The following is a 57,671-nucleotide window of genomic DNA, read 5'->3' as shown; positions in this document are numbered from 1 at the left end:
TCATACAAGGATTGTCGCAACTTGTCCACTTCTGGAAAAGTACGGTTAGGTTCTGTCAAATCAGCACTATAAATCAACATCTCTAAGCGGGACATTCCAGGTCTCCCCAAAGTATGACTAGCAATAGCTGCCAACAAGTCCCTGTCATCTATTTTAAAATAATGTTCCAGCCAATAAGCCGAAAGACGTCCATGTAAAACATACGGGTATTGTTCGTCTTCAGGGTATTCGAATAAATTCCAGAACCGAGCTAAACCTAACTGCTCTTGAGCTGGAAGCTCCTTCGATAAATCATGGGCTAATCCTGCACAACGCGCTTTAATCGGATCCACGCCATGTCGCCGTGCTAATTCCTCGGCATAATCAGCAACACCCAGCGTATGTTTCAATCTTGAAGCTGAAAGCATATGTGTTGCCAGACTCATCGCATCTTCGACCCGCAATTCCATTTTTCCCCATTCCCCCTTAAATACCCAAATCATCTATTTCTTTTTGCATTATCTTACATTCTATCAATTAAGAGCATTAACTGCAAAGATTTTTAGCTACAATAGACGTAGGGGCTTTAAAGCTGGAAAAAAGAAGGGAGACCCACAAGCTTGTCAGAGGTCTCCCTTCCAGTCCGCGGGATATTACATTTGTTTAGGTTTAGCTTCATTTACGGTTAATGGCCTTCCACCAAAATCTTTGCCATTTAACTCTTCTGCCATACGTGCTGCATCTTCTTCTCCAACCTCGATAAAGCCAAACCCCCTGGAGCGGCCTGTCTCACGATCGGTTATAATTCGGCTGCTTTCCACTCGACCATAGCCGCCAAAGAATTCCCCGAGTTCATCCGCAGTAGTATTCCACGGGAGATTTCCGACATAAAGTGTTGTCATGCTAATCTTCACCTCTTTGAATTTGATTCATTTTTAGTATGGTCAAATCCTTCAAGACTATGCGAACCAACCTTTAATTGTTTAATACCTTCTTTATTGTTTAATTCGTTTTATTAGGCATCGAATTTCAAGTATATAAATTATGTTCCTGAATAAATAACCGAACGGATTCCGGTAATAAATAGCGTATAGGTTGTCGATGCCTAACTCGAAACCGAATATCCGTGGAGGATATTGCTAAAGCAGGCACCTCCAAATAATGAATCTTCCCTATAATATCCGGGTGTTCCTCTTGAACATGCTCCAGGAAATCGCTGGCATCAAATCCTGGACGAGCAGCGCCAATAAATTCAATTAACGTCAGGATTTCCTCTGCTTCACGCCAAGAAAAAATTTCTCGGAGAGCATCCGTTCCTGTGATAAAATACAACTCATGCTCAGGCCAAGCACGGCTCAAAACACGCAAAGTTTCAACAGTGTAGGAAGGCCCTTGTCTCTCGATTTCCAAGGAAGAACAGGCAAAAGCCGGATTATCTTGAATAGCACGTTCAACCATCTCAAAACGCAGTTCCCCCGCAGAAATATCTCTGCGATTTTTATGAGGCGGTATCCCAGTAGGAATAAATAACACCTTACTCAGATTAAATTTGCTGCGCGCCATTTCTGCAGCAACTAAATGCCCATAATGAATAGGATCGAAGGTCCCACCCATAATACCTAAATGGTTCACTTTTTTATTATTACTCATTATCTTCTTCTCCATATCTAAACAGGATTTTTATTTGATTATATATAAAAAACAATAAGATTTAAATGTTATTAGTTTAATACAGGAAAAGCCTAATTCCGGGGTGAATGGTTTTTGATAATTCCACTGATATTTATTAATGCCATCCTATACCTATTAACGTGAACTACTTTAAGATTCTTGGCGACGGGCTAGAACTCAAAACCAATAAAAGGCTTTATTAAATCAGGAGTTATACAGTTCATGGGAATATATGGGCAATTCGTAACTTTAAAAGAATCCAAAAATATCTCGTAAATCTCCAAAAAGACTTGACTTTTTCGAAAGTCCCCCATAATCGCGATGGATGGCATTTTGTCATTATTCTAGCGATTCTGTGGCGCCTTTGGGTCAAAGCCAGTCAGGAGAATGAAAAACAAACTAAACTTGATCTTGCAAAACAAATGCTCTTAGAGGTGCGTCAGGCGAACAATGCCAGACTGTGGGTTGCTATGGATCGCTGGTATCTTTGCAAGAAATTCCTGAAATGGCTTATAGATGAGAGGTTTGACTGGGTTACCAAAGCTAAACGCAATACGGTGCCATGTGGGTATTTACCTTGGCAACTCGCAATTTATCAGTGCAACTACCCACAAAGGGGTCATGATTAACTCCTTTACACCTTACTGGTTGAACGCATACGAAGCTGCCAGAAGGGTTCAGTAACCTTAGAGTGTAAATTTAAAAACGGGCTAAATGGAACATCCATTTAGTCCGTTTTTAAATTTATAATCCAGCTTTACTACTAAATCCGTCACCTTCAGTGGAATCTTAGGAATCTTAGGAATCTTAGAAACCTGATAAAACCTCGTGTTCCTTATTTACCTTAAACCGCTAGTAGCGATATGTATGTAAAGGATTCGACTCAAATAGCCATTTTCATTCAATTTTAATCTTTTTTTAAAAAACTTTTCAAATTATAATGCTACAATTTACTTAGCACCAAAACGAGATGCTGACAGGTTCCAATCTCAAATTGTCTTTATTAGTCGATTTAAATAGTAATACACTCCAACAATCCGCCAATAAACGCAGCTTATTAGTTAGAAAGGCATATTCCTATGTATAAAATAAACAAACGTTTACTGTTTTTATCCACAGTTACCGTCATTTGTATTCTAACTGCAACAATTTTTCTTATTACAAATACTATGAACGCCTCTCCTAAGAGAATTCGTTCGATTAACGGTTGGATTCCTTACTGGGATCAAGCAACAGCTATTACCTCCGTTAAGAATAATCCAGAAGTATTTAATGAGATCTCACCTTTCTGGTATGATGCAACAAAGAGCGGCTATATTAAACCACTTAATAACTCAGAGGATCCTCAAATAATAAAATACGCTCAGAATAATAAATTAACTCTCACACCCTTAATTAGTAACGAATTCAGCTCAAGTTTAATATCCACCATTGTTAATGATCCTGTATTGATGCAAAATCACATCCAAAATATCGTCAACAAAGTAATAACTCAGAACTACTCAGGGATAGACCTTGATTACGAGAATGTTTTACCATCCGATAAAGAGGCTTTTACCATATTTGTTCAAAAATTAGCAAATGCCCTTCATGAAAAAAATAAGCTTCTTTATGTAACCCTGACTTCTAAGACTACAGCAACTGAACACCCTGGACAGGATTACAAGGCCATTGGTGAAGCAGCCGACAAAGTCCGTATTATGGCCTATGATTATTCTTGGTCTACGTCCAGTCCCGGTCCCATTGCCCCAGTGGATTGGGTCAATAACATAATTTCCTATACGACATCGGTTATTAATCCGAATAAAATCGAATTAGGCATTCCAGATTACGGCTATAATTGGTCGGGCTCTAAAGGTATAGGAATAGATTATTTGCAGGCTATAAATACAGCCACTCGTTATAACATCAAGGTTACCAATGATCCAAAAAGCGGTCCACATTATAGCTACTCAGATATTAAAGGCAATCATACGGTATGGTTTGAAAACAAAGCATCTATCCAACCTCTTCTCGACCTAGTAAACAAGTATAACCTAAACGGCATTTCAATTTGGAGTTTGGGGGGTGAAGATCCTAAAATCTATACAGCGATTAATGCGAAATTCCCATCCATTGTTGAAATTGCAAGATTAAATAAATAGACTTACATCATCGACCATAATATTTTCTAGGGTCTCGCTTATATGTTCTGCCTCAGAAAATTTATAAACCGTTTTTAATTCCTTTAAATTGAAATCAAAAGCAGTTTTGACCGTATTAGGTAGAAGCTGCTTTTTGTTTCTTAAATACGTACTGTTATTTTAAAAAACTTAATAAAACGGGTTAACAATATCAAACCGCCAACAATCCAGCAATAATAAGCAAAAGGCTTCATGGCTTTAATTTCTTTTCTTTTAAACCAACGCATTAAAATTGTAACCGCAATGTAGGCAAATATTCCGGCATAAGAAGAGCTAAACTCATAATGCTCCTTTCGACCCGACTTCATTAACATAGAAAGACATAATTTAAGATTAAAAGTCTTTTTCAACCAGTTAATTTGTGGGATTAATAGAAAATCGCTTTAATTGTAAATCTAAACGGTTTTGACCGAACTCAAATAGTTTTTGTTAGGGTGCCTGTACTAATAATTCACTCCTGTGACCTAGTAATATTGTATTGTTGGCAGCTTTTACTTTACTTCTAGCGTGCCGTATTAACTAACTTCTGCTTTGGCCGACGAATGCCCATGTTCTGTGGTTGTTTGCTCAACGATTGCCAATACAACTCAAGACTATAAAGAGCCCAGAGTAGACGTGCAGCGCGTTGGGAATTGGTTTGCTGCAAAAAAACTTCCAACTTTGACAAATTAAAAACCCCAGCAGTCAAATTGCCGGCATCAAAAACGATCTCCCGAACGCGATGTTGCCACTCACCAGCTATCCAGGCTGTCAATGGTACAGGAAAACCGTTTTTTGCCTGTCGACACAATTGAGGCGGTAGATATGCACGCATAGCCTGGCGGAGAAGTTCTTTAGTTCGTCCTCGTTGGATTTTTAAGCCGGTTTCCAGCCCCATAGTATACTCGACCAGCTTGTGATCCAGATAAGGCACCCGAATTTCCAAACTATGCGCCATGGTAATTTTATCGGACTTCATCAGAGTGTTTTCCGGTAACCACGACCGCATGTCAAAGCGAAGCATACTTTCTTCCTCAGCTCTCCAGGTATTTGTTAGCTCTTCAAAACCAAAGTATTGTTTGACTTTGCTCAATTGTTGTTGCAGTATATCCATGCGGTACAAACTATTTTTTTCCGCCGTATTTAACAAGCCACCGACACCGGCATAGCGCTCGGTCAAATTACGCTGATAATGCCGATCTAACTGAGGCATTAATTTTGCGGCCCCGGCCCGTAACCAGGCTGGTGTTGCCTGATAGAGACGTCGGTTAATCGGCTCCCAATAGACGGAATATCCCCCGAAAAGTTCATCTGCTCCTTCACCGGAGAAGATCACCTTTTCACCGGCTACAGTAGCAGTTTCAGACAAAAAGTACAAAGGAATCGCAGTGGGATCGGCAATTGGCTCATCAAGAGCTTGAATAATCTCCGGCAACCGTTGTTCCACTTCCGCACGCCCCACCAGTCTTTCAGAATGTTGTGTCCCTAGGATCTTCGCTACAGCTTTCGCTTGATCCAACTCAGAATAAAATCGAAAATCTTTAGTCAGCCGGGGCTGTTCAAATCCAACGGCATATGTTCTTGCCTGCTCCAATCCTGCCGCTTGGTGCATGGCCACCAAACCGGAAGAATCGAGCCCTCCACTAAAAAAATATCCTGCTCGTACTTCTTCCGGCCAGCGAATTCGCCATGACTCCCATAAATGGTGCCGGATTTCCTCAATAGCTATATCTTTATCGACCATATACTGCTCTTCAGGCATTTGCCAGTAGACTAAGCTCTGACAAACCAATCGATGTTCTTTCTCTTGGACCATCACGCAGGTTCCCGGCTCCACTTTTCGTATCCCTTGGAATATCGTAAAGGGAGCTGGTACATAGCGGGTACTCAGATATAGATCTAGTGACAATGGATCTAGCACAGGCTGTACCCCACCCTTAAGGAGAGCTTTGATTTCCGAAGCAAACTTCAATTCCCGTTGATCCGGTGATAACCAATAGTATAAAGGTTTAACGCCCAAGCGATCACGGAACAACAGCAGTCTTCTCTTACATTCATCCCAAATAGCTGCGGCAAAAACACCCCTCAAGCGGTTAGCCAGGGTAAATCCCCATTCCTCATAAAGATGGGCTAGCACATCCCCGTCACTGCCTTGATTCAGCAAGTGGCCTCGATTTGTAAGCTCATTTATTAATTCTCTATAGTTATAAATTTCACCATTAAATACTACTCGAATCAGCCCATTTTCATTAGAAAAGGGTTGATGCCCTCCGCAACTATCTACAATAGCTAAACGCCGAAAACCAAGCCCCATACCATGCTGCTCATAGTAACCTTCTTGATCCGGCCCTCTATGGGACAGGGTGGTTGTCATCTTCTCCAGTAATTCCAGCGTTCTCTCCGTTCCGCTTTCTATATGCCATTGGCCGCAAATGCCGCACATTGAATTTCCTCCTTTGTTACTGAACTTATTTTAAATTATTATTACCTTTCTTAACCAAATTGCATTAAAATTGTATTAAAATATTAGCTAAGCAGTGTGATTTTTCAAAAGGAAGTTTTTGTGAACAAATAATTATGTTAAGGTCTTGAGATTTTCTTGCTGAACAAAATATCCTATTCATAATTCACAATGTCATCCCTTCCAAGAAATTGAGCTCTCCGCTTTAGCCGAAATCATACCACGCCCCATAAAGTAACTATTGGCTTTTATCTTCGTATTAATGAACGCCTACAAAGGAGCTCGACGGGTTCTGCAAATGAATATTAAACCATAATAGAAGCGGACTGAATGAGCTCTCCATTCAGTCCGTTTTCTTAACGATGCTAGTTATAAGCTTTGGTGTCACATTTTAATTAAGTTCTACAGAATTCCTGACTAAACTTCTTTTATAGTTTTGAATTTCCGATTGTATTTTTTTGCATATGTATTTGCGGTAGATGGGGCATATCCAATAATCTTTGTTGCGGTTGGAATTGCACCTGGATCATCATATGTTATAGTCGTTTTTGCCGAGTTAAATCTAATACTTCTTAAACCTGAGCAATTGGCAAATCCCCCGTAGCCAATATTTGTTACTTCTTTTGGAATGATTATAGTCGATAGGCGTGTGCAGCGACTGAAAGCATTATTGCCAATGGTTGTTACTCCTCGCGGAATCCTTACACTAATTAGGCTTGTACAACCGCTAAAAGTCCCGTCGGTAATACTTTTTACTCCTTCAGGAATATTGATAGTAGTTAAATGTGTGCAACTACTGAACGCATCATTGCCGATAATTGTTACTCCTTTAGGAATGTTAATGGCAGTTAAGCCAGAGCAATCGTAAAAAGCCCAATCTTCGATACATGTCACTCCTCGCGGAATGATTATATGAGTTAAACCTGCACAATGGGCGAAAACCCCGTAGCTGATATAGGGTATTCCTTGGGGAATTCTAATGTTATTTAAGTTTATACACCGATCGAAAGCATCGACACCAATATATGTTACCCCTTGTGGAATGATAATACTCGTTAAGCCGGTGCAATTGTAAAAAGCTCTGTCCCCGATACCTGTTACGGGAAATCCACCTAATGTATCTGGTATTGTTACAGTTCCCCCCTTCCCCGTGTATTTTGCTATTTTGGCTTTACCAGATATTACACTGTAACTATAATCCCCCTCCTGGAGATCTTGAGTTAGTTGGACCGGTTGAACTGATAGTACTGGTCGGGCTGATAGCGCAAATTGTTCTGATTGAGGTTGGCGGCTACACCCAACCATTAAAATAGACGCCATCAGTACTACTAACATTTTTCTACAATTAAATATTCTCATATTAACTCCCATTCCCTTGCTTGAGCTCAAGAAACAAGAATGTATTCAATTAATGAACGAGAATGTCTTCATCCCCTATTGCTCGGTCTCATTTAATTCGGAACTTGTTAAATAGCCGATATTCTCCCCAACCAGATTCTGGTCTCTCTTTGTTATCGTCAGGAAAATTACAATGCTCAATATTGTTATTAAAAATATTGAACTGGTATCAATCGTTCCTAAAGAAAGTCCACCATCAGTTCGGGATTGTGAAAGAAAATCACCCAAGGATGCACCTAGAGGACGTGTTAATATATAAGCGATCCAGAATGCAAGAACTGAATTTAGCTTAAAGCGATAGAAAGCAAAGGTTACTACTCCGATCAAACCGGCAAACATAAGGGCTGATTTCCAGTAACCTAGATTAAGTTGCTCTGCTACAAAATCGCCTGCAGCAGTACCCAGTGCAAAAGTAAAGAGAATTGCTAACCAATAAAAGGCCTCTCTTTTAGTAGTGTAGATAGAATGAATTGATAGTGTCTTTTCACTGGCATACCAAGCGACAAAGGTAACGATTAGAGCTGCAGAAAATGTGATAGTTGTAATTTCTAAAGGTACACCAAAATGATCCACAAGGTTATCGGTTATCAGTGTACCGACAACACTAATTAGAACAACTGAAAGCCAGTAAATGCTTGGCACGTATTTTCTAAATTTAAACTGAAAGAACAAAGTAATCATCAAGAGGCCGCTCATTATAAAGGTTGTAATAGTTAAACCTAAATTTAGGTTTGAGTTCAGAAAATCAGCAGCTGTTTCACCGACGGTTGTTGCCAATACCTTAATGAGCCAGAAGAATACGGTAATTTCCGGAACCTTATTAAGCATCTTTCTTATTGTGTGAAAGGATTTTACTTCATTGAAATTTGTTTTATCATTGATTAATCCATGATTTTTCACAGAGAAAGTCCCCCTTTTTTGTATACATTTTCTATTTTAACCAATAATTAAGGAGATAATCCAATTGATTATCTCCTTAATTTCAGGGTACTTTTTACTATGTGTAACTAGGTCAATTCGTGCTTACCTTTTAATAATCTTGGCAACCAGGTAATAAAATAGTTTTTGGTTCACCAAGAATCATTGTAACTATGGTTACCTCGGAGGTCTCCTCCCATTTTGGAGGTCTTCAGTCGTTAACCCAAAGGTATATTGATAATGCGGAAAATCCACAATAGCTTTAAAAGTTCCACCCCACTCCAGACCGACCTGTTCTCCTAAATGTCCCATTAAGATATATAGCCTTTGATCATTTGAAATTTGGTTGTTTACAAAAGGTGCAGCGTCAAATGCTAACCCCCAATTATGATAGGCATCTCCGGCTCTGGCATTACTTACTACTGGACTTGGTAAAGTTCTACCTTGTGCATATAGCCTGCTGACTCGTCCCAACTTCTAAATCCAGTGGTAATTCGGACGTCCAAGTTATGTGCTCTGGTTAAATTCAGAAATTTACTGGCAAGAGAGGCAACGTAAGGATCAAGCGAACTTAAAGATGTAGAGCTTGGTCGGGTTTCAAACTCGTCTGCCGAGTGGGGAGCAAATAGACTTATCCGGGTTCTTGGGTTTACTACTCCTTCTTGAACAAGCGCATGATCGCGCTGGAATCTAAGTACCGTCTCTGCGGTTTTGGGGCCAAACCACCCATCAGGAGTTCCTGAATTATAGCCTAAAGAATTTAGTTTAACTTGTATCATTTTAACTCTTTGTATTAGACTAGTCCATGTGGCAGGACCCACAATACCATCCCTAACCAACTTAATATCATCTTGATAATTCTTTACTACGTCTTCAGTTTTTCGATCGAACAGATAATCTATTACAAAGTTATTATAGTTTTTACCTAAACCGTTTAAATTCATCTCAAGCCTTTTTACATACGGACCTTGAGAACCTAGTCTTAAGGTTGGTAAGTTTGCCATTTATAAAACACCTTTCTCAGAGTATTACTACTATTTTTAATACTATGCGAAAGAAGCTGAAAAGTTCAAGTTGGTAAAAGTAGAGTGCGTTTACCTTAGATGTTTAGGAATAGGGGGGGAGTTTATGTCAGGTGGAACAATTGGGATGTTACTAGCCATAACTTCGGGTTTACTATCTCTAGTTGGGCTAATCTCAATCTTTATATCGATGAATAGCCAACATAATGTTCAACGTAGCCGGGAAATTCTATGGAGTATTTTCACATTACCCTATCAAAAGGAAATATTCCTTGAAAAAGGTGCTATTGGGCAAGAGGTGTTTCGAAAATTCATTTTGTATGAGCAAATCATAAATGAAAAGAATACCTTTTTAAGGAATATTATAATTTTCGCCCAGATCACGTTGGCCTTTTGTGCGTTTATCTGGACAATTATTGCTTATAACCTTTTAGCATATACTTTTTCGCCTGTCGAGCGAAGCATTTTATTTATTGCTTTGTTCTTGGCAGACTCATTAGTTTTGTACTTTATACTAAGAATCCTTGGAGTTCTTAAAAGCATTAGTAAAGTTGGACGACTACCCACAGTTGACGAACTATTAGATGCCGACTCCTTAACCGTTGGATCAAATGTAATTACTTTAGCGGCAGTATCGTCACGCTTGAAAATTATTAATTCCAAGATTTATATTGGATTTCCCATCCCCTTCAAAAATCTTATGGTTCATATGTCAATACATCACTCATTTAGATCTTCGGAAGCTCCAATGGGTAATTATGACTTAGACCTGGCTAATCGGATAAACGAGTTTAAGAAGCTAGACCCTCATGAATTTCAACTTCTTAATGACGACTATTGTTATTATCCTATTTATGAACTAGAGGCCCTAGAAAACGTTGACCATCATGGGACTATTTTCTTTGCTAATGTTGAGTTTATAAGTAAACAAGGTTACGTATCTGTAGAGTTTTACAATAATAAAGAGGCAATCGGTCTTGGCAATGTCAATTTTGTTGTCTACCCTTATACATTTGTCGAACGTTTTATTAATAGAAAAAGTAAGTTAGATCCCTTGAGCCGATATATTAAACGTAGTGGATTAAGTTCCTTAAACTCGGATACCGAATGGATCAATACTCGTAAGAGCTTTATAACTTTATTTAACAAAGAATAAACCGAATACTTCCATAGGTTTCTAAAGAAAATTAAAGGTTCATGGTATATGATTCTTTCTGTGTCAGGTATTGTAATTGGTACCGTTTGTGGCCGTTTATTATGGAAGTTTAACAGTTTATTTCAACCAATAACTAATCTTGGACTTAAAACCTGTTTCGTATGGCGATAAACGCTTCAAAGAGTATTAAGGAAAAATAAGAAGAGTCTGATTTGTAAGCAATATTATCCCAACCTGCTCAATTTGTTGTTAATATCATTTCACTTTTTGGCTACTTCGGAGTATTCCTTGCAATGGCTATTGCTGCTATTCAAGCCACAACAAACTCAATAAAAAATAGCACTAGCGTTTTATTGAACAGCTGCTGTATTGTCATATAATCTTTAGAGTTTTATGAGGTTCGTAAGATAGAGAAAAAGCTATTGATATTAATGTCAATAGCTTAAAGGAACGTAATAAATTTGATGCAGAATACTGAACCTCATGAATCTCAGGTTGTGCTGAACCGTCTGCCGAGCGACACTTGGTCTATGGGAATTCAATCTTTCTAGTAAGAATTGTAATAACATGAGCACTTCCACAGAAACGGCAGGTTTTAGTATTTTTCTGGTTTTTAATAGATAGAGGCAAAGGTTTGTTTCCGGTAAGCTTCTTGCATTTAAAGTTCTAAATATATTTTTACATTGATTATTAATCAATTTTTAATGTTCACATGTTACAATTATTTTGGTTTTATACATAATCGTAGGAAAAACTAAAGAGAGGAAGGAATGGAAGCTTATATGAACATTTCATCAGTTTCTTCTACAGCAAGCGCTTCTTCGTCCGGTAATGACAGCGCAGTAAAACAACTACAAAATCAAATCCTAAATCTTCAGAAGCAAGTAACGGCTGAGGGACAAAGTAAGGATGATGCTAAAACAAAACAGACAAAAGTTCAAGCATTACAAGCTAAAATAGTACAAATTCAAGCTCAAATGCAACAGATCCAATCGAATAGGTCCAACCAAAATAGAAGTAGCAGTCAGACAACACAGACTAATGCAAAAGCTGATTCTGATTCTATTGTAACAAGTAAAAAAGTTGATACTCTAGCTTAACAATGCCATCAGGTGGTTATAATACACAGCTTACAGGACTCCATTTTTAACGGAGTCCTCTATTTTATATACCCATCGTTATACTTTTTGGAGTGATGGTGCGGGGTTTATATAACATGAATGTCCGCGCTGATGGGAAATGTCGAAAGAGTTCAAAAAGAGACAATCCCAACAGAAGACGCACAGACTAGAACTAATCATCAATATTAACAAACATTAAAGAATAAAAGTATGGGGCAACTTCGGGGAAGTTGTCCCAATAAGTGTCTAATTTACATTTTGGGGATTTAGTCAAAATTACCCATGATGTTATCACAAATCTAGAGGGTAGTTACAATGAGGCAAATGTGGATATCATACTACTTTCTTTTCCTGAGAATGGGGAAACCAACTAGTATTGTTAAATAATGTCTTAGGGTAGTTATATATATAGTTTCCCTACCCCTAGAGGCTAAATTACTGATTTATCGGAGGTCTTTCTCTTTTTATGAATACATTTTGGTCAAAAAATATTTTCGGAATTGATTCATTAAAAACAATCCGCGATTTTCGCTTTAACATCAGATTTTCAGAACTGTATTTACAAGTGTTACCTATACAACGTGGTATGAAATTACTTGACTTGGGTTGTGGACCTGGTTCATTTACAAGATGTGTCTACGACTGGTTTCAAGGGGATTTACAGGTTGAAGGACTTGATTTAGACGATGGCTATATTAATTTTTGCACTGAGATAGCCGCGCGGGATCACTACAATATCGCTTACACCGTCGGTGACGCCTGTAATACTTCTTTTTCTAATGAGAGCTTTGAAATCACCACTTCATACACAGTGGCACAACATGTGGAAGATTTATCTTTTTTTAAAGAACAATATAGAATTTTGAAGCATGGAGGCTATATTGTCGTAATGGATGTTGGAGGATATAGCGAAAATATAGCTAGTCAATTAGAGGTGATTCCAATATCTCAGGAGGAATTTAACGTACTATTAGCGCTTAAAATTGTTGATGAGCAGAATAATATTATAAAAGCTAAGCGACATAATAAAAATAGAAAATCTGATTATATGACGATGAATCTCTTGAACGATATGGGTTTTACTGACATTCTCCATCAAAAGATAAAAATATTTGGTAGTCCGGATAATCCCCAATCCGATGATTTTTCGAGGCTAATAATTAACAATTTTTATTCTCATTACATTGATCTAGCAATCTCTATTCTAAACAATGATAATAATAGTGACGATATAAAACATCTTGCGAATATATATATTGATTTGGTAAACGAGAGAAAAGCAAAACGCATTGAAATGTATGAAAACAACAAAAAACTATGGGATAGTATCGAAACAGATGTAAACATTATTATTGCTAAAAAAGGTTTTATATAAGCATCAGTGTTGTGGAGTTTTTTCAAATCTATATATGTTTTTAGCGATGAAGATATTTTAAATTTGTAATAGGTTCTATTAGGAAGGCTGTTCCAACGGATGAGGGCCATGCTAAAGCGCGACGACCTGGTTAAATTCCTAGATGCTGAAGATAAAAAACTTGCAGATATAGACCACGGGGATATTCACGTTATGTACGCAGCTCTCGAACATAATTGTAATATAATTCTTACCGCCAACGTTGATGACTTTCCGAAAAGGCTAGGTAATATCGAGATCATACGTACACGGGGATATTACGAATATTTGGTTGAGAAAAATTTTTAATTAACATGTCAAGATCGTCAACGACCCCTTCAATTCCAATTGTTTTCCCGCCTTTCTATGGGCCGGGCTAGGCCCCCGGCTGGCCTCGGATTACTACCGCGCTGTGCGTAAGGGTATGGCCTTTCCTAGTGCTGCAAGCTCGTATGTGGTTATTGGGTTGTTGTAGGCTGTTAGCTCGTCAAGTGCGGCCTCGGTTAGTTCGTAAATGTATCCACCGTGACGTATTCTCGCTACCCCGTTGGCCCGCGTTATCTCGTCGTTTGTTACCCGGAAAGAGGCGCTTTTTCCATTCAAGACCAATAAAGGGGCTAATGTCCTATTTCAAGATCATAAGATAATGATTATATTTAAATAGATGGATGGTTGTTCGCTTTTAAGCGATTAACATACGCATACTATTCCCCTTTAAACCTCCTTATGCACCCCTCTTCACGAGGGGCTTCTTTTATGAAGAAATAAACTTTTGACCTAACCATTAGAGCCACTTTCCCCATTATAAGGTTTAACACACTCTTCATTAAAAGTTCATAGAATGGTAACAACTATAGTTTATGATGAGACTATAGACAATACATAAAGGTTTGCATGAACAATTTCTCAAAAAAGGATGTAGTTTATAAATGAAATTAATCATTCTTCTACTGTTGGTTGGTATTGTACCCTCCTTATCGAGAGCATTGCTTTATAGCGAATAAGAACATCATAACAACAGACAGTTATCCGCTAGGCGGTTAACATATAGACCTTTTTTTGCCTATCCTCCTATACTACCCTCCTAGTGAGGGAATTTTTTTGCGATGAAATAGCCCCCGGCATTGCCGAGGGCCTTTTCGTGTATCAGGTATGTATTTTGTAAGCCGTAGATTTCTTTGTCCGTAACTTAGTTGTAGTCGGCTTAACCGTCTTAGTCGACTTGTGAACTGTTAACTTAGTAGCTTTGCTGCTTGCCTGGTTTTGATGATGCGTGCTTTTGTTATTGTGGAAGGTTCTTGTCTGGGGAATTCTATAATTAGGAGCAGGTGTGGCACTGGCGATACTGGCTGTTCCAAGTAATAAGGTAATTGTCATAAGTGCGATTCCAGCAATTCGTTTCATTTAGCTCATCTCCTAAAGTGTGATGAGCTTATTATGTGCTGGGATTGGGTAGTTATGCATTGTATCCCATCCATATGAGTTTGATTTGATTTGCAACCACTTCTACGAGGAACGACCAGTTATACCTAAACTCTTCAGTTGATAGCACAACCCCATCATGTAAAAAATAGGCTATTTCTCGGATTTGAAAAAATTGTCCATATTACAACCAGGTGTTTCTCCTACAACTGTATAATAACCAGAACTCCGGGCAAAATGACCTTGTAATAATCAATCTTCCTGCTTGGACTTCCATCGAACGGTGGGAGTCTTTTTAATGCGCACGTTTTAAATCTTATATAGAAACCATTTGCAGGTATTCAATTCGTACTTGAGCTGAAATTGCCTCATTTGTCCATGAATCTCGCTCTGGCACTCATATACCTTCATCCGGTTACCCGCAAGTTTTTCTTCAGACATTCGGATAATCATCTCAACCTTAACGACATTTCCGTCATGCCGGAAGCGGATCGCCCGTGGCATCCCTGGAATATCGAACCAAGCAATCATTTCTATTGGGGCCATAACTATTTTCATTTAAATTCCCCTCCAAGAACTAATAATAGAATATATGTTCTGATTTTACCAAAACGATTGTTCTTGGTAAAGGATTTTTGTTTACCAAATTATTACAATATCTTATTGCTTATCTTTAAATGCCAGAGCGAGATTAACGGAGAGATGAAGCCGTTCGAGCTTAAGTATGAACTGAATACTTGTAAGTGGTTTCTTTGGACGATGTAGAATGATAGAATAGTAAGGCCCCAGCAATTAAGCTGAGGTCTTTTCCGTTCTATAATGAAAAGGAGGAGTAGTTTTGTCAATGGCATTTTCTCTAAAAATAAATGGGGGTAGTGCTGGTAGCAGATAGGTGGATGCGCCATGATAGTTCAAAACTCTGACACAGGAAAAACCGGAGCAGTTTTGGAGGCCGCTGAAAAAGAATCAAATTTTATAACCTACCAATAAAAAAGGAACCAGGAGCTGGGACAATTCGGGAGAATTGCTCATCTTCTGGTTCCTTTTTAACCCCGATTAATATTTATTTACTATTTGTCTCTCATTAAGGTTATTATTCTCTTCAGATTAACCGCAAATATTGTTGTTGCCCCTTGTAAACGCATACCAGATAGACCTGAGGCAGATGCAACATCGTACCCATGTCTATGTTTTAGTTCACTATTTTTCGCCTCTATCTTATAGCGTTCCTTGGATTCTTCTTTGAAGAACTCACTTTCTTGAAATGCAGCCTGCTCCTCATGGATATGGTGCTTAATCGTCACGGAATAAGATTTTGTTTTTGCCCCTTCTTTGTAGCATCCAGCCTTAAAAGTGCAAGTTTTACACGTTTCTACATCAAAAAAGTAGGATTCAACAGTTCCCAAACCATCTTTTGCATGCTTTTTGGAGCGAGTACTTGTTTTTTTAAAGCTCATATGTCCAGCCTTACAGACATACCTATCGGCATCTTTATTAAATTCAAAATCATTGGGATTTGTGCGGCCAGCCTTAACATGGGTTACGGTTTTGCTTAATTTAGAGACTAAGTTAATATTGTGGTTTTTAGCATAGGTAATATTCTCTTTCTCTGAATAAGCTGTATCGCCTATTATACCTCTTACTTTAATACCTGCCTGTTTGCTTTTCTCTGCTAATTCTTGGAGTTGCTTACCATCGTGTTTTTCACCGGATGTAACAACTGCAGCGGTTATGATTCTCTCTTTAGTCATTGCGATATGTGTTTTGTATCCAAAAAATGAAGTATCTGCTGTTTTATGACCAACCTTAGCATCAGTATCTTTTGACAATAGACTTAAACGCTCAATGTCATCTTCAACGAGCTCTTTTAGCATATTTAACTTTTCCCTAACAGCAGGATAGCTAGAAATGGCTTCTGTAGATTCTATTACCGCTATTAGCTTTTGGCAATAGTCCAGTTCATCTTCCAGTAATCCATTATTAACCTTAGGAGGGAATTGTTCCTTCATCGTTTCATCTATGGCATAGACTGTTTTACGCAGCCTTTTTGAATACTCAACTAGGTTTTCCCGTGGTGATTTCTGATTGTATCTAGCCTTTGTATGGGTGGAATCTACAATAATAGATTCGCTTTTTATGATTCCTTGTTCCAAGGCGATTTCCACTGTCTTATTGATTAATAGATCAAGTAAGTTTGAATCTTTTAGCCGCAACCTTCTAAATTTCGTTAATGAGCTTGCATCGATAACTTCTTCTTCTGGGGCCATACCCAAGAAATACTTAAATGACATATCGTATTTTGATCGTTCAACGACATCAACATCTGAAATGTCGAAAATACTTTTCAGCAAAAGATATTTAAACATTCTTACGGGGTCGATGGCACCACGTCCATTATTTTGGCAATAGACATTTGCTAACTCGTCATAGATAAATGTAAAGTCCACCAATTCATTCATCTGACGCAATAAGTTATCTTTTGGTACAATTAACTCATATAATTCTATGTAAGGACTCAGGACCAGGTTAGTTTGCCTTTTTATCATCGAATCACCCGCTTGTGTTAGTACTTTAATTGTATCAAAAAGAGAGCTGGAATTACTTATTTTCATAATTCCAGCTCTCTTTTATTTTTCAAATTAACTTTTTCAGCGGCCTCCAGTTTTGGTCTATTTTTTAGAAAATAACTCCTAAGGCGATAAGAATTAAAATTGCAATTGCAATAATTCCTACCCCTACGCTACGACCAACGCCGCCATATACTGGGGTAGGGCAACATGCCCCGCCATAACCCATTCCGTACATTAATATTTCCTCCTTCTAAATTAGAATACGATTCCCAATGCGATAAGCAGAAGAATAATTACAACAACGATTGCGATTCCTTCTCCAAAATGGTGTCTAGGTCTGCAATCTACATCAACACCGCCGAATGCCATTTGCGTTACCTCCTTTGCTAAGAGATAGTACATAATATGTACAATATGGTAAATATGGTACATAATTGGAAATAAAATAAGCCGATGAGAATTTGGTTTGATGATGGGTAATATCTAGTTTTTATCCCATCTATGGAAGATGTAGCATTTGGACGACTTAGGTAATAAGATATATTGCCATTTGTTAAATCACTTTCCCTTTCAACCCTCATCGACGATGGGGGCCTTTTTTGTAAGTACGTAAGCATAATTACCCTAATCTCGGGTAAAATAATCTTGCTGTGACTTACTTTTTTATATCCTCTTTATGCTTTGCTCTCATCGGAAACGGTTGGGAGTTTTTTTATGCATAAAAAGTTCAACTTCGGGCAAGCTAAGATAGCACCATCTAATTTCAGTATCGTTCCCATCAGTAATGGTGGGGGCCTATTTAGTTTTCCACTTAATAATGGAATAACACATTAAATATTAGGTAAAATGATCTTGTCGTTAACCTATTTTTTCTTCTTTTATCCTCTTTCTAACTCCCTTCAGAAATGATGAGGAGTTCTTTTTTTGTCATATACATCCGGCATAATAACCAAGAACTCGATCATAATATCTTACTGTACCTCCGCCTTTTCTTTTCACGGACTCCCCATCGGACGCAAGGTGGGGAGTTCTAATTATGTAAAATAAATAGACCTCAGCCTTCGCTAAGATCTACTTTCGGCCTCCTCAACAACCTCCTGCATCTAAAAATCCGCCAACAATTAGGGCAGATAAAGCTTATGCTAGATGTGGATATTAGCTTTACCCAGTGCTTTACTATGGTGTATTTATGACAATGAGGGCAGCGTAGAGGCATGGCGTTTATTTCGTCTAGGTTCATGGGCACCTCACGATAGTTTTGGTTAGTATTACACCTTGCGGACCTTAAAATAAGCAAAGAAAAAGCTCTCGGCAATATGGCTGAGAGCGTGAATTTATCTTATATTTTCTTACTTTCATCAAAAAACGGTATCGCCAATTACTGGGGAGCTCTTTGTTTTCCCTTGATTTTCAGCAGCATCGTCTTTTAATGCATTATAAGCCCGTTCCAACTGTGAATACTTATCTTTAAGTTCTTCTAACTCATTGGCTGAAGTTTCTGCATCTTTGTTGTTCAAAACATAAAACCTCCTTAAATATATTTACCCTAAAACAGTATTTCCGGAAATATAGGATTTGAGTTTCGCACCCTACAAAATCTCTTAAATACAATTTCCTGTTAGCCTTCATTTAAGGATATTTTGCCCATCATTAAGTTTAACTGGCCTTTTCGAGGTTCTTTAGCTGATTATTTAAAAATGAATTCTCGAAAAGCTCTTTCAAGTATTGATATTAAGGGGAATTCTTAAATTCCAAAATGTCCACAATACCAGACTTGGCGATGCCTGTGATTACGACTTGTAACAACTCATCGAATAATTCCCAGAGTCGCTCAGCCAAATTCTTCTCAAGGAGGTCATCTTTAATAGCGGCAAATAACCCATCTAAAGACTCGTAGGCGTTAACTCGCCTAAAATAGGCCAACAGACTATAGATTATATAGCAGGTTGTTACATGGGCAATTTGAGCATCAAAATCCCTCGATTGGCAAGACCCTAACTTTAAGTACTGTTTAGTTTCCTTGAAGAATACTTCTATAGTCCATCGGACGCTGTAAATCTCCATCATGCCTAGGAATCCGAGGGAAGTATCCGTTGAGAGAAACAATCGCCACTTCTTTTGATAAGGAAAACGACAGTAATAGAGTTTGACTTTGCCGATCCCTTCGTAATCAACTCTGACTTCAAAGTAACGGGTATTCCGCTTACGGCAACGGTTAATCACACTAGCTGACGACGATTTTGGACCAGACATTGACGGAGATGATTTTTAGTCATCGCCGCCAATGTCGATAGCATTTCATACCGTTTTCTATAGGGGTCCCGCCAACAATCTTATTGTAAAAACAGCTACTACAAGTGCAATATTCAAATTGTATTGTTGTATGGGCAATCCCAAATTCCTCGTAGCAGGAATGCACAACGAACATTGCTTCTTGGGGTCCCGCCAACATTTTAACGGAAATATACGTTAAGACATATATTGGAAGATGAAAGCCGGCTTTTTATGCTCACTCTCTTAATAAACATTCACACGATTGTCGATGTCAATATCGGATATATATACCCGTTGTTCTGAAGTGTTAACTTCAAAAATAGCTACCCCTAATAGGAGCTACCTCTTACGTTTAGTACTCTATTCCTTCTCGCGCCATTATGCCCTTTTTTATGGGATGTTTGCGAGCAGTTATTTCCGAGACATAATCAGCCAACTCGATCAGCTCTAATGGAGCATCCCTCCCTGTCAGAACGAGTTCCAGTTCTGGTGGCTTGATCTTAAGAATCTCGACTACTTCCTCTAGTGGAAGGAAACCGCAATTCACAGCGGCCATAATCTCGTCCATGATGATCAAATCCCATTCTCCACTCATGACAGCCTCAATAGTGTAGTTCAAACCAATCCGCATTTCGCCCTTTATTCCGCCCATCTCTTCGGCTGTCATTTCCCAGGTGAATTTATCATTCTCTTTGTTGTATTTAAAGAGTTGAAAGCGCGGTCCTAAGTCAGCGATGGTCTTCATTTCACCTGTTGACCATCCTTTTAGAAACTGAGCCATGAATACATTAAGTCCCTGTCCATATGCCCTGATACCTAACCCGACTGCCGCTGTCGTCTTTCCTTTTCCTGTACCAGTATAAATATGAATGAGCCCTTGTCGCATGCTATTTCTCCTTCATTATTAAATGTTATACGCTTCAACCATCAACCTTGTAACACTACCTAGCTCTAAGGATTCCGAACATGGCAAAATCCCTGATAAATAATATTTGATCCAACTTACTCTCCAGAAGATAGGCCATCTAGGTAATCGGGTAGGAGGCTGATCATTAATTGATCAGCCGACCTCCCACAGCACCGTACGTACCGTTCGGTATACGGCGCTTCCAAAGTTTATACATTATTTCGCAGAATAACATTCACTAAAACTAAGGTATCCGATTCGTCTGAAACGCTCATTGGATAGAGCTTTTGTCAGAATAGGGCTATGGGCAACGCGCCAATAGCCTTTTCTTGTGTTTGCCCACATCCATGCTTGTTCCTTGGTAATGCCCGCTTTCTTCAGGTTCTCAAACCTTGTTCGGGTTTTCTTCCATCGCTTCCAAGTTGCCATTCGTATGCGACTTCTCGTCCATTCATCCAGGTCCTTGAGTAGGTTCTTTGCATCGGCAGGTTTGAAGTAATTCGTCCAGCCTCGTACTACTTGATTGAGTTTAGTTCTGCGCTCTTCGATTCCCATCCCATTGCTACGCCCAGTAACTCCTCGGATTTTATCCTTAAGCTTCTGGATGCTTTTTGGGTGGATTCTCAGGCGCCCTTCTCCCCTGTAAATGTAAAAGCTATATCCCAAAAACTTGACATAGTTTACATGAGCGACCTTCGTTTTCTCCCTATTTACCTTCAGAAATAGTTTCCCTTCGATATAAGGGAGAATGTGATCAAGTGTTCGTTTTGCCGCCTTTTTACTTTTGCAGAAGATCATCATATCGTCTGCATAACGTACAAAGTGGTGTTTCCGCTTTCCCAGTTCGTGGTCACATTCGTTAAGCATTATGTTGCCAAGTAATGGGCTCAGGGGGCCTCCTTGTGGTACACCTTCTGGACTTTCTTCAAACATTCCATTGGTCATAACTCCTGCTTTCAGGAATTTGTGAATCAGCGATACGACCCGGCCATCTCTTATCGTCTCCGACAAAATTTGGATAAGCTTACTTTGGTTTACCGTATCGAAATATTGGGCCAAATCCATATCAACTACATATTTGTAACCTACTGTTATATAGGTTTGGCATCTTCTTAATGCCCCATGGGCACTACGATTCGGTCGAAATCCAAAACTATTGTCTGAAAACTGTTTCTCAAAGATGGGACTTAGAACTTGAGTTATCGCTTGTTGAATTAACCTGTCTAAGACGGTGGGTATTCCTAGTTTTCTGGTCTTTCCGTTCTCTTTGGGTATTTCTACCCTCCGTACGGGTTTTGGACGGTATTTACCATCCCGGAGAGATTGCAATAGTTCATCCTTGTGTTCTTTCAAAAAGGGTAGAAGTTCATCTACCTGCATACCATCAATTCCACCTGCGCCCTTGTTTCTTTTAACCTGCCTATAGGCCTGGTTTAGATTTTCAGTGCTAAGGATTTGCTCAAGCAACCCATTCGTCTGCTCATTTGTGTTGGTGTTGTCGGTTTCAGTCATCTTAGGTAGCTCGCACACTTCTGCATACTCTTTCTGTTCCGCAGATACCCTTTGCAGATAGTCTTCAATTCGAAGTTGTCTGTGTTTTAAATTACCACTTTCAGTAACTTTCATTGACCCACACCTCCTTTGGTTCAGCCCTTCCGTCGGTGTCTAGATCACCTCTGTACTATGGCTTCTGCTGACTCCTCACGATAAATCTTGTTTCAACCGGGTTTCTTACTCTGTTTCCACCCGTCCGTGAGGCCTCCCACGGTAAGACGATTCACTTTCATTCCATGTACCCGCAACATTTACGCTGGCGTGTCTGTGTAGCTTTTGGGCTTTAACTTGTCGTGCAGTCTTACCCCACGTTTTGCGCCTGATGCTGTTCGTGTTCCTCGGGTCAGAATTTTGCCGCCGGCTTCCTTCAGATTCCACCTCACGATGGACACCCTTGCCTTAAGCTAATGGTTGGTCGCTACATACCCCCATATCGGACTTTCACCGTCTAGTTAATCGTCATGCGTGGCGCACACGAAAAAACCTCCCGACAGTAAATGTCAAGAGGTTCCAAAATAGCACTGGCTATGTTCGGTACACACTTCACACCCCCTATACAACGTAGAGTAATGGTGTACAAATACAGGCAGGTTTCCTGGCTTAAGCGTCATCACCCTCCTAACCTTCCCGGTTCCCCAGTGGTCTTCTAGGAGGATTCTTCTTTTACAGTGGCGTGACCGCGTGGGATTTTCACCCAACTTCTCTTTTAACCGTTCGTCATTCATCATCGGAACTTGAACGGCACCTGGATTGTTTTATTAAATTACCTTTACCAATATGGAATTTTTCGTCAAAGCAATAACGTATTAACAGTTGCTCGCATGTTTGCTGCGCTTCGCTGGTATTTACCCCTAGTTTTAGTGTTCATGCCTGTGGTGAATATCAGGTGTGTGAGGATGTTTGTGAACGATTAGTTCTTGTTCATGAACATGGGAGTGGCCTCCCCATTTAGGCAATTCTTCTTTAAGATGACGATGAATATGGTGGCTATCGTGAGAATGCCTATGTTCATGTACAGTGGGTTTATGTTCGTGTAAATGATCATGATCTTCCATTAACAATAGAACTGCACCGATAGACATAATTGGAAGTGAGAGGAAAAATAACGAGGTTAGGTTTTCTTTAAATATGACCACCGATAATAGCGTTCCCACGAAAGGCGCAGCTCCAAACAAGGCACTTGCCCTTGTCGACCCCAGTTCTCTCATCGCTCGGATAAACAGAATAATGCTTAACCCATAACTGAAGCAGCCGAGTAACATGGCTTCAATAACAGAACCAATCGAAGGGAACGAATAACCCAAAACGAGGGACAAAATAAGAGAGAAAGTACCAGCGCTTAATCCTTTAATCATTACAATTGAAAGGGGGTCTTTTGCAGATACATTGCGTGTGAAATTATTATCCATTCCCCAAAGAATACAAGCACTGATAACCCCGACAGCACCGATTGACAGACCCCACTGTCCGGATGAATTCCATGATAGCAGGATAATCGCCAATGTAATCAATAGTACAGCACTCCATATACGCTTTCCAACTGCCTCTTTGAATACGACAACTGCAATTAAGGTTGTTGCTACTCCCTCAAAATTTAGTAGAAGTGAAGCCGTGGCTGCAGGTGTATTCTTAAGACTGAACATCAATACAATCGGAGCTATAATCCCTCCCACAAGTACAGCACCGGTTATCCATGGCCAATCATTTTTGGTAAGTCTTGCTTCAGCACTGAAACTGGTGTCTGAACTTTGGACGTATCTCAGTAAAAAGAGTCCTATACCACTGCCAAGATATAGAAATGATACCATTAGAGTTGGGGCTATTTCACCCAAAAGTAGTTTTGAAATTGGAGTACTGGCCCCAAATAAAGCACCAGCAACTAGGGCTTTTAGCATTGATGCAATATTTCTATTCTTCATTTTTAGTACCTCTTGTGAGGAAAGTAATTTTCTACCCATTCAGTAATTCCTTGTAAATTATACTATTTCAAAAAGATTTTTGGCTTGGCCAATAGTTAAGGGCAGGTTGTCTATATTTAAAAAACCATCCCGTGCGAGAAGTTCCGCCAAATGCGCTACCCTAGGTAAGCGCAAATCGATCTTACGAATTACCTCTTTATGTTTAAAAACCTCTGCTGTAGTGCCTCCCGAGACAATTTCCCCTTTGCTTAAAAGATACACTCTGTCAGCCAGCAAGGGGACAATATCAACATCATGGGTAGCAAAGATTAGGGTAATACCAAGATCACGGTTAATGGTATTGAGTAACCTAATAAGTTTACTAACACCACGTGGGTCCAGAGCAGCAGTAGGTTCGTCCAAAACCAAAACTTCGGGTTTCATAGCCAGTACGCTAGCCAGAGCAATTCGCTTTTTCTCACCTCCGCTTAAATTATGAGGACTTTTAGCCTCGTAACCCTGCATGCCCACAACTTCTAAAGCCCAGGCTATCGCATCTTCTAAAGCTTGACCGAAAATACGCATGTTCATCAGGCCATAGGCAATTTCCTGACGAACCGACGAATTGAAAAGTTGGTCATCAGGGTCCTGAAAAACCATACCAATGCTACGGCGAATTTCCGGTAAATTTTCTTTTTGTACAGGTAGGTTTTTTACCGTAACCGTCCCGGAGGTTGCTTGTAATAGACCATTAAAAAGTTGGAAAAGAGTTGATTTTCCTGCTCCATTCGGTCCCAGAATGGCAATTCTTTCGCCCTTCGATATATTCAGGTTGACATTCTTAAGTGCCTGGTGACCGTCATTGTAAGTATAGCTAACTCCCGAAACCTTGATAAGTTCCATGTCTGTTCCTTTCTTCTACTAAATTATTATGTTTAAAATCACTAGGAGTACCAATAAGGCGAGACCAAGCAAGCCAATCTGCCAATCAGTTGCGGATAAAGGTACAGTAAAAAAGTCAGCACCGGTACTATCTTCATTGTATCCTCTGGAAAGCATTGCTTTATAAATTCTAATACTACGATCCAATGAATTCGTTAAGACATAACCTGCCACCTTACCGATATCCCGGGCCTGATGCAGCCATGAGCTACTGTCGCCCATTCGGCTCAGCTGTGCTCGTCTCATGTTATGACTGGTTTCAGTCAAAATAAAAACATAGCGATACATCATGGCGGCAAGATCAATCATCAGATTAGGAACTTTACATAGGCGTAGGGTTTCTAGAATCTCGATCATGGGAGTGCTAAAAGAGAGAATACTACCTAACGTTACAGCAGCCATAATACGAAGTACTATAAGAAAACCTAACGTTAAGCCTTCCTGGTAGGCAGTGAGTCTAAACGGCCCAAGGGAAATAACCAATAAAGCATGACTGCCATTCGTAAAGATTAGGCTGAGGAATACCAACCAAGCTACCCCGAAAGGGATATATAGGCGGATGAACAGGTGCCGCCACGGCAGGCTCATAGTACGGAAAGAAGCCAGGGTGACCAGCCAGAGGCCGGCCACCAAATACCAATGATTGAGAAGAGTTGAGACAATGATGGCACTCAGAAATAATACGGTTTTTACCCGGCCATCCCAACGATGCAACGGACTATCAGCGGCGGTAATTTTGTCCAAGACAGCCAATTCCATAGTCATTCCACCTCTAAGGATTGTTCTTCATTCGTTGGTTTGCCGAAAAGCTTTTCCCAATGGTGACCAACGATTAAGCCAGCAAAGAAGTTGGCAACGGAAAAGGCTCCTACTTGGGCATCACCCGGTAATTCTGCGAAGGGATGATGTTCCCCTTGGGTTACCTTTGTGGCTAGATTGTTTACCAAGTCATCGGTACCACCAGCCTCCATGTCATGACTCGCCATATATTTGCCCGCCCCGAAAATGAAAAGCAATAGGACGAACATTACGGATAGCATGATTTTAGTAAATGAATCGAACCATTGAATTTGCTGGTTTGATGTCTGTTCTTTAGTGATTGACATTTAGTTTTACCTCCTGGTTGGATTTTTGGCGAAGTTTAATCCCAGGCAGCAAATCCGGTCGACGATTAACCATGACTTGAAGAACTGCTGCGGTAAAGACAGCTTCAGCTATGGCTAGAGGCAATTGGGTGGGGCCATAACCCATAAAAAAGATCATCCATTGTTTAAGCAAAGGAACATGACCGTGTAAACTAAGGGCAAGCTCAAAAGAACTCGTTAAATAGGTCAATATGTCACCAACGAAACCCGCTACCCCAGCGGCCAACCAGAGAGGACTTCGTAGGGAACGTAAAATCTTCCAACTTAAGTAACCAGAAATACCTCCCACAATTCCCATGGAAAAGGTGTTAGCACCAATGGTTGTGATACCACCATGGCCCAAAAAGATAGCCTGAAAAAAGAGAACAATAGCGGAAATTACGGCAGTTGCTAAAGGGCCGACAATAATTGCAGCTAGAGGGGTACCACAAGGATGGGAACAAGAACCTGTCACTGGCACTGGCAAGTGCATCGCCGAAATAACAAATACCGCCACACCAGTCATAGCCAAGAAAGGTTTATAGGATAAGTTTTCTTTGACCTTCTTTTTAATTTCTCTTATGCCTGGGATAATAAATGCGGTAGTGACAGCGTACCATGAACCCCAAGCTAAGGGAGATAAAATACCATCTTCAATATGCATTGCAAAAAACCTCCAATTAATTAACGATCTCGAAGTAAGAAATTATGAGAAGGACAATAAAAAAACCCTTCACCAACAGAAGGGTTAAAAGTTCAACCAGTATCAGGTAAGATTACCAAAAACACAAGTATACACCTCCCTAACATCCCGTAGGTAGTTTCGACTTCGGTATGAGCAGGTCTCCTGGCTCAAGATCATCATCAACTCACGTCTTCCCGGATAAATCCCAGTGACACTATGCGAGTTAACTCCCTTTTACAGTGGCGGGTACCGCGTCAGCTTCTACTGACTTCCCTTTTCAATTCCTTCCCTCAGGAAAGAATCACTCATCCCTTGATATTTAATTATTTTTAATTGTAACACAACTCAAGATAGTCTGTCTAGATTATTCGAAGTCCAAAATCCTCCGTGTATGGTAACTGATTTAATCTATACGTTTGCTGGTGGTGACACTCCGCTGGTACTACCCCTTATTGCACTTTTTTACATGAATCGTTGCCCAACGTGGGATTACTTTCCTGATGGAACCAAACTTCCACTTCCAGATGGGCATCAATTATCAAAACATGTCGGTTGCCTTACGATTTTCGATAACTCCTTGATCGGGAACCCAATTCATTCGAGTTCACCCCCCTCTCCTCTTGCACTGGATTTAGCAACAAAGCAACACTTTGCAAAATGTAACCTAGGAGGACTCAACAATGGATGACTACATTTTTCGGCGAGAACTTGATTTACAAACGAACCTACCTGAAATGATCGATCATATAAAAAACGATCGTCCATTCCGCAAAATGGACATGACTAAAAAGAAGGAATTGTTCGATGAGTATTACACCTTCGTCAAGAACAGTTTTCTTTCAGAAGGCCCTTCAGAAGAAGAAAAAATCAGCATCCAAAATGCCGCAATGGAAGAAATGTTAGAACGTGCTCGGCAGGAAATGAGAAAAACCATGCATTAAGAGGAGGTCTATAGACATGGATGAAGACACTTTCTGGCGGGAGTTTTATTTTGCAACAGACTTTCCAGAGATGATTGCCGAAATAAAAGCTTCTCGCCAGTTCAGGAAGAAGACTTTAAAAGAGAAATATGAACTGTACGATAGCATATATAAAATGGTCAAAAAATTTTATCTTTCAGGCTATGTCTCGGAGGAAGAACAAGAAAAGATAAACGATGCTGCGTTACAACAAATTATGGAACATGGCTTAGAGGAATTGGAAATGACTTTCCAGTAAAGAAAAAAGCAACCTTAGATTGAGGCCACTTTACACTATTTAGATTAATTCATCCAACCAATGATAATACTCATTTTCTGATTGTCCTATGCTAAACTTATTTCTTGCATCCATTAATTCAGCGTTAATTTCACATTTATCGGCATCACGAAGTAGCATTATTCGAATTGGTGCATCCACTGATTATACCCCCTGTTGTTTTATAAGCACGTATCTAATAATTGAAAAACCAGTATCACTTATCTTTCAACACGTTTTTTAAATATTCTTCCCTGTGTGACAATTTTTCACAAATATTGAGGTCCAGAAAGTGAGTTTAAAATGTACCCTATTATCTCAAGTTCTGGCCCTCTGTTCTTACATTGAAGGCTGTAATATGATTAGTTATTGATCCTAGCGCGTACACAAGCTTGACTTCAGCAGGCGATCATAATTATTACGGTAATTGATAAATAACAACGCCCCACCCAGCAAGCAATACTTACTGGGTGGGGCATTAAAGTTAAGTGAGTTGTTTGAAGTTCAATCAGGTCAGTTTTAAATGCAATGCTCAATTAACCCGTTTTTATGTGCATAGAGGGGTAGAGCTTGTACTCGTTCTAATACATGTTCAATTTGATAGATGTTTAAACCCGTCCTTCGCTTATTAAAAGATATGATTCAGAATTAAACTGATAATGCTGAGAACCAATGCACCGATGAAGGCACTAGAAAAGCCTTTGATGTAAAATCCTGGGACAAGTTTTGCTGTCAAGGCGAGCATAACTCCATTAATAACTAAGGTGAATAATCCTAATGTCAAAAGTTGCAAAGGAAAGGTAAAAAACGAAAAGATAGGCCTTATAAGAGTATTAACCATACCCCAAACGAGTGCCGCCCAAATTGCGGTCGAGAAACCCGAAAGGTAAAGTCCAGGAACAAAACGTGTCATCAAAATTAGCGATAATGCATTAATCAACAAACGAATGAGCAATCTCATCATAATCCGTGAACTCCTTTCCTACTATAATTTTTGAACGATTAGGAATACCTATTTAAAGGATTAAGGGAAACTTCAAAAGTAGCGTGTCCAACGTCAAGAAAAGTATGGCCCTTTAAGTTTATTGTTCTGAATAAAATAGGCAACTTGGTTAAAAAATACTAAATTCGCCCACCCTAGCACACTAATCACTTCAACTGGCTTTTCAAGCTCCCTTTTGCAGCATGAATTAATATAGAAATAAAGTAAACCACTACCCCGAAAAGTTTGAAATAATGAGAGCATCACGAACGATAAAGTAACTTGCTAATGAGTTTCCTTCTAGCGGATGGACTATTTGGCCATCTAATGAAAGTAATCCATGTAAATTCCCATCAGTTCTGAACAAAAACTCAATTACGTTAGAAACAGCAACTTCAAACTGTAATTTTCAAGGCCGCCTTATTTCAAACAGGCGGCCTAACTTATATGAAACTAAAGCATATTATTTAATTTATTAGGTGTTTTGTTATCCCAAAAGATTTGGCCAAAGTGTGGTTACTACCAATAAGAGTGTTAGGGTCACCATGATCACCGTTGTGCTCCATGCAACCCCATTAAAGAATTTGGAGTTTGTATAAGTTCCCATGATCCTCTTTTTATTGATGAGAACCAGCATAAACACGAGAACAAACGGTAAAAGGACACCATTGATGACCTGAGACCAAAGCATAATTAGAACTAGTGGTGCATTAGGAATAAGGATGATTAAAGCTCCCAAAATTATGATAATCGTATATAAAGTATAAAATTGCGGTGCCTCGCGGTAGGACTTATCAACGCCTGCTTCAAATCCCAGTGCTTCACACACATAATAAGCCGTCGCTAGTGGCAAAATTGTGGCTGCGAAGATGGACGCATTGAAAAGTCCGAAAGCAAATAGTACAGAAGCGTATTGACCTGCTAGGGGCCGTAAAGCAATTGCGGCATCTTTAGCATCATTGATGGAGACACCCGCTGTATGCATCGTCGCTGCAGTCGTAACAATGATAAAAATAGCCACGATATCTGTAATGAAACATCCGAAAATAACATCTAAACGTGAAAATTTATAATCTTTGACAGTAACTCCTTTCTCCACGATGGCTGACTGAATATAGAACTGCATCCACGGTGCGATGGTCGTACCGACCAAACCTACAAACATCGCAAGATATTCGGAATTTGTACTAAAGCTCGGAATAAATGTAGCTTTTGCTACTTCACCCCAATTCGGGTGAGCTAGAAAGCCAGCTAAAATATAGGTTATAAAAATTGCACTGGCGATCAGGAAAACTCTTTCTACTCGTCGGTATGTTCCTTTTACAACCAAGAGCCATACGAGGAGCGCCCCTAGAGGTACGGTGATATATTTACTGACTCCGAAGACCTCCATACTGGAAGCCACTCCGGCGAACTCAGATACTGTATTCCCTACGTCTGCTATAAGGAGTCCTATTAAAATGAAGATCGTCAATCGTACTCCAAAGTTCTCACGAATAAGATCCGCAAGACCTTTGCCCGTAACCGCCCCCATACGGGCGCTCATTTCTTGGACAACGATCAATGCTAAGGTCATTGGAATGAAAACCCAAAGGAACTTATATCCGAACTGAGCGCCTGCTACCGCGTAGGTCGTGATTCCACCGGCATCGTTATCCACATTGGCCGTGATAATCCCAGGCCCTACAATGGCCAAGAACATTAAGATAGTACGCCATGAAATTTTATTTTTCCACATGTAGTTCACTTCCTTTAACGATTTATCACGAATACGTTAGAAGGCTCGTTGTGGGCCTACTTTTTTTGTGAGAGTACATCATCTACGGTAATAATTCCTATGACTTTCCCAGATGCATCGACTACCGGAAGGGCCATTAGACTGTATTTAGAAAATAAGCGTCGAATTTGTTTCTCGTCCTCTCCAGCCTGGACGCTAATTACTTTTGTATGCATTAACTCGCCAATCTTTAAATCGGTTGAAGCGATAATAAGTTCGCGCAGCGATACGACTCCCTTTAAACGCCCTACGGAATCAACCACATAAAGATAGTAAATATAATCTGCCTCTGGGGCTATTTCTCTTAGACGTTGAATGACTCCATCAGCCGTAAGCTCTTCCGAGAACACCAAGAAATCTGTTGTCATCAGACTGCCCGCAGTTCCTTCATCATATTCCAGTAGTTCACGTAGATCAGAAGCTGCTTCATCTTCCATTAAACTTAATAGCTGATCAGAATCATTTTCCCTCATCTCAGATAACAGATCTACTGCCTCATCTTGTTCCATTTCTTCAAGAATATCGGCAGCCCGTTCCTTATCCATCTGCCTAAGAATTGATACTTGCATATCCATGTCAACTTCAGCTAATGTGTCAGCCGCTATTTCGGGATCTAAGCGCCCAAAAAGCTCCAATCGTTCTTTGTGTCCAATATTCTCCATAATCTCAGCCAAATCTGCTGGATGCATTTTGGACAACTTGTCAGCTGAGATACGTAGAGCTAAGCTTTCGCCATCACTTGTCAAAGATCGAACCATGTCCCACGTAATGAAGTTTGGTTGTAACCATTTAGCGCTTGTTTGTAATTTAACCCATCCTCTTGGGAGAAGTCTGCGTAACAAACCAACAAGGCTGACATCAATCGACACAATATGAACCCCATTGCCGTCTCCAGCTAATTTAATATCATTTACCCGTACGAGTTTTGCCCCATTCATATCGACGATTTGCCGATCCAATATTTCACTTGTATAAATCTGCTTTTTTGATACCTTTTCAAAGTGTACCTCGGAAGCAATCACCCGTAGTGCGACAACCCGTCGACTAAGCATATAAATATCTTGCCAGGGAATGACTGTGAGTTCCCCATCATGCCTGATCATCAGTCCCCGAACAACTGGGAATGGATTCTCGGAATCTACCCATACATCCCTAACTTTACCAAGTTTACGTCCACTGCGGTCAACAATAACTTTAGCAATGAGTTCACTAACAAAGAGATCTGTTAATAGTTCCATCATTAATCCCTCCAATATCTAAGTAGTTTTATGAGCGTGTCTGCGTATAGTAATGCCTTTAAACTTCGTTCAGGACCCGCGTCCATAAAACCACCTCCTTCTTAAGAGAAATTAAAGGGTTATCTCTTTTTAACCATAAGTTCCTTTGATCTAGAAAGCGAAAAATACAAAACTGCTCAGGTTAACAGTATTATATTTCCCTTCTTTTGGGATGTGAGAGTAATTAATTGGGAGAAGGTGCTGAGACGTACTTGGGCTAACCGATCAGTCTCAACAATTACTTTCAAAATTACTCTCGATCTTTTGTAATCACATAAATCAGGGTCATCATCGGTACTCAAGTCGTCTCACCTCCTTAAACGCAAAAAAACAAAGCTTTCCTAGACAACGGAAAGCTTTGTTATGCACTCATACAAAATAGAAATTCACTTTCCTCCACTCGTTTGAGCTTTGGCACTGTATAACGTAGAATAAAATTCAGCCACATTATGTAAAACCTTAATCCGGTAATACCTGTTCTACCCATTGGCGTCTCTCGACATTTCCGGGCAGTGGCCTATGTTCATACAGGAGCCTCACCTAACGAAGAAATTTAATTGTCAAGTAGGATAATAACCCAATTTACGATGTTTGTCAATAATACTTTGTCGTCCTGACTAGATTTTCTTTGGATACGCTCTATAGATTGCTGAGACGTTAAGTTTCGAGCTAACACATTTTCTACTATTAGTATTATGGGGTATACACTGTTATCACGCTTACCGTCTGTGATGGCGATACCAACTCATTGCCAGTTCCTAATATTCGTGCTACAGAAAGAGCAGCCATAATTTGTCCCTGTGGATAATAGATCTCCACTTGACTTCCTCCAGAATCAGGACTAATCCATCTGGTGTTAAATCCGGCTTTTTGTAGTTCATTCCCCACTGATTGAGAGCCATACACATTGATAGTAACGGTCTTAGGATTTGGTATTGGTGATAATCCTGTGGAAGCCCCGATAGAACCATATGGTTTTAATGTATGACTAATTTCCTCTGGATCTAGAACGTCATAATAGGCACCTGATAGATAGCCCTCTTGGTTTATCCCATCCAACGGTGTGTTCGTAATATCTATTGAGTCTTTAACGGATCCAAGTCGAATTTGCTCCATTTGTGAACCAGATACTTCTAGGCCCATTCCTATTAGCATGGGTGTAGGAATATTGGTCGCTACATCATGACGCCATGTTTCTTGAAGTTTTTCTATATTTGAAAGGCTAATACCAGAGGCTAATAGCTTTGTTTTTAGCAGATTCAAAATTTCTAGTTCGGCATCTTGGCGTTGAAAATCATTTGTTCGATAACTATTCCCAGCAATATTTTGACGAATACGTATATAGGCCAATGCCTGGTCACCATTTAACGTTTGCAAGCCAGGTTGAAAGTTTGCCTGACTATATTCAGGATCATAAAGGCGTCCAGGAATATTAACCTGTATTCCACCCACAGCGTCAATGGCATCTGCAAATCCTTTAAAACCCGTTACGACGTAGTAATCAATCTTTAAGCCCGTAAGCTTTGAAACATATTTCACGGCCTGATTTGGTCCTTCTTCCGGACTTTGTTGTAGACCTAACTCAAATGAAGATTTAATTTTAGGGATGGGCTCTTTGTAATCTGGCATAGCAACCAACGTATCACGAGGAATGGAAATCAAGCTGACCTTATGTAAATCTGGATCTATGTGAGCAACAATTAAAAGGTCTGCTTGCCCCGCTGCTGTACCTAGAGACAGGGGGGTCGCTGCATTCCGTGCATTGTTTCCAATCAATAAGACATTAATCGGTCCTTTTTTCCCGTACACGTTACCTGTAAGCGATTGTCCTACATTTACCTGTAATTGTTTTAATTCGCTTTTGGGTATTTTAGCCAATTTTATAGGATATTTTAGGCTTACCAATGTTGCAAGAATCATTACTATAAATAGAAGACTTTTAAGACTTTTAAAATGTTGATAGTATTTATTCTGTGCCATATTATCCTCACAGTAAATAATTTATTTTCTTTCATCGAACAATTCGCAATTATTTATTGCATTTCATATTAGTAGCCTTGATCTGCTCTTGCTCCTTATCATTAAGTGTAACCTTTCTAAATAAAATAAAACCGTGTAGAAAACTAATTCTACACGGCAAACCATTTTTAATGTTAATAGCTTAAATTGCTATTAAGCTTTAGCCAGTTGGCTTCTCGAATACTTAAATGCTTGTGAATATCTGCCAAAAAGTAGCGATGCTCAATCCGGCGAGCAGAGTAACCATTGCCCAACCCCATATCCTACCAAACAATTTCGTCCTGTATTTTCCCATCAATTCTTTGTTACTCGTCATCAATACCAAGAAAATAAGTAGTGGTACCGTGAGAATTCCGCCGATAACTTGTGCCGCGATGGCGATGATATTTAATGGTAAATTTGGTATCAAAATAGTGAGTGCTGCAAGGACAAGACTTCCAATATAGATTAGGTAAAATTTTGGTGCCTCCGTTATCTTGTCATTCAGACTTTTGGACCAACCAAACAATTCCGCAATGCTCCAGGAAGAGGAAAGAGAAACAGTTATCGATGCGAGGAAACCGGCATTGAATAACCCGATTCCAAAGAGGATCGCTGGCCAACGCCCTACAACCTGGTTAAGCGAGAGCCCCCATCGTCGATGAGGGCTGAAAGGGAAAGTGATTTAACAAATGGCAATATATCTTATTACCTAAGTCGTCCAAATGCTACATCTTCCATAGATGGGATGAAAAAACTAGATATTATACTTCATTAAACTAATCAAAGTTTTCATTGGTTTATGCTATTGGTAAATTGTACCACTCATGCCCTCTTGTACATATTATGTATTATCTCTTAGCAAAGGAGGTAGCGCAAATGGCATTCGGTGGTGTTGATGTAGATTGTCGTCGTGGCGAAAGATTTGAAGGAATTGCAATTGTTGTCGTAATTATTCTTCTGCTTATCGCACTGGGAATCGTATTTTAAATTAGACATTATTTTTATGGAAAGGAGGAATATATTATGTACGGATATCCTGGTCATTTTCCAAACATTTCACCAGTTGGGGCTCCACCACACATTGGACCTGTAAGACCACCTGTATGCTGTTGCCCACCTGTTGCCCCAGTTGCCACTTACGGCGCTGGTGTGGGTATTATTGCTATCGCTATTTTAATCCTTATCGCTTTAGGAGTTATCTTCTAAAAATAGATTCCTCATCTTAAAGGGGGAGCTTAAATCGCTCTCCCTTTATGGTAAATAGAATTTGCGGAGCTTACCCATGTACAATATATTTTATGTAGAAGGAGTTGGTCTTATGTTTCTCATTCCCCTTCTCCTTATAGGGACTGCTATAGCGAGATCAAGCTATTATCCATTCTCGTATTGCTATCCCTATCCGTACCCCCTTACTTTTCGATAAACTTTCAATGAAAAATGCGTTAAAAATAATGATCGGCGGTTAAGGTGCTCATTTCTTTGCAAAAAAATTCTTGCTATGGCCGGTCGGCTCACATATCTTCCTATGTACTTAGCTGCTCCCTTTGCATTATGCATACGATTCTTCGTATGAACATAGAATCCTTCTTTTTGTTGACGGTACATTTCATCAATTGGCCTCTTATTTTCTCTCGTTTTAGGAAGACTCTTCTTTAGCTTGGTATGTAAGATTTGCTGCCACCGTTTCCTTAGCATTTCATAATGAAAATAGTCAATAATTTTCCACTGCTTATCTGACAAAACACTCGCTTTTTTTGTCCAATATCTCTTGAACTTTATATCGTTCTCTTTATTATAGCCTGGTTTAATTTACCTAAGACTGAAGCTAAACAGCGGCACGCTTTACTCATCATGGGTTTAGCAGGTGTGTTAGGGCTAATTATTAATGTCCTTATTTCTCACATATACTTTAGGCCACGTCCGTTTATGGTGCTCAAAAAGAGGACAATTACTCAGCTGATTCCTCACAGTCTAGACGCCTCATTCCCAAGTGATCATACGACCGGAAGTTTTGGAGTTGCTGCCGCATCCTTGGGGAAAGCTTCAAAATGGATTACTATAAGCTTCACTCTCTTAGCTATACTCAACGGAATTGCTCGCCTATATGTTGGAGTTCATTGGTCGACCGACGTCATTGCGGGAATTGTGATCGGGACGATTTGTGGCCGCCTGCTATGGAAATTCAGTTCTATATTTCAACCTATCACTGACTTCGGTCTGCGATTATTTCATTTTGGCAGTTATGAACCTAAGCGACATTGAAAGAGTAAGTTCCCCTGAATCGTGTAACAATACTATTGAACCAATGGTGTTTGCTTTTATATTTGGTACCAGGTGGATACAAATAACACAAATGTAAATGGTGCAATATCTGCGATTCGATTTGTAATCCTTCCACCTTTTGTCCCCTCTCGCTTTATCTAAATCAATTCTTAAAAAATATTGAATATAGTCGCTGGATTCTATAACCCATATTATCAATTTATCAATGTTTACTCAAAGTATTTTCTACAGATTTGCTTAACAAATAAGCAATGGTCTGATATCCGGTAGAATTTGGATTCTGCTTATCACTAGATATAAAACGGTTTAAATTATTTTTGAATATATTGTAAGTCGGTATAAACGTTGCTCGATCATCGTTAGCCAGCACGAGTTGTGTTTTGTAAGTCCAAGTGTCGAGGTAAGACACATTGTCTGTTGTATTGACGACACTTAAAGGATTATAGTTCCCTATCATAATAATTTGAGTTGTCTTATTTAGGGTTCTGATTTTCTTTAGAATGTCTTGTAGTTCTGAAACAAAGGTGCCTTGCTCAGTTTGAAAGCTTTGATCCTTCTGGATACTTTGGGCGGACTGGATTTGTTGAAGCTCGCTGCCGCCGATCGATATAATTAAGAAATCCGCGTTTTTAATCAAGTTATCGTCTTTCCCACTCGATAGTTGATTAGCTAAATCCTGAATCTTGTATCCGTCTACCCCTAAATTATCAACTTGTAAATCCTTCGGGGTCTGGCTTTTCAATAAATCAACTAAATAACCACCAATTCCTTTACCTTTCTCATCCCCCGTGCCCTTGGCAATGGAGTCTCCCATAAGGACAATATGTAAAACATTGGAACGATTAGATAAACCACCGCTCGTGGATCTAGTTGCTTTTTGGGAAACTAACTGGTTTGTTCCCGTTGTTGGAACCGATGCAAATGATACTGCCTTTACAAAACCAACCACAAAAACAAGAAGAGAAACAAAAGTAATACATATTGAGATGTACCAGAGACTTTTTTTGTACAATGTTTTCGCCCCCTTATACAAGAATATCTCGCTTGTTGAAATATACAAAACTTACTACAAGTGCTGTTATTGTCCAAACGGCAAGTACAGTGATAGAAAACGTCATGTTCATTCCTTGGATAGATTGTAAAGAACCGGAAATATAACTCATTAAATTCAAATTAGAGGTAAACAAGTATCTCGGTAACTGCCAAGTTGCCAAATAACTTGTCAATTGTGATCCGCCGATTAAAAATGCAAGCACAATTCCTAAGGAGGCAATGGAACTTCTAACTAACACCGAAATCATTAAGGAAATGGTTCCGACTACGATGGATACATAATAGGCTAGACCAAAGGCCATAAGGATATATTCCCACTGAGCGACAAAGGTAACATGGGATGTATCAAGCTTGCCTCCAACAATTTTAAATCCGGTGGCTACTGGTTCCAACCAACCTCCATACCCGAATAAGAGTCCAGAGATCAAAATTGAGAAGATAAATGAAAAGAATAAAACTACAGTTTCAAGTCCAAGTAATGCAATATATTTGCTCAGTAATAGTTTCCATCTCGGGATTCCCTGAACCAAAAGAAACTTAATAGTCCCCTCACCCATTTCACCAGATACCAGATCAGCTGCTAATAAAATCATGAGAAGTGGTAAGAACAAAGACATTGACTGGGAGATAATTTTCGTTGTGAAATTTGCCGCTGTTAAATCCACAGTATTGATATTGTTATCTAAATAAAACTGAGATTGTTCCATTCTTACTCTCGTTTGGGCACGACGGTCTTCATCCTGATAAGGACTGTCCAGTCTTGCCTGATAGTCTAAAATTTGCTGACCAACAATACTTTTCCAATCAGTGATGGCCGTTACACCAAGTCTGTTAGCAAGTTGGATTTTAGTTCTATTCAAAGAGTCATATTGTCCATAAGCAAAGGCGGCAACCATAATGAATAGTACCGCCAAGGTTATATAGAGTCTTTTTTTACCAACTATTTTTAGAAATTCGTTTTTAACGAGTTTATACAATTTTATCACCCTCCGTTAAATCCAGGAATAAATCCTCTAATGAACTCCCTACGGCGGTACAATATGAAATAACGAGTCCTTCATTCATAAACGTACGGTTTATTTCCTCGATGGTCAGTTTACCGATAGGTGCTCTAATGATATTTTTCTTAGTCTGGGTTACATTCAGGCCTAATTTAGACTTCAGAATTTCCTTAGCCTTACCGACATCCTCAAACTGCCATTCAACGACATTGTCGCTTTGAATCTCTTCTACTTTTGCCGTCTTAATGACTTCTCCCTGTTTCACGATCGATACTGTGTCACACATAAGCTGTAACTCAGTAAGAATATGGCTTGATACAAAGACAGACATGCCTTCCTCATAAGCCAGCTTTCTCATTAGTTGCCTAAATTCGGCGATTCCAGCCGGATCAAGGCCATTTGTTGGCTCATCCAGTATAAGTAGCTTAGGGCGACTAAGTAATGCTTGAGCAATCCCCATACGTTGTCGCATTCCTAGTGAGTATGTACCAACTTTATCATTAATTCGATGTTGTAACCCCACTAATTCTAGAACTTCATAAATCCTTTTTCTCTCAACATTTTTCATGGCTGCAAATTGTTCGAGATTCTCCATTCCAGTGAAATATTTGTACATATCCGGACCTTCTATAATACAGCCAACCCTTGACAACGCTTTACTAAATTCTTTTTCTAAGGAATACCCACAAATTGTTACGCTTCCCGTGGTGGGTTTAACCAGCCCTGCTATAATTCGAATCGTAGTCGTTTTTCCCGCACCATTTGGGCCCAAAAAACCAAAAATTTCAGAAGGATTAATTGTAAGATTAATATTTTTAAGTATTTCCCTTCCTTTTAGCTTTTTAGAAATGCCTTTTAGCTCTAAAACAGGATCAACCATAGTACACCTACTCTCTTTACAAATTTGTTAAGATTGTTACTTATCTACTTAGCCGAAATATCATTGTCTGTACCACTATACTCTTAGAATCTTTATATTTCCTTAAGAATTCTTTATCAATTGCGAATAAATTTTTATAATATCTCTTTGATCTCAACCCTACCGTGATCGCTATCTGCGCATTAAACAGGCTTTTGAGGCTGGAGTAGATACTCTTGATGAATACAAGGAAAACAAGTCGCGTCTTAAAAAGAAGAAACGGACATAAAAAATCGGATTGAACAGTTAAAAACTGTTAATCCAATTTATGATTCTAATGAATTCCGCAGGCAACTCAAAAATGCTTATTCACTTCTGATTGACCCAACCGTTCCTTTGTCTGAAAAACAGCGAGCTATACGTCAGTACATAAAAAATATTGAGTTTTCACAGCAAAACAATATTCTAAGAGTCAATTACTGTATTAAGAACTAAAATAGACTGATATTAGCTTTTATATAGTGAACCATTTAGGTATTAAGGGTCCCCCATAATACCTAAATGGTTCACTTTTTGTTTTGAAAAATTGTTCATTTTCTAATGTCCCCCCATTTTTATAGATTGATCGCTTGTTATTATCATTTTGCTGCTGATCGCATTGGGTATTGTCTTTTAATAACTCACTTTCAGACAGATGAAAAATTGTAACTCAATTTTTCATCTGTCTTTCTCAAGATCAACAATCATGTTACACTAATCAGCCTTTGAAGACAGGGAGCAATATATTCAACTTGAAAGGCGTTAACCGGTTCTATTTGTAGTTGAGAGTCGGTTTTTCCAATTATCTATTAACATATTAATCGTCTCATCCACGTTTACAACTAATTTATTCAATGAACGATCATGTCACGGGTAATCCTAGCCACAGATGGAATGTCATAATTAATCAAACTGTAATCATTCCCTAATGGTATGAATTTTCCCTGGGTTACCCTTACGCCAGATGAACCAGATTCATTTGTTTTATTTAATTCTTGAACTAGTTCTTCAGCATAAACATTATCTCTTTCCTCCAAGTTTCTAATTTTATTGGAACTCTGAATTTTATTACCTTTAATATTTGTTATAGGAATGCTACCTAGTTTCCAAACTTTTAAGATTTCCTGTGCTACCCTCTCCCAACCAAATCTCATTTCAGCTAAACGCCTCCCGTTTTGGCCCATGATCCGACGAAGTTTGGGATCGGAAAGCAGAATTTTTAGTTTTTCAGCAAATTCGTTGGTATCTTCAGGCTGCTCCACGATTAGACCGTTTTCCCCGATTACAACTTCTGGATTACCTCCCCGTGCCGTCGTGAGAAAGGGCAACCCTGCAGCCATAGCCTCGTAATGAACGCGGGCCAGCGGTTCCTGCCACTGAGAAGGACACACAAAGATATCTCCTGCCCAAAACCACTGGTGAACGAGATCGGCTGATACATAACCTGTCGTGATCACAGGAAAAGAGGCTCTGTCTGCCAGGGTGCGAACATAAGCCACGTAATCGGTGACCTTATTATCGCTGTACCATGTCCCCCCCACAACGACTAAAGCTATATTGGGGTCAGATGAATACGCTTTATTTAAAGCGTGAATTAATACATCTATACCTTTTTTTGGCGTCAAACGCCCAACAAATAAAATCACGGTTTTGGATTCAAGCTTATATTTTTGCCTCAATTGATTACGAATTTGAGCGGCTGTATTAGATTTTTCCCAAGGAATAAAAGTATTTAGGTTTACTCCAGAATAGATCGTATGAACTTTCCCATCTGCTTGAGGATAGAGATTACAAATGGTATTACCCACATAGTCACTAATGGTAATAATTCGTTCTACTTCATCGATTGCAGTTAGTGCATCATTAGAATGGATTTTATCATGATTAAACATATCGTTATGCATGCTGAGAATTATACGGGAATGAGAAGCAGCTGCACGAACTAATGGGATAAGACGGGGTCGGTTAAAGACATGAATAAGATCAAAGGAGTTACATTTAAGGAAAGCAATTACCTCTTGAGCATAGATTTCGAAGACTTGTCTACCATCTATTCTTACATACCGTATATTATCTGTATACTCTTCTTGTGGTAAAGAAGGGTCAGTTGTCCCTAAGATTGTTAAATCATGCTGGGTACTTAAAATTCCGGAGACTCCCTGAATATAAGTTTGAATAGCTCCACCACGAACAGGAGGAACCGGCAATTTTTCTGTACAAATCATCAACACCTTTAATTTATGATCTGTGTTTGTTCGTAACTTCTTTTTATCTCTTCGAACCTCATACTGTATAGTGTTATTCTTGATATGAAGACCTTCTTGGAATTCACTGGGTTTCAGGTTGGAATTCTTTTTACTTTCCAAGCTTTGCAATGCGGTGTTTTCCAGATTTTCTTTCATTCTCAGCATCTCAAGAGTTTCCGTTTTAAATACAGTTTTTGGGCCATAACTGCCTGTTAGGAAGTTTCGTCTATCCTGTTGAAGCTCATTCAAAGCTAAACACTTTGTTTCTTCCAAAAGAAAGAGATGCTCATTAATGCCTTCCAAATTATTACTGATAAAATTAACGGGATCAAACAGCATCTCATTGATTTGCTTATAGAACTCATTGGGAAATGCAAGATCATTTAATAAAATTTCGTAAGTTTCTAGATCGAGCGGATTTGCTTGATGGTAGGCATCAAGCATACCATGAATCCAAGTGACATCCCATCTCCCCATGTCGTCCATCGTCCCTGAAATGAGCTTACGAAGATCACGAACCGGAAAATCATAGGCTACTCCATCTAGATCAATTACCCAAAGACCACCGGGACCAAGCTGTCCGTTCGACCATCCGAAGTCCTGATGAACAAGTCCCCAGTGCTCTTCACCCAACGAGGCCATCTGAACGTAAGATGATTGCTCAAGATGGGACAATGAATCCAGAGCCTGTCGTTCAAAGATCTCAATGGAAGAAAGAAGTGATTGACTACCTGGAATTTCATTGTAAGCTTTGGCAATATCCCGAAACCATTTAATTTTAGTAATTATTTTACGATAGTAATCAGGCCAACCATACAATCGAGAAGCTTTTTGGGAGCCGATAGGTGGAATATATCCCCTGGTATGCCTATGAAACTCTCCCAAACCGTAACACAAAGCACGAGCACCTTCTAGATCCTTACTGGCCGGACTAAGGGATTCAATCCAATCTGTGACGATCCATAACTTACCGCCCTTTTCGACATAGAGCAATCCTTCCTTAGTCTTTTTTAATTCTGGGACTCTGCCGCCTTGTTTTAAAATGTAATCTTGTGCCCCTATGCTAAAGAGGCTTCTCGTCGGTTTGCGGTGTAAAACCTTCAAACTGCGAGGTCCTTGATCGGTTTCTATTTTCCATATAACACCTCCTTTGTCAGGTTTTGATGTTATTAGTGTTTTATTACGAACATCCATATCGTAGTAACTGACGACCTTCTGCGCCAATTCGTCAATTTCGGGAGGAATGTTCATTTCCAAATCAATGTTTGAAGGGAAATCTTCAGTATCCCATGGGTGAATTGAATATTCCGCCATTTTGTCGCCTCCGCTTCAATAAATACATAACATAAACTATTCTGCTAAGGCGCTGAATGTTAGTAGTCAAATTTAACAAAATCTTTAACCTACGCTATCATGTGCGAATACAATAAATAAATCGACATTAAATGAGAGTAGGTTGACCGTTTAATGAGAATATGTGTCGTAGGTGCCGGCTATGTTGGCCTCACAACCGCAACAGCATTAGCGGATTTTGGCCATGAGGTTCAATGCGTGGATATCGATCAGGCAAAAATTGAAAGTCTTCGCCAAGGTAAGGTCCCTTTCTATGAGCAAGGACTCCAAGAATTAATGAATATCAACCACCAAAATGGTCGGCTTCATTTTTCAATTCAGGTAGAAGAGAACATTAGAGATAGTCCAATTGTACTAATTGCAGTCGACACCCCTCCCAAGGAAGATGGCAGCAGCAATCTCAGTAATATTCACAGTGTGGTGGAAACCATTGCCTCAAACATTAAGGGATACAAACTTATCATAACTAAAAGTACTGTTCCACCGGGAACCAATGCTCTACTCTACCAAATGCTATTAGATAAGGGAGTAGAAGAGGATTTATTTGATATCGTTTCTAATCCGGAATTTTTACGCGAAGGTACTGCCTTATGGGATATAAAACACCCTAATAAAATTGTATTTGGCACTAGGTCAGAGCGGCCGATTAAAATTCTTAAGAAGTTATATCAAAAGGGTAAAGCTTCCTATATCTTTACCAGCTTAACCGGAGCCGAACTAATCAAATATGCCAGTAACACCTTTCTGGCGACGAAAATATCTTTTGCAAATGAAATGGCCCGTATCTGTGATGCTTTTGAGGTCAATTATATCGATGTTGCCAAGGGATTAGGAACTGATCCGCGTATTAATAGGCATTTTCTAAATGCGGGGCTAGGGTTTGGTGGATCATGCCTGCCTAAGGATCTTTGCGCTCTTAAGGATGCAGCTATGAGGCAAAATGTGGAGACAAAGCTGCTTGATGCTGTCATGGCGATCAATGATACTCAAATTGATATCTACTTGAAAAAGCTAAGGACAGTCCTCCCGAACCTAGAAGGAAAGCAAATTACAGTTTGGGGTTTGACCTTTAAGCCGCATACAGACGATCTTCGCACCTCTCCAGCAATTGCTCTTATTAAACAACTAATCCGAAAAGGCTGTTATGTGCACACGTATGATCCGATGGTGCAACAGGAATTAGCAAACGTGTCTAACTTTAATGACCAGTATGAATCGGTTAAAAATTCGGATGCCCTGATAATTGCAACAGAATGGGAACAATTTCACGAGTGCGATTGGTCAGAAGTAAAATCGAGAATGAAAGCCTCGATTATCCTTGATGCAAGAAACTGCATCGATGAGAAAATTGTGAGAAATGAAGGATTTATTTACCTGGGGGTAGGAAAACCATGAAAATACTTGTTACCGGAGCCGCTGGTTTTATTGGTTCACAACTTTGTGAACGATTGCTCCAAATGGACGGGATTGACGTCATCGGTATCGATGGTTTGATCAATCCAACACTTAATCAAACGAAACAAAGGAATCTTAGAGTATTGCTCCAGAATCCCCGTTTTCAGCTATATCAGAGTGACCTTCGTGAAGCCGACTTAGAGAAGCTTCTGGACGGTGTTCAAGTTGTCTATCATTTAGCGGCTATGCCCGGTGTTCGTACAAGTTGGGGACCCGACTTTCAAGCCTATGTCGAGCACAATATCATAGCCACCCAGAAACTATTAGAGGCGGCGCGTAAATCTCTGCTTCAAAAATTCATCTATATTTCAACATCTTCAGTCTATGGTGAAAAAGTGGGGAAAGTAACAGAGAATGTTACTCCTGCTCCCCTTTCTCCATATGGGGTAAGTAAGCTTACAGGGGAATATTTATGCAAGGTATATCAAGCTAGTTATGGAATCCCCATCGTTATTCTTAGGTATTTCACCGTGTATGGACCAAGACAAAGATCGGACATGGCATTTCACAGATTCATCAAGGGAATACTCCATCACGAGCCGATTAAAATATTTGGGGATGGGAATCAAACACGGGATTTTACCTTTATCGGCGATTGTATAGCGGGAACTACAGCGGCGCTTCATGCCGATGGCTTGATTGGAGAAACGATCAATATTGGCGGTAGGGAGAGGGCCTCTATTCTAGAGGTTATATCAATAATAGAGGATTTACTCTGCGAAAAAGCAATTCTGGAATTTTCGGAACAACTTAAGGGAGAACCGCGGGATACTTGTGCTGATATTACTAAGGCCCAAACGCTGTTGAAATATAATCCGGCAACAACTTTGAAAGAAGGGTTAGAACAACAGATCAATGATATTCGTCTATTTGATAAGGAGTTGTTCGATCTTAATCATTTTGTTCAGCACCAATAGCGAAAGTTAGTCATATACTATATAAATTCTCCGTCAAATCCGAGGAGAAATAGTCATGAAATTTAGTTAAGAAAGGTGAAAAGATATGGACAAAGAACAATTGTTGCAACAAGTAAACGAGGCTCTGACGAATGAAAACGAAGTCAGAATAGTCAAAGTCAAGTTTCAAAATGGAGAAGTAATTAGGTTTGATTTCGAAGAGTTTAAGGTTGAAGTCAAGAATGAGAATGACGAAGACGAAGACGAAGACGAAAATGAAGACGATGGCGACGGCGACGACGATGGCGACGATGGCGACGATGACGATGACGATGACGACCAAGAAGATCACGTAGAGGCCACAAGCACAATTAGCGATCAAAGTACTTCTGAGACTCCGCAAGAGGGTGGATGGAAAGTTAACAAGTAAGGTTGAAATCTATGAACTTTTGTTTAAAGCGTTCTTCTCGATTAGGAATTAATAAGAAGAAAGATGTCTCAAACGGTTTGAGGCATCTTTCTTCTTATTAATTCCTTCACTTCTTCGGAAATGTCTCGACAAGCTCACACAAATAGTGCATTAAGTCGTCAGACAAATTATCAGTACGCAAACCGTATTCGATATTAGCTTTAATAAAGCCAAGTTTGTCACCCAGATCATAGCGATGTCCTTCAAAAGCATACGCGATAACTCCTTGTAATCTATTAAGCTCACGTAACCCGTCAGTCAGTTGTATTTCCTCGTCTTTCCCTGGAGATAGGTTTTTTAAAATACTAAAAATCTCTGGATTTAATATATAACGCCCCATGATGGCTAGTCGTGTAGTGGGGGCATCCTCCGGACTAGGTTTCTCGATTAGATCTCGAGCCCTATATAGACGCTCGCCTGCTTTCTCTCCATCGACAATACCATATTTATTGGTATCTTTCAAAGGAACCTCCTGAACCCCCACAACACTAGTACCATAACGTTCGTAAACATCAATCATTTGCTTTAGGCAAGGAACTCTGGCATGAATAACATCATCCCCAAGCAATACGGCAAAAGGTTCATTTCCAATGAACTGCCGTGCACAATAGATCGCATGACCAAGTCCACGAGCTTCTTTCTGTCGAACATAATAAACGTCAGTCATTCGTGAAATGTTTTGGACCATATGCAATAGTTCTTTTTTCTTGTTCTTTCTTAATAACGTCTCCAGTTCTAGCGAACAGTCAAAATGGTCTTCTATAGCCCGTTTACCACGACCAGTAACGATTATAATTTCATTTACTCCTGATTTTACGGCTTCTTCAACAATAAACTGAATAGTAGGTTTATCTACAATCGGTAACATTTCTTTTGGTTGAGCCTTTGTAGCCGGTAAGAAGCGCGTACCAAGACCTGCCGCTGGGATAACAGCTTTTCGGATTCTTTGCATATACCTCATCCAATCTCATAATCAATAATTTGATACAATTTATTGGTATAAGATATGCCGATAGCCCTCGGGTGTGTAAAGTATAATATCAAGACTATCCCGATGTGTCGAATGAGTCTTATGTACAAAATTCATATGACTGTATTAAATGAAGCGAGTCAGCAAAATTAACCCACCAACAATCCAGCAATAATAAGCAAACGGCTTCATGGCGCTAATTTCCTTCTTTTTAAACCAACGCATCAAAATAAAAACAGCTATGTAGGCAAATATTCCTGCAAATAAACCACCAGTAAGAGATGTAAGAAACAATCCATGTGACCCATGCTTTATTAGTTTAGGAATCTCCAGGATACTGGCCCCGGCAATAATCGGGGTAGCCAATAGCATGGAAAAACGAGCAGCCTCTTCGTGTTTAAGACCCATCCAAAAACCAGCAGTAATGCTGGCCCCAGAACGAGAAAATCCTGGAACTAAAGCAAATGATTGAAATAACCCCTAAAGCATGGTGAGGTACACACATATCTTGTACGAGGTGTAAAGCTGCACCTAGATAGAACATGCCTTTAGATAGATTTTGTTGGCACGTGGTAATAGCTTTATTGAAATAATATTGACATTCTGCATCAGCTCCGGGCCAACGCAATCCCCCCCGTTTTTCGCTGTCAAAGAAATAGTGGCAGACATTTTTCCAGCCCTGATCTGCCCAAAACAACCCTCTCTTAAGCAACTCATCATAGGGTCGAAAATAGGCTACCACCTCTTCTTTACCATCGTGTTCCAAAACATTATAAGCTTCTTGTAAACAATAACCATGCGTCGGGCTTGGAGCATCTAAAAGAATCTGAAACGGTCCTACTGGAGCCAGCAAAGCCTTAGTCACTTTATTTTAAGTTTGTTCTGATAGAATCTGCAAACTGTAAACACCCCTAACTCACATTTATTTCTTAGTAATAATCGTAACATTTATTCAATCGGCGTCGAAGTTTATAAACATTCCTTTGAGCAATATAGTCATGAATGCTCCTATCCTCAATCATTCTATAATGAGGATACTATACAAACCTTTAATTAACCTTAAGAATATATTAAAAAAGAACCAGCGATTTACAGGAATAACAATACTACTTACATCATAATGACAAAAAATGTAGAGAATATTATACTTACTAATTAGACTGGCGCTTGACAGTTAAAAAGTTGAAACCCTTGCAGTACAAGGGCTCCGAAACTTTAAAAATGCGCGTACCACCACAATTCCCTTTTCTTGGGATTGCATAATAGTTATAGTGTTTGTACTCTCTCTGGGACTTTGGCTCCCACGGCTCTAAAAGCAATATTTGCCGCACCTTGGATTTCAGTTCTTACAAGATGTTCACGATCTTTTACTTTAAGTCTTACAATGTTCACTTTCCGTAAGGTGTTAACCCTGAGCCAAGTAGAATACGAGTTTCTGAGGTGAAATAGATGCTGTAATGCAATACCAGTTACATGCATTATAATTAAATGTGACAAGTGTTACAATTTATTTTCTGTAAATATGTTGTTAAATTTAAGTAAACTAATAACAACTATACTCACAATAAAATAAAAGGACCTAGGCATTAACTTAGATCAAAATAAGCTTAAGAATCATTATTCCCAGTACTTTTGTTTAATACTATTAACGATTTTTATTTCATATGGCGGTTCGCTCTTTTCATTTTCGAACGTTTTACTATTAAAATCATCAAAACACTTTCGCCATTCTACAAGTTTTCCACAATTTCCTCCCTTTGGATTCCTTGAATAACCAAGTTAACTGAATAGAGAGATCAAAAAATATTACAAACAATAAATTCCTGTATTTCCACAAAATAAAGATTATAGCCAAGATTTTAATCTTTCTTTAATATACTAGACTAAGTTAATGGACATATTAACTTTAAAACAGATATGTTCTTGGAGGAGTTTTTCTTGGAATTAATAAATTCAAATAGAGCCGACCTAATTGGATTAACTGGCAAACAAAAATTAGCTCTCTTTTTTTCAACCCTATTTGTCTTTGCTAATATCTATAGCCCACAGCCAATCCTTCCCTCTTTGACTCGAGTTTATCATCAAACTCCTCAAACAGTTAGCTTAATTATATCTTTACCCTTAATTTTAATTGCATTGTTTTCTCTCCTATATGGATGCGTCTCAGACCGATATGGACGATGGACAGTTATGCGTTGGAGTACTGTAGGGTTAATCATTCCAACTTTATTATTAACAATAGCACCAAATTTCTACGTTCTACTCTTTTTACGCGCATTACAAGGGCTTTTATTGCCTGGATACATGACAACAGTTATTTCGTATGTCAACGATATTTTTCTCCCAACGGAACGTGGTGCAGGAATGGGAATTTTTGCAGCAGCGTCAGCAATAGCTGGACCTCTAGGGAGAATTGAAGTAGGTACGTTAAGTCAGTTCCTAGACTGGAAAGCTGGTTTCTTAAGTGCCGCTTTAGCCACATTAATAGCTTGGATTCTCATTGACAGAGTACTACCCAATGAAATAAATCAAACTGGAAACATATCTTCAGTTGTCGGTAATGTAAGTTCGAAGGAAAACTCTAAAAGAACTCTTGAATCTTTTTTGGAGCACCTTCATAATCGCCATCTGGCTGGAGCTTATCTAGTAGGAGCTACAATGCATGCCAGTTTTATAAGTGTGTTGACTTATCTGCCATTTAGACTGAGTCAAGCACCCTACAACTTAAATAACTCTCAGATAAGTCTCATCTATGTACTTTATTTACTGGGGGCTCTGATTGCTCCACGAGCCGGTCGTTTATCCGATTCTATTGGACGTCGTTTCGTTCTCGGTTTTGCTCTTACCCTGATGCTTATGGGGCTATGGATAACAACATCAGCGTCCTTAACCTTTATTCTTATTGGTATCACATTAACAATTTTAGGTCTATTTTCAGTACAATCAACAGCTACATCTTTAATTGGGGATTGGACTGTAAAAAATCGAGGAACAGCAACATCTTTATACACTTTTTTTTATTATATTGGTGCTGGAGTAGGTACTTCTATTAACGCAATTATTTGGGTTCAAGCATCCTGGATTGGTATCATAATTTTCTGTAGTTTTTCTATCCTAATAGCTCTACTATCAGTAGCTATTCTTTGTTAAACAAAGTTATTAGATTCAACTTCTAAGAGACCAAATGTCAGGGAAATAAAACCTTACCGTAAACTGTACAACTGGAATACTTCCTCTTGAGCAGCAGAATCTAACAATTCATAGAATTTATGATCCTTGCTGCGATCAAAAATCGCCATACGGGTCTCTCATAAATTTATGACAAGTTTTCCACCTAAGGCTCTATAGATTCACAAATACTTAATGGCTATGCAATGTGATAAAATTTAAATCCAAAGGATAATTCTAAGAAAAACTAAAGGTTGATAATTTATCATTACTAATGAACAAACTAAATTTACCACACAGATGTGGAGAGGACCAAAAACTTGTTGTTCGACACTTGTTTCAACGTATCACAGACTTTGGACAAAATCCTTTCGTTATGGAGGGGATAATAAGAACATTAAAAATAAATCGTAGAAAATTTAACTTAGGAGAATCGAAGTGGAAACAATTTTATCCAACCTTGCTCAATTTGTCATCAGTGTTATTTCTCTTTTTGGTTATCTAGGAGTTTTTCTGGCCATGGCCATTGAAAGTGCCTGTATTCCTTTACCCAGTGAGATCATTCTTCCTTTCACCGGCTACATGGTCTTTCTAGGTCGTTTTACTCTCTGGCAAGCAACCATAGCGGCCACTTTAGGTAACCTATTTGGGGCACTTGTTGCTTATTATATCGGACTATGGGGAGGTCGCCCGTTCATAAAGAGATTTGGACGCTATATTTTTATACACGATCGAGAATTATCCAACGCCGAAAGATTGTTCGAACGCCGCGGCGAATTAACCGTGTTTATTGGTAGACTATTACCTGTAGTACGAACGTTTATCTCTCTTCCAGCTGGAATAGCACGAATGAATGCTGTCAAAATGGCTATTTACACTGTCGCTGGAGCTCTACCCTGGTGCCTAATGCTTATTATTGTTGGCCAGAAACTAGGTGAGAATTGGAATACTCTTAAACCATTATTCCATCGGCTAGATTTATTCGTAGGCATTCTAATTTTGATGTTATTGGGTTACTGGATAAACAAAAAAAGAAAATTACTAATGTCCAAGAGTTAGTATACTATGGCTATACTACTTTAAACTGCTGTCACGACAGATCTAATTTCAGCTTTCTTTGAAAAAGAATTAAGATTTAAGAGAACTGAACTTACTTTTACTCATTTTATCTTACGGTATTATTTTCTTTACCGCCGGATATTACTTATTTGATAAAAAAGAAGTATAAATCTGTACTCTTGAGTCAGTATTTTAAAAATCTAGTTCTAAAGATTATCACGGACAAAAAAATAGAAAACTACTCAAAAGATAACGCTCATGTTCTGGATCATAAAGATCGTGGCAACAACCGTAGGCGAGACTGCTGCAGACTTCCTCAACATAAATCTGAACTTAGGTCTGACTGTCACGACCTTTGTCATGAGTGGTCTCTTGCTCATCACCCTGTTCTTTCAGTTCAGGTCAAAGAAGTACGATCCAAAGATCTATTGGCTTACCGTAGTCTTGATTAGTGTTGTCGGCACGCTGATCACCGACAACCTAACAGACAATTTTGGGGTTTCTCTGATGACAACCTCCATTATCTTCACATTCGCGTTGTTGGTGACCTTTGCGGCTTGGTATATGAGGGAAAAAACGCTGTCTATTCATTCCATTTTCACGGCCAAGCGTGAAGCATTCTACTGGTTGGCAATCCTCTTTACATTTGCCCTGGGTACAGCAGCCGGTGACCTCATAGCAGAGTACCTCAGTTTAGGTTACTGGAAGTCAGCGCTCTTATTTGCTGCTCTAATTGGAATGGTGACCATCGCCCATTATATGTTAAAGCTAAATTCTGTGCTATCCTTCTGGATCGCCTATATCTTGACCCGTCCTCTCGGGGCTTCACTCGGTGACTACCTGTCACAGCCTGGCAATCAGGACGGAATTAATTTAGGTACGGCAAGAACCAGTACGGTATTCCTCGCTATAATTTTGAGTATTGTCATCTATTTGACTAAGACGTGAATAGATGAGATCCCGCTTGAGAAGTAAAACAAAAACCTACAGCTAAACTTATTGATCTCTAGCTGTAGGTTTTTGCTTTTATGAATTTCACAGGTTACGCATTTCCTCGACTGCTGGCCGGTGAAATATATGATTAATGCCGATAATTGCAACTACCGTAGAAGTCATTGCTGCTGCCGTCAATAATATAAGGTAGCCCCAAGGTATAGAAAGAATTTCAGGTGGTGGATCAAAGACTCCTGTTAACACCTTGACCAACATTTGGGCCACCCCAAAGCCCAATACGACGCCTAAAATACTGCCTCCCGTTAAAATAACCAGACCTTCACTCCAAATAAATGCCCCAAGCTGTCTCTTCTTAGCTCCCAGAGCAGCAAGGATAGCCAAAGTACGCCGACGTTCAGCCAGACCAAGAGCTAGGATTAGACCTGTCGATGCGGCGGCTAACAAGATAGCAAATCCCAATTCCAAACGAGTAAGCCCGTGCAGATCCACTGCCGTCAAACCAGAGCTGATGGCTCGTTGGGTAGAATTAATATCAGTTACGTTTGTGCCCGCCAACGAACTAACCTCTGTTCGTACCCGCGAAGCAAGCGCCGAAGGATTACCGGTCGCCCGCATCAACACAATTTCTGCCGCGTCTGATCCGGTTTGTTGAGCAATATAGTTTTTATTCGCTACCAAAAAAGAATCTTTCGGTGCGGTAGGAAATTCTCGGACAATTCCAATAAAATGAAACGGTACCACATGATACTGATGATCCTTAACATTCTGGAGGCGAAGATTAATTATGTCACCAAGGTTAAGTTGGTAATCCTTCACCGTCTCTTCCGAGACCAAAACACCGTCCGGTTGTTTGGCTAACTCTGATAAAGTCCCCTGAGCGTTTCCTCCGACAAAGTAGGCGTTAGCAATATTGGTCACTTTACCGATAGCTTTCGGATCAATACCATACATATCCTGTAAGTCGTTACCCACATAGACCAGACGATGCTGCATGGACTGTATGGCGGCAACTCCGGGTAAGGCTTTTAATTCGTTTAATTTGGTGCTCGGTGCGGACGTTGTCAAGCCAGCGACGGTTACATCAGAACCATTCGTCAATTCAGCATCCACATGAGACTGGGCATTATACGTGGTATTAAAAACAGCCGTAGATACTGCAAACGATACCGCTAACGCTACTAGGATGATACCGTGGGCAATCAATATTCTCTGACGGGATAATGAGGCAGACACTACTCCGGAAAGGTCACGGGCGATAGGGTTGAGCATCCCAGCTAGCAGTTTGCGTCCTCTGACCAGCCACCCTTCCAGGAAGCGAGTAGAAAACAAAACTGCACCGATCCAAAGACACAACGGAGCGATAAACGCTTCATAATGCACTGAAGTTGTAGTTATTCCTTCCGGTGCCAGAACGACCTGATAACCAGTACTGGCCGTTCGCCAAAACTCAACACCAGAGATAACCAGCAAAATAATATCCAGATAGACTCGCTGCCAAAGAGCTTTGCTCCCACGGCCCACTGTCGCTTGTGCAGAGGCCACTGAGGAATGGTGTGTCTGTACCCAAGCAGGATACACAATAGCAGTGATGGCTAACATGAAGCCAATTAGGGACGCACTCATTGTCCAAAACATTGCACTTCTGCCTATTAGCTCATTTCCCGGTAAGAACGTCCGTTCAATCCCAAGAGACAAGGCATTCCCGATCACTACACCTCCTATAGCCACAATCAGAGCCTCGATAGCCTCCAATCCTAATATTGTCCGCACAGAGGCTCCTCTAATCCGCAGCAAGGCTTGTTCCTTGCGTCGCCGATTAGTTCCTGACGCCGCAATTGCCAGGGTAAGCAGGACAGCCAGAATGGCACCCGGCAAACCTAAAAACAAAAAGAGTACTTTGCCATAAGAGGCATCAGCTTGAACACTTCCTAAACGAGTTGCCAGAATATCTCCAACTATCCCTCGGCCGGCAATCCGTGCCTCCAGATTGTTCGCCAACTGTTGTACAAATTGATGGGCGGCAGTGGGATCAGTTGGTAAATCATGTCCGATTCGGACATGAAATTGGGTGTGCATAGAATCAGGCCGCACCACGGCTTGGGGGCCAAAAATCTGTTGCCACTGGGCTTCGGGGAGCAACAGTACATTATCCGGGGGAGCCTGTGGTGCTGCTCCGGGTGGTAACCCAATGGCTTGAAAGAGAGAGTCTGCGTTGGTAAGATCCACAACGCCGTCCACCGTTACTTCACAAGGGGGTAACCCGACCCTTTCAATTGTCACCCGATCACCCGGCTTGACATGCAGGTTCGCTGCTGTTTGCTGAGCAACAAGCACACCCTGTCCCGCCCCAACGAGTTGCCGAAATTCTAAGGGAAACTTTGCCAAATAGTTTGTACTAATACCCAGTACTTTCCCTGGTCCCGTTGTTTGAACTGACCCACCAGTATTGGCAATCAACCCTTTGATATCAGCATATCCTACTTGTTCTAAAGCAGTGTAGGGTGTTACCTTACTGATCGCCTCTTTAACAGTATTGGCATCTGAAAGATGGGAAAGTTGAATTTGCCAGTCCACGGGAACCTCTTGGATAGCACTTTTGGTCATCGAAGCACCGGCCGAAGCAATAAAGGCTCCCAGACATGCCAGTAAAGTGACGGTGAGCGCCACACCAGTGATGGCTCCTATCAAGCGTCCTATGCGATAAGTTAAAATCCCCTTTAGCCATGTTATTAACATCCTGCTACCTCCATGACACCATGATGCATCTGCCAAGTTGTCTTCATCCGCTCGGCGATGGCCTGATCATGAGTCGCTACGACCAACGCTGTATCAAATCCTTCCAGCGAGTCAAGCAGCACATCGAACAAATGTTGAGCCGTAGGATGATCCAGCTGACCTGTTGGTTCGTCTGCAAGAATGAGCTGTGGCCGACAGGCTAAAGCCCGAGCCACCGCCACTCGCTGGGCCTGACCACCGGAAAGCTCCTCGGGCAGCTTATTGGCAATGTTATTTAGTCTCATCCTGTTCAGAGTTTCCAAAGCAGTCTTTCGGGCTTTGGTTACTTCTACATGCCCCAGAAGCAGTGGCAGTTCAACATTTTCGACCACTGTCAGGGGCGGCAGTAAACTCTGCATCTGAAAAATGAAACAGATTTTCTGGGGACGAAGGGTTTCGCAAGTCCCCAGTCCTGGCCAGGAAATAGTACCCGAGGTGGGTTGATCCAATCCTCCCATAAGATGCAGCAAGGTGGACTTACCGCTGCCAGAGGGACCGACCAAGGCGATTCGATCCCCCGGTTTTACTGAACAGGTTGCAGACACCAACGCAATCTCCTGTACTTCTCCACGTGTATAAATCTTGCCGACGTTTTGCGCTTCAGCGAGTAGCTCAGGCATACTTAACAATCCTCCCGTCAACCACTCTGAGAATACGATCAGCGTGAGCTGCTAGGGCTTCACTGTGGGTTGCTATGATGGCAGCACCACCACTTTTTCGATAACTTTCGAACAGGTCCAGAATCATTTTTTCTGTCTCTGCATCAACTTCTCCGGTCGGTTCATCAGCCATGAGTACTTTGGGGTCGTTAGCAAGAGCCACCGCAAGTGCAGCTCGAGCTGTTTCCCCGCCTGAAATCCGGGTAGGACGAGCCTGCCGACGTTCATATAAACCGACTAAATTCAGCAGCATTGTCAGACGTTGTTCATCTACTTTATGTCCGAATTGCATTTGCAAATAAATATTATCTTCCACAGACAGGTGATTGAATAAATTTCCTGACTGAAGTACGATTCCTATCTCTTGGGCACGAATTGCTGCACGTTCCGCTTCTGGTCTTCTCGTAAAACGTTTGCTCAACAACTCCACATATCCGCCGTCCGGTTCATCCAACCCGGCCAGACAGGCCAATAAGGTCGATTTTCCACTTCCTGAAGGTCCCATTACGGCCACAATTTCTCCTGAATCCACATAGAAATTCACCCCGCGCAAGGCTAAGGTTTCCTCATCTCCGGTATGATAAAAACGATAGAGATCAAACGCTTCAAGGACGCGCATATTTACCTCCATTTAAAGCTGGCAGACATCCGATTCCACTGATCCACGTTATCAGCTCCCAGTGGGGCCCAAAGTGTCAAAGCCGCCAGCTCTCCATTTTTATAAAACAGATAATGACTGTTCTCCAACCGCACCTGCTTACCCGTTACCGGATCGGGGGCTGAATTCGAGTTATAGGTAATCAAGATTGCCGAGCCGCCTGGCAAATTGACTTGCTTCACATTATTAATGGTGATAGCCCTTCCTGTTTTCTTTAACTCCGCCACCTGATTGTTACCCACACTTACGACAGTTGGTTGGGAAGATTGTTGGGTAACGGTAACCTGCACACCATTTAATTTATCCTGAAATAGGACATCACGATCCTTGGTCGTGCGTCCCCATCCTTCCGGCACGACAAGTTCATACCCATCTGATGAGGAAGTATAGGTTACAAACGCTTGAGTATCCGGTATATCGCCCGTTGGATTTTTTTCCGGTACCACAGGTTTTTCTGGGCTTGATCCCGTCCCAACAACCGTTTGAGGCTGCTGCGTTGTACTGGTTTTATTTGAAGAAGACGTGATATTTGGGGGCGTATTTGGGGAAGGAGAACTGTTTGTTCCGCAACCACCGAGTAAAGCTGTGGACGAAATCATAGAGACAAGAATTAACAACGGTATTACTTTAGACATTTATGTACCTCCTTGCTTCTCGATAATGTTTCCCATTGTCCAGCCGTTTCTGGCTTAGAAATAATGTAATCAGGTGCATCATCTCCTTTCCAGTTCAATTTAACACAACTGGATTAAAGCAAGATGAACGAATGATTTAAACTAAATAAATAAAACCAGGCGAAATTCGCCTGGTTAGATCAACGTTAATCCAAGTATGATGTTAAAGCCCATATACCATATTAAATGATGTGGTGAATCAATATACCTGAAGACATAAAGAGCTCCTTTCCGAGCTTGGATTATGCAAAAAGGAATTTTTATATTCAGAGTTATTATAAATTATAGTAAAATGAGAAACAGCTTAAACTTCGATAACATTGTTGTATGGGAGTTCCACGCAAAACCGGGCCCCATGCAGTTCTAAGTTTTCCGCCCAAATTCTTCCTCCATGAGCGTGAACAATTCTCTTTGCAATACTCAGCCCAAGACCATGTCCCGGTATTTTACGCGAACGAGCCTCATCAACCCGGTAGAAACGGTCAAAAATCAACTCCAGAGCATCGGGTGGAAAGCCAGGCCCATTATCCTCGATAATAATCCTTACTTTATCCTCGACTTTCTGTAAAAATATCCGGATTATCCCGCCTGACGGCACATATTTTCCAGCATTTTCTAGTATTATTCTAATGAGCTGTTTAAGGTAGAGAGCATCTCCCTTTAACTCGATATCTGGAAGTAGATCATATTTAACCACGAACGAGCACAGAAAGGGCAAATCCCTAGCGCTTTCAATAATGAGCTCGCTCAAATTAAGAGAAACCAAGGTTAAATGCAACTCCTCCCGAGCCAAGGTCAATAGATTTTCTACTAATTTCGTCATCATCTTTGTTTCTTCAATCATAGCTGTTGCTGAGTCACGCACAATGGCAGGATCTTCAGCTCCCCAGCGTTGCAAAATATCTGCATGCCCGCGAATAACCATCAACGGGGTTCGAAGTTCATGGGAAGCGTTTGCCACAAATTGCTTTTGCTGCTGAAAAGAAGTTTCCAACCTCTGCAACATGTGATTGAAATTTTGGCCTATTAGATCGAGTTCATCCCCATTTCCCCGCAGGGGAAGACGTCGGTTAAGATCATTGGCTGTTAACAGGGAAATTTCCCGATTCAACTCTTCTAAAGGCGCAAGTACTTTCCGAGATAAAATTAATCCTCCGATAGAAGCCAACA

59 protein-coding genes and 3 riboswitches (2 of these 62 only partly in view) are annotated in these 57,671 nt (G+C 40.1%); of the genes, 17 read left to right on the top strand and 42 right to left on the bottom strand.

Annotated features, from left to right (window positions below):
- The 3 genes from yqeK to nadD all read right to left on the bottom strand — a co-directional run.
- A protein-coding gene (yqeK, locus tag VZF35_RS18105; protein ID WP_407307147.1) for a bis(5'-nucleosyl)-tetraphosphatase (symmetrical) YqeK crosses the window boundary here: on the bottom strand, positions 1 to 449 show its 5' portion. It extends 133 nt beyond the left edge of the window; only the first 449 of its 582 coding nucleotides appear in the window; the start codon lies at positions 447 to 449; its stop codon lies beyond the left edge, outside the window.
- Positions 450 to 632: 183 nt separating this feature from the next.
- Positions 633 to 881 carry an RNA recognition motif domain-containing protein gene (locus VZF35_RS18100; protein ID WP_407307145.1) on the bottom strand — a complete coding sequence of 83 codons (249 nt, stop codon included), beginning with the start codon at positions 879 to 881 and terminating at the stop codon, positions 633 to 635.
- Between the two features lie 127 nt (positions 882 to 1,008).
- Positions 1,009 to 1,629, bottom strand: coding sequence for a nicotinate-nucleotide adenylyltransferase (gene nadD / locus VZF35_RS18095; RefSeq protein WP_407307143.1), 621 nt, complete (start codon positions 1,627 to 1,629; stop codon positions 1,009 to 1,011).
- A 311-nt stretch (positions 1,630 to 1,940) separates the two neighbouring features.
- On the opposite strand from nadD, the gene VZF35_RS18090 reads away from it, so the two are divergent.
- The 3 genes from VZF35_RS18090 (at position 1,941) to VZF35_RS18080 (ending at position 3,794) form a co-directional block, all read left to right on the top strand.
- Positions 1,941 to 2,279 (top strand): hypothetical protein, encoded by a 339-nt coding sequence (locus tag VZF35_RS18090; protein ID WP_407314885.1) that lies wholly within the window; start codon positions 1,941 to 1,943, stop codon positions 2,277 to 2,279.
- Positions 2,245 to 2,334: a hypothetical protein gene (locus tag VZF35_RS18085; protein ID WP_407314696.1), complete on the top strand. Its 90-nt coding sequence runs from the start codon at positions 2,245 to 2,247 to the stop codon at positions 2,332 to 2,334. The genes VZF35_RS18090 and VZF35_RS18085 overlap by 35 nt, the downstream gene beginning before the upstream one ends.
- A gap of 395 nt (positions 2,335 to 2,729) precedes the next feature.
- A complete protein-coding gene (locus tag VZF35_RS18080; RefSeq protein ID WP_407307141.1) occupies positions 2,730 to 3,794 on the top strand; it encodes a glycosyl hydrolase family 18 protein in 1,065 nt (354 codons plus the stop codon).
- A 140-nt stretch (positions 3,795 to 3,934) separates the two neighbouring features.
- Here the strand turns inward: VZF35_RS18080 and VZF35_RS18075 are convergent, their stop codons facing one another.
- The 6 genes from VZF35_RS18075 to VZF35_RS18050 all read right to left on the bottom strand — a co-directional run bounded on the left by VZF35_RS18075 (position 3,935) and on the right by VZF35_RS18050 (position 9,593).
- The gene (locus VZF35_RS18075; RefSeq protein ID WP_407307139.1) at positions 3,935 to 4,141 is read right to left on the bottom strand and encodes a hypothetical protein; all 207 of its coding nucleotides are present in this window, start codon (positions 4,139 to 4,141) and stop codon (positions 3,935 to 3,937) included.
- Between the two features lie 194 nt (positions 4,142 to 4,335).
- A complete protein-coding gene (gene asnB, locus VZF35_RS18070) occupies positions 4,336 to 6,255 on the bottom strand; it encodes an asparagine synthase (glutamine-hydrolyzing) (RefSeq protein WP_407307137.1) in 1,920 nt (639 codons plus the stop codon).
- Between the two features lie 435 nt (positions 6,256 to 6,690).
- Positions 6,691 to 7,608, bottom strand: coding sequence for a leucine-rich repeat domain-containing protein (locus VZF35_RS18065; RefSeq protein WP_407307135.1), 918 nt, complete (start codon positions 7,606 to 7,608; stop codon positions 6,691 to 6,693).
- A 99-nt stretch (positions 7,609 to 7,707) separates the two neighbouring features.
- A complete protein-coding gene (locus VZF35_RS18060; RefSeq protein WP_407307133.1) occupies positions 7,708 to 8,571 on the bottom strand; it encodes a hypothetical protein in 864 nt (287 codons plus the stop codon).
- 195 nt (positions 8,572 to 8,766) lie between these two features.
- Positions 8,767 to 9,063, bottom strand: a complete 297-nt coding sequence (locus tag VZF35_RS18055) for a M15 family metallopeptidase (RefSeq protein WP_407307131.1) — start codon at positions 9,061 to 9,063, stop codon at positions 8,767 to 8,769.
- The gene (locus VZF35_RS18050) at positions 9,009 to 9,593 is read right to left on the bottom strand and encodes a peptidoglycan-binding protein (protein ID WP_407307129.1); all 585 of its coding nucleotides are present in this window, start codon (positions 9,591 to 9,593) and stop codon (positions 9,009 to 9,011) included. The genes VZF35_RS18055 and VZF35_RS18050 overlap by 55 nt, the downstream gene beginning before the upstream one ends.
- A 124-nt stretch (positions 9,594 to 9,717) precedes the next feature.
- Between VZF35_RS18050 and VZF35_RS18045 the strand changes: the two genes are divergently transcribed.
- The 4 genes from VZF35_RS18045 (at position 9,718) to VZF35_RS18030 (ending at position 13,590) form a co-directional block, all read left to right on the top strand.
- On the top strand, positions 9,718 to 10,767 hold the full coding sequence (locus tag VZF35_RS18045; protein WP_407307127.1) for a hypothetical protein: 1,050 nt from the start codon (positions 9,718 to 9,720) through the stop codon (positions 10,765 to 10,767).
- Between the two features lie 770 nt (positions 10,768 to 11,537).
- Positions 11,538 to 11,867 (top strand): FlxA-like family protein, encoded by a 330-nt coding sequence (locus tag VZF35_RS18040; protein WP_407307125.1) that lies wholly within the window; start codon positions 11,538 to 11,540, stop codon positions 11,865 to 11,867.
- 487 nt (positions 11,868 to 12,354) lie between these two features.
- Positions 12,355 to 13,263 (top strand): class I SAM-dependent methyltransferase, encoded by a 909-nt coding sequence (locus tag VZF35_RS18035; RefSeq protein ID WP_407307123.1) that lies wholly within the window; start codon positions 12,355 to 12,357, stop codon positions 13,261 to 13,263.
- A gap of 108 nt (positions 13,264 to 13,371) precedes the next feature.
- Entirely contained in the window at positions 13,372 to 13,590 is a 219-nt protein-coding gene (locus VZF35_RS18030; protein WP_407307121.1) for a hypothetical protein, read from the top strand.
- Between the two features lie 837 nt (positions 13,591 to 14,427).
- On the opposite strand, the gene VZF35_RS18025 is transcribed toward VZF35_RS18030, so the two are convergent.
- The 14 genes from VZF35_RS18025 to VZF35_RS17960 all read right to left on the bottom strand — a co-directional run bounded on the left by VZF35_RS18025 (position 14,428) and on the right by VZF35_RS17960 (position 26,636).
- Positions 14,428 to 14,685, bottom strand: coding sequence for a hypothetical protein (locus VZF35_RS18025; protein WP_407307119.1), 258 nt, complete (start codon positions 14,683 to 14,685; stop codon positions 14,428 to 14,430).
- A gap of 327 nt (positions 14,686 to 15,012) precedes the next feature.
- A complete protein-coding gene (locus VZF35_RS18020) occupies positions 15,013 to 15,261 on the bottom strand; it encodes a hypothetical protein (RefSeq protein WP_407307117.1) in 249 nt (82 codons plus the stop codon).
- A 512-nt stretch (positions 15,262 to 15,773) separates the two neighbouring features.
- The gene (locus VZF35_RS18015) at positions 15,774 to 17,249 is read right to left on the bottom strand and encodes an IS1182 family transposase (RefSeq protein WP_407314430.1); all 1,476 of its coding nucleotides are present in this window, start codon (positions 17,247 to 17,249) and stop codon (positions 15,774 to 15,776) included.
- A 130-nt stretch (positions 17,250 to 17,379) separates the two neighbouring features.
- A complete protein-coding gene (locus VZF35_RS18010; protein WP_407307115.1) occupies positions 17,380 to 17,508 on the bottom strand; it encodes a hypothetical protein in 129 nt (42 codons plus the stop codon).
- Positions 17,509 to 18,631: 1,123 nt separating this feature from the next.
- Positions 18,632 to 18,790 (bottom strand): hypothetical protein, encoded by a 159-nt coding sequence (locus VZF35_RS18005; RefSeq protein WP_407307113.1) that lies wholly within the window; start codon positions 18,788 to 18,790, stop codon positions 18,632 to 18,634.
- Between the two features lie 214 nt (positions 18,791 to 19,004).
- A complete protein-coding gene (locus VZF35_RS18000; protein ID WP_407307111.1) occupies positions 19,005 to 19,526 on the bottom strand; it encodes a transposase in 522 nt (173 codons plus the stop codon).
- A 373-nt stretch (positions 19,527 to 19,899) separates the two neighbouring features.
- Entirely contained in the window at positions 19,900 to 20,433 is a 534-nt protein-coding gene (locus VZF35_RS17995; RefSeq protein ID WP_407307109.1) for a cob(I)yrinic acid a,c-diamide adenosyltransferase, read from the bottom strand.
- A 237-nt stretch (positions 20,434 to 20,670) separates the two neighbouring features.
- Positions 20,671 to 22,080 carry a group II intron reverse transcriptase/maturase gene (gene ltrA / locus VZF35_RS17990; protein ID WP_407305724.1) on the bottom strand — a complete coding sequence of 470 codons (1,410 nt, stop codon included), beginning with the start codon at positions 22,078 to 22,080 and terminating at the stop codon, positions 20,671 to 20,673.
- Positions 22,081 to 22,259: 179 nt separating this feature from the next.
- Positions 22,260 to 22,391 (bottom strand): hypothetical protein, encoded by a 132-nt coding sequence (locus tag VZF35_RS17985; protein WP_407305726.1) that lies wholly within the window; start codon positions 22,389 to 22,391, stop codon positions 22,260 to 22,262.
- A gap of 184 nt (positions 22,392 to 22,575) precedes the next feature.
- Positions 22,576 to 22,772: riboswitch (cobalamin riboswitch) on the bottom strand.
- A gap of 93 nt (positions 22,773 to 22,865) precedes the next feature.
- Positions 22,866 to 23,927 carry an EamA family transporter gene (locus tag VZF35_RS17980; RefSeq protein ID WP_407307107.1) on the bottom strand — a complete coding sequence of 354 codons (1,062 nt, stop codon included), beginning with the start codon at positions 23,925 to 23,927 and terminating at the stop codon, positions 22,866 to 22,868.
- A 57-nt stretch (positions 23,928 to 23,984) separates the two neighbouring features.
- Positions 23,985 to 24,809, bottom strand: coding sequence for an energy-coupling factor ABC transporter ATP-binding protein (locus tag VZF35_RS17975; protein ID WP_407307105.1), 825 nt, complete (start codon positions 24,807 to 24,809; stop codon positions 23,985 to 23,987).
- Between the two features lie 18 nt (positions 24,810 to 24,827).
- On the bottom strand, positions 24,828 to 25,607 hold the full coding sequence (cbiQ, locus tag VZF35_RS17970; protein ID WP_407307103.1) for a cobalt ECF transporter T component CbiQ: 780 nt from the start codon (positions 25,605 to 25,607) through the stop codon (positions 24,828 to 24,830).
- A 2-nt stretch (positions 25,608 to 25,609) separates the two neighbouring features.
- Positions 25,610 to 25,954, bottom strand: a complete 345-nt coding sequence (locus VZF35_RS17965; protein WP_407307101.1) for a hypothetical protein — start codon at positions 25,952 to 25,954, stop codon at positions 25,610 to 25,612.
- Positions 25,941 to 26,636, bottom strand: a complete 696-nt coding sequence (locus VZF35_RS17960; RefSeq protein WP_407307099.1) for an energy-coupling factor ABC transporter permease — start codon at positions 26,634 to 26,636, stop codon at positions 25,941 to 25,943. The genes VZF35_RS17965 and VZF35_RS17960 overlap by 14 nt, the downstream gene beginning before the upstream one ends.
- 155 nt (positions 26,637 to 26,791) lie before the next feature.
- Positions 26,792 to 26,981: riboswitch (cobalamin riboswitch) on the bottom strand.
- A gap of 356 nt (positions 26,982 to 27,337) precedes the next feature.
- Here VZF35_RS17960 and VZF35_RS17955 point away from each other — a divergent pair.
- Together VZF35_RS17955 and VZF35_RS17950 are read left to right on the top strand one after the other, a co-directional pair.
- Positions 27,338 to 27,598 (top strand): hypothetical protein, encoded by a 261-nt coding sequence (locus VZF35_RS17955; protein ID WP_407307097.1) that lies wholly within the window; start codon positions 27,338 to 27,340, stop codon positions 27,596 to 27,598.
- 16 nt (positions 27,599 to 27,614) lie between these two features.
- Positions 27,615 to 27,875 (top strand): hypothetical protein, encoded by a 261-nt coding sequence (locus VZF35_RS17950; protein ID WP_407307095.1) that lies wholly within the window; start codon positions 27,615 to 27,617, stop codon positions 27,873 to 27,875.
- Positions 27,876 to 27,914: 39 nt separating this feature from the next.
- Here VZF35_RS17950 and VZF35_RS17945 read toward each other — a convergent pair whose 3' ends face one another.
- The 6 genes from VZF35_RS17945 to VZF35_RS17920 form a co-directional block, all read right to left on the bottom strand.
- Positions 27,915 to 28,055 (bottom strand): hypothetical protein, encoded by a 141-nt coding sequence (locus VZF35_RS17945; protein ID WP_407307093.1) that lies wholly within the window; start codon positions 28,053 to 28,055, stop codon positions 27,915 to 27,917.
- Between the two features lie 466 nt (positions 28,056 to 28,521).
- A complete protein-coding gene (locus VZF35_RS17940; RefSeq protein WP_407307091.1) occupies positions 28,522 to 28,857 on the bottom strand; it encodes a phage holin family protein in 336 nt (111 codons plus the stop codon).
- A 505-nt stretch (positions 28,858 to 29,362) separates the two neighbouring features.
- Complete coding sequence (locus VZF35_RS17935) at positions 29,363 to 30,613, bottom strand: Nramp family divalent metal transporter (protein ID WP_407307089.1); 1,251 nt, start codon at positions 30,611 to 30,613, stop codon at positions 29,363 to 29,365.
- Between the two features lie 56 nt (positions 30,614 to 30,669).
- Positions 30,670 to 31,893 (bottom strand): magnesium transporter MgtE N-terminal domain-containing protein, encoded by a 1,224-nt coding sequence (locus tag VZF35_RS17930; protein ID WP_407307087.1) that lies wholly within the window; start codon positions 31,891 to 31,893, stop codon positions 30,670 to 30,672.
- A gap of 424 nt (positions 31,894 to 32,317) precedes the next feature.
- Positions 32,318 to 32,484, bottom strand: a riboswitch (M-box (ykoK) riboswitch).
- A 138-nt stretch (positions 32,485 to 32,622) separates the two neighbouring features.
- Positions 32,623 to 33,909, bottom strand: coding sequence for an LCP family protein (locus tag VZF35_RS17925; RefSeq protein WP_407307085.1), 1,287 nt, complete (start codon positions 33,907 to 33,909; stop codon positions 32,623 to 32,625).
- Between the two features lie 223 nt (positions 33,910 to 34,132).
- Positions 34,133 to 34,612 carry a divalent metal cation transporter gene (locus tag VZF35_RS17920; RefSeq protein ID WP_407314694.1) on the bottom strand — a complete coding sequence of 160 codons (480 nt, stop codon included), beginning with the start codon at positions 34,610 to 34,612 and terminating at the stop codon, positions 34,133 to 34,135.
- A gap of 341 nt (positions 34,613 to 34,953) precedes the next feature.
- Here VZF35_RS17920 and VZF35_RS17915 point away from each other — a divergent pair, with 341 nt between their 5' ends.
- On the top strand, positions 34,954 to 35,136 hold the full coding sequence (locus tag VZF35_RS17915; protein ID WP_407307083.1) for a hypothetical protein: 183 nt from the start codon (positions 34,954 to 34,956) through the stop codon (positions 35,134 to 35,136).
- Positions 35,137 to 35,325: 189 nt separating this feature from the next.
- Here the strand turns inward: VZF35_RS17915 and VZF35_RS17910 are convergent, their stop codons facing one another.
- Positions 35,326 to 35,670: a transposase gene (locus tag VZF35_RS17910; RefSeq protein ID WP_407307081.1), complete on the bottom strand. Its 345-nt coding sequence runs from the start codon at positions 35,668 to 35,670 to the stop codon at positions 35,326 to 35,328.
- A 111-nt stretch (positions 35,671 to 35,781) separates the two neighbouring features.
- On the opposite strand from VZF35_RS17910, the gene VZF35_RS17905 reads away from it, so the two are divergent.
- Positions 35,782 to 36,192: a phosphatase PAP2 family protein gene (locus tag VZF35_RS17905; RefSeq protein WP_407307079.1), complete on the top strand. Its 411-nt coding sequence runs from the start codon at positions 35,782 to 35,784 to the stop codon at positions 36,190 to 36,192.
- A 223-nt stretch (positions 36,193 to 36,415) separates the two neighbouring features.
- Here the strand turns inward: VZF35_RS17905 and VZF35_RS17900 are convergent, their stop codons facing one another.
- From VZF35_RS17900 to VZF35_RS17885, 4 genes are all read right to left on the bottom strand, one after another.
- Entirely contained in the window at positions 36,416 to 37,225 is an 810-nt protein-coding gene (locus VZF35_RS17900) for a GDSL-type esterase/lipase family protein (RefSeq protein WP_407307077.1), read from the bottom strand.
- 13 nt (positions 37,226 to 37,238) lie between these two features.
- A complete protein-coding gene (locus VZF35_RS17895; RefSeq protein WP_407307075.1) occupies positions 37,239 to 38,252 on the bottom strand; it encodes an ABC transporter permease in 1,014 nt (337 codons plus the stop codon).
- Complete coding sequence (locus VZF35_RS17890; RefSeq protein WP_407307073.1) at positions 38,236 to 39,147, bottom strand: ABC transporter ATP-binding protein; 912 nt, start codon at positions 39,145 to 39,147, stop codon at positions 38,236 to 38,238. Before VZF35_RS17890 ends, VZF35_RS17895 begins: the two co-directional genes overlap by 17 nt.
- 869 nt (positions 39,148 to 40,016) lie before the next feature.
- Positions 40,017 to 42,725: a CotS family spore coat protein gene (locus VZF35_RS17885; RefSeq protein WP_407307071.1), complete on the bottom strand. Its 2,709-nt coding sequence runs from the start codon at positions 42,723 to 42,725 to the stop codon at positions 40,017 to 40,019.
- A 153-nt stretch (positions 42,726 to 42,878) separates the two neighbouring features.
- Between VZF35_RS17885 and VZF35_RS17880 the strand changes: the two genes are divergently transcribed.
- The 3 genes from VZF35_RS17880 (at position 42,879) to VZF35_RS17870 (ending at position 45,545) form a co-directional block, all read left to right on the top strand.
- Positions 42,879 to 44,159: a UDP-glucose dehydrogenase family protein gene (locus tag VZF35_RS17880; RefSeq protein ID WP_407307069.1), complete on the top strand. Its 1,281-nt coding sequence runs from the start codon at positions 42,879 to 42,881 to the stop codon at positions 44,157 to 44,159.
- Complete coding sequence (locus VZF35_RS17875; protein ID WP_407307068.1) at positions 44,156 to 45,136, top strand: NAD-dependent epimerase/dehydratase family protein; 981 nt, start codon at positions 44,156 to 44,158, stop codon at positions 45,134 to 45,136. Before VZF35_RS17880 ends, VZF35_RS17875 begins: the two co-directional genes overlap by 4 nt.
- A gap of 103 nt (positions 45,137 to 45,239) precedes the next feature.
- Positions 45,240 to 45,545 (top strand): hypothetical protein, encoded by a 306-nt coding sequence (locus tag VZF35_RS17870; RefSeq protein WP_407307066.1) that lies wholly within the window; start codon positions 45,240 to 45,242, stop codon positions 45,543 to 45,545.
- A gap of 106 nt (positions 45,546 to 45,651) precedes the next feature.
- On the opposite strand, the gene galU is transcribed toward VZF35_RS17870, so the two are convergent.
- The 3 genes from galU to VZF35_RS17855 all read right to left on the bottom strand — a co-directional run bounded on the left by galU (position 45,652) and on the right by VZF35_RS17855 (position 47,419).
- The gene (gene galU / locus VZF35_RS17865; RefSeq protein ID WP_407307064.1) at positions 45,652 to 46,536 is read right to left on the bottom strand and encodes a UTP--glucose-1-phosphate uridylyltransferase GalU; all 885 of its coding nucleotides are present in this window, start codon (positions 46,534 to 46,536) and stop codon (positions 45,652 to 45,654) included.
- Between the two features lie 144 nt (positions 46,537 to 46,680).
- Positions 46,681 to 46,980, bottom strand: a complete 300-nt coding sequence (locus tag VZF35_RS17860; protein WP_407314692.1) for an undecaprenyl-diphosphate phosphatase — start codon at positions 46,978 to 46,980, stop codon at positions 46,681 to 46,683.
- Positions 46,952 to 47,419 carry a zinc dependent phospholipase C family protein gene (locus VZF35_RS17855; protein ID WP_407307062.1) on the bottom strand — a complete coding sequence of 156 codons (468 nt, stop codon included), beginning with the start codon at positions 47,417 to 47,419 and terminating at the stop codon, positions 46,952 to 46,954. The genes VZF35_RS17860 and VZF35_RS17855 overlap by 29 nt, the downstream gene beginning before the upstream one ends.
- A gap of 1,073 nt (positions 47,420 to 48,492) precedes the next feature.
- Here VZF35_RS17855 and VZF35_RS17850 point away from each other — a divergent pair.
- The 3 genes from VZF35_RS17850 to VZF35_RS17840 all read left to right on the top strand — a co-directional run bounded on the left by VZF35_RS17850 (position 48,493) and on the right by VZF35_RS17840 (position 51,729).
- Positions 48,493 to 49,704, top strand: a complete 1,212-nt coding sequence (locus tag VZF35_RS17850) for an MFS transporter (RefSeq protein ID WP_407307060.1) — start codon at positions 48,493 to 48,495, stop codon at positions 49,702 to 49,704.
- 456 nt (positions 49,705 to 50,160) lie between these two features.
- Positions 50,161 to 50,781 carry a DedA family protein gene (locus VZF35_RS17845; protein ID WP_407307058.1) on the top strand — a complete coding sequence of 207 codons (621 nt, stop codon included), beginning with the start codon at positions 50,161 to 50,163 and terminating at the stop codon, positions 50,779 to 50,781.
- Positions 50,782 to 51,039: 258 nt separating this feature from the next.
- Entirely contained in the window at positions 51,040 to 51,729 is a 690-nt protein-coding gene (locus tag VZF35_RS17840) for a hypothetical protein (protein ID WP_407307056.1), read from the top strand.
- Positions 51,730 to 51,816: 87 nt separating this feature from the next.
- On the opposite strand, the gene VZF35_RS17835 is transcribed toward VZF35_RS17840, so the two are convergent.
- The 5 genes from VZF35_RS17835 to VZF35_RS17815 all read right to left on the bottom strand — a co-directional run.
- Positions 51,817 to 54,471 (bottom strand): FtsX-like permease family protein, encoded by a 2,655-nt coding sequence (locus VZF35_RS17835; RefSeq protein WP_407307054.1) that lies wholly within the window; start codon positions 54,469 to 54,471, stop codon positions 51,817 to 51,819.
- On the bottom strand, positions 54,465 to 55,130 hold the full coding sequence (locus VZF35_RS17830; protein ID WP_407307052.1) for an ABC transporter ATP-binding protein: 666 nt from the start codon (positions 55,128 to 55,130) through the stop codon (positions 54,465 to 54,467). The genes VZF35_RS17835 and VZF35_RS17830 overlap by 7 nt, the downstream gene beginning before the upstream one ends.
- Positions 55,123 to 55,800: an ABC transporter ATP-binding protein gene (locus VZF35_RS17825; protein WP_407307050.1), complete on the bottom strand. Its 678-nt coding sequence runs from the start codon at positions 55,798 to 55,800 to the stop codon at positions 55,123 to 55,125. The genes VZF35_RS17830 and VZF35_RS17825 overlap by 8 nt, the downstream gene beginning before the upstream one ends.
- Positions 55,791 to 56,462, bottom strand: coding sequence for a PsbP-related protein (locus tag VZF35_RS17820; protein WP_407307048.1), 672 nt, complete (start codon positions 56,460 to 56,462; stop codon positions 55,791 to 55,793). The genes VZF35_RS17825 and VZF35_RS17820 overlap by 10 nt, the downstream gene beginning before the upstream one ends.
- A gap of 343 nt (positions 56,463 to 56,805) precedes the next feature.
- Positions 56,806 to 57,671, bottom strand: partial view of a sensor histidine kinase gene (locus VZF35_RS17815; protein ID WP_407307046.1) — the 3' portion only. 547 nt of this gene lie beyond the right edge of the window; 866 of the gene's 1,413 nt are visible here — the last part of the coding sequence; its start codon lies beyond the right edge, outside the window; it ends in the stop codon at positions 56,806 to 56,808.

This window comes from Desulfosporosinus paludis (assembly GCF_045689965.1).
In the GTDB taxonomy this organism is placed as follows: Bacteria; Bacillota; Desulfitobacteriia; order Desulfitobacteriales; family Desulfitobacteriaceae; genus Desulfosporosinus; species Desulfosporosinus paludis.
This window is presented reverse-complemented; position numbering and strand designations above follow the sequence as displayed.

Coding starts and splice junctions, on each gene's coding strand:
- VZF35_RS18100 (WP_407307145.1), bottom strand. CDS start 881: ATGACAACACTTTATGTCGGAAATCTCCCGTGGAATACTACTGCGGAT.
- nadD (WP_407307143.1), bottom strand. CDS start 1,629: ATGAGTAATAATAAAAAAGTGAACCATTTAGGTATTATGGGTGGGACC.
- VZF35_RS18080 (WP_407307141.1), top strand. CDS start 2,730: ATGTATAAAATAAACAAACGTTTACTGTTTTTATCCACAGTTACCGTC.
- VZF35_RS18075 (WP_407307139.1), bottom strand. CDS start 4,141: ATGAAGTCGGGTCGAAAGGAGCATTATGAGTTTAGCTCTTCTTATGCC.
- asnB (WP_407307137.1), bottom strand. CDS start 6,255: ATGTGCGGCATTTGCGGCCAATGGCATATAGAAAGCGGAACGGAGAGA.
- VZF35_RS18065 (WP_407307135.1), bottom strand. CDS start 7,608: ATGTTAGTAGTACTGATGGCGTCTATTTTAATGGTTGGGTGTAGCCGC.
- VZF35_RS18050 (WP_407307129.1), bottom strand. CDS start 9,593: ATGGCAAACTTACCAACCTTAAGACTAGGTTCTCAAGGTCCGTATGTA.
- VZF35_RS18045 (WP_407307127.1), top strand. CDS start 9,718: ATGTCAGGTGGAACAATTGGGATGTTACTAGCCATAACTTCGGGTTTA.
- VZF35_RS18040 (WP_407307125.1), top strand. CDS start 11,538: ATGGAAGCTTATATGAACATTTCATCAGTTTCTTCTACAGCAAGCGCT.
- VZF35_RS18035 (WP_407307123.1), top strand. CDS start 12,355: ATGAATACATTTTGGTCAAAAAATATTTTCGGAATTGATTCATTAAAA.
- VZF35_RS18030 (WP_407307121.1), top strand. CDS start 13,372: ATGCTAAAGCGCGACGACCTGGTTAAATTCCTAGATGCTGAAGATAAA.
- VZF35_RS18025 (WP_407307119.1), bottom strand. CDS start 14,685: ATGAAACGAATTGCTGGAATCGCACTTATGACAATTACCTTATTACTT.
- VZF35_RS18020 (WP_407307117.1), bottom strand. CDS start 15,261: ATGAAAATAGTTATGGCCCCAATAGAAATGATTGCTTGGTTCGATATT.
- VZF35_RS18015 (WP_407314430.1), bottom strand. CDS start 17,249: ATGATAAAAAGGCAAACTAACCTGGTCCTGAGTCCTTACATAGAATTA.
- VZF35_RS18010 (WP_407307115.1), bottom strand. CDS start 17,508: ATGTACGGAATGGGTTATGGCGGGGCATGTTGCCCTACCCCAGTATAT.
- VZF35_RS18000 (WP_407307111.1), bottom strand. CDS start 19,526: ATGTCTGGTCCAAAATCGTCGTCAGCTAGTGTGATTAACCGTTGCCGT.
- VZF35_RS17995 (WP_407307109.1), bottom strand. CDS start 20,433: ATGCGACAAGGGCTCATTCATATTTATACTGGTACAGGAAAAGGAAAG.
- ltrA (WP_407305724.1), bottom strand. CDS start 22,080: ATGAAAGTTACTGAAAGTGGTAATTTAAAACACAGACAACTTCGAATT.
- VZF35_RS17980 (WP_407307107.1), bottom strand. CDS start 23,927: ATGAAGAATAGAAATATTGCATCAATGCTAAAAGCCCTAGTTGCTGGT.
- VZF35_RS17975 (WP_407307105.1), bottom strand. CDS start 24,809: ATGGAACTTATCAAGGTTTCGGGAGTTAGCTATACTTACAATGACGGT.
- cbiQ (WP_407307103.1), bottom strand. CDS start 25,607: ATGGAATTGGCTGTCTTGGACAAAATTACCGCCGCTGATAGTCCGTTG.
- VZF35_RS17965 (WP_407307101.1), bottom strand. CDS start 25,954: ATGTCAATCACTAAAGAACAGACATCAAACCAGCAAATTCAATGGTTC.
- VZF35_RS17960 (WP_407307099.1), bottom strand. CDS start 26,636: ATGCATATTGAAGATGGTATTTTATCTCCCTTAGCTTGGGGTTCATGG.
- VZF35_RS17955 (WP_407307097.1), top strand. CDS start 27,338: ATGGATGACTACATTTTTCGGCGAGAACTTGATTTACAAACGAACCTA.
- VZF35_RS17950 (WP_407307095.1), top strand. CDS start 27,615: ATGGATGAAGACACTTTCTGGCGGGAGTTTTATTTTGCAACAGACTTT.
- VZF35_RS17940 (WP_407307091.1), bottom strand. CDS start 28,857: ATGATGAGATTGCTCATTCGTTTGTTGATTAATGCATTATCGCTAATT.
- VZF35_RS17935 (WP_407307089.1), bottom strand. CDS start 30,613: ATGTGGAAAAATAAAATTTCATGGCGTACTATCTTAATGTTCTTGGCC.
- VZF35_RS17930 (WP_407307087.1), bottom strand. CDS start 31,893: ATGATGGAACTATTAACAGATCTCTTTGTTAGTGAACTCATTGCTAAA.
- VZF35_RS17925 (WP_407307085.1), bottom strand. CDS start 33,909: ATGGCACAGAATAAATACTATCAACATTTTAAAAGTCTTAAAAGTCTT.
- VZF35_RS17915 (WP_407307083.1), top strand. CDS start 34,954: ATGTACGGATATCCTGGTCATTTTCCAAACATTTCACCAGTTGGGGCT.
- VZF35_RS17905 (WP_407307079.1), top strand. CDS start 35,782: ATGGGTTTAGCAGGTGTGTTAGGGCTAATTATTAATGTCCTTATTTCT.
- VZF35_RS17890 (WP_407307073.1), bottom strand. CDS start 39,147: ATGGTTGATCCTGTTTTAGAGCTAAAAGGCATTTCTAAAAAGCTAAAA.
- VZF35_RS17885 (WP_407307071.1), bottom strand. CDS start 42,725: ATGGCGGAATATTCAATTCACCCATGGGATACTGAAGATTTCCCTTCA.
- VZF35_RS17880 (WP_407307069.1), top strand. CDS start 42,879: ATGAGAATATGTGTCGTAGGTGCCGGCTATGTTGGCCTCACAACCGCA.
- VZF35_RS17875 (WP_407307068.1), top strand. CDS start 44,156: ATGAAAATACTTGTTACCGGAGCCGCTGGTTTTATTGGTTCACAACTT.
- galU (WP_407307064.1), bottom strand. CDS start 46,536: ATGCAAAGAATCCGAAAAGCTGTTATCCCAGCGGCAGGTCTTGGTACG.
- VZF35_RS17840 (WP_407307056.1), top strand. CDS start 51,040: ATGTTCTGGATCATAAAGATCGTGGCAACAACCGTAGGCGAGACTGCT.
- VZF35_RS17835 (WP_407307054.1), bottom strand. CDS start 54,471: ATGTTAATAACATGGCTAAAGGGGATTTTAACTTATCGCATAGGACGC.
- VZF35_RS17830 (WP_407307052.1), bottom strand. CDS start 55,130: ATGCCTGAGCTACTCGCTGAAGCGCAAAACGTCGGCAAGATTTATACA.
- VZF35_RS17825 (WP_407307050.1), bottom strand. CDS start 55,800: ATGGAGGTAAATATGCGCGTCCTTGAAGCGTTTGATCTCTATCGTTTT.
- VZF35_RS17820 (WP_407307048.1), bottom strand. CDS start 56,462: ATGTCTAAAGTAATACCGTTGTTAATTCTTGTCTCTATGATTTCGTCC.